Genomic DNA, 57671 nt, shown 5'->3' with positions numbered 1-57671 from the left:
CACCCAGTGAATGGTGCCTTTGACGTTGATACCCGACGTATCGGATCCACTCCGGCTTTCAGGAATGTAAGAGCAACGCAGTTCAATAATCTCGCCCGCATTGTCTTTCACCACCTCGTCGCATTTAATAATGTAGGCACCTTTGAGCCGAACCATACCGCCAGGAAATAGTCGGAAGAACTTCTTGGGCGGGTTCTCCATGAAATCATCCCGCTCGATATACACCTCCCGACTAAACGGCACATCCCGCTCACCCGATGCCGGATCTTCGGGATTGTTTTCAATCCGCATGATTTCCTCACGGCCAACTTCGTAGTTGGTCAGGACGAGCTTAAGGGGCTTCTCGTCCAGAACAGCCATAACCCGGTGGGTCGTTTTGTTGAGTTCTTCACGGATGCAGAATTCAAGCAAACCAACATCAATCAGGTTGTCCCGTTTGGCAATGCCGATCCGGTCAGCAAATTCACGCAGGCTGGCCGGTGTATAGCCCCGCCGACGAATGCCCGCAATGGTTGGCATACGTGGGTCGTCCCAACCAGTCACGTGTCCTTCTTCCACCAACAGTTTCAACTTACGTTTGCTCATGACCGTATAGGTCAGGTTCAGCCGGGCAAACTCAATTTGGCGGGAAGGGAAAATGGCTAATTTATCGATAAACCATTCATACAACGGCCGGTGTACCTCAAACTCCAGTGTACACAACGAGTGGGTAATATGCTCAATGGCGTCGGACTGCCCGTGGGCAAAATCATACATGGGATAAATGCACCAGGTATCGCCCGTACGGTGGTGATGCGCGTGTTTAATGCGGTAAATGATCGGGTCGCGCAACTGCATATTTGGCGAGGCCATATCGACCTTTGCCCGTAGCACTTTCGCGCCATCAGGATATTCGCCCGCCTTCATGCGCCGGAACAGATCGAGGTTCTCATCGACGCTCCGGTCGCGGTACTGATTCGATTTGCCTGGTTCGGTAGGAGTTCCTTTCTGAGCCGCTATTTCCTCGGCCGTTGAATCATCGACGTAGGCTAAACCTTTCAGAATTAGGGTTTCAGCAAACTGGTAAATCTGGTCGAAGTAATCAGATGCATAAAATTCATTTTCCCAGTTGAAACCAAGCCAGCGGACATCATTCTTGATAGAATCGACGTATTCGGTATCTTCCGTAACGGGATTTGTATCATCAAAACGGAGGTTTGTCTGCCCGCCGTATTTGTCTGCCAAACCGAAGTTGAGGCAAATCGACTTGGCGTGGCCAATATGCAGATAGCCGTTTGGCTCGGGCGGAAAACGGGTATGTACCCGGCCACCGTTCTTGCCCGACGCTAAATCGTCTTCAACAATCTGTTCAATAAAATTCAATGATCCTCCGGCGTTGTTGCGGTCTGCCGCACTGTATTCGTCGGAGTCTTTGGTTACTTCACTCATGTCGCTTAATCGCTGCTGATAAAGCCCCGAAATTACGGGCTTTGAGCGGGTTTGACAAACCCAGACCAAGTTGTTTTGAAACGAATGAATACTTGCCGAAAAACCACTAACTAAGTAAGGGATATACGCTTCGCTAATTAAAGCTGCCAGTGAAGTAATTAGCTATTTAAATTTAAGGGTTACCTATGTTGCTGATTATTAGGGGTATAGGCTTAGTGAATTTGCTGATTTTATTTGAAGAAAATTACTTAAGTAATCAAAGATCGTTAATTAATTTATTATTACGAGTGAACAAAAGAGCGATCAGAAACAGTTGTTGGATAGTACACGTTGTTGACTAGTATCAACTGCGGATACGATTGCCACTCATTGATTTATGAAGAATTGTTGGTTTATTCTCCTTCTTGGAGTTATCAGCGCATGTTCGGGTTCGGTTTTCGCGCAAAAAACAGCAGACTCTTTAGCCAGACAGGCTTACCTGCCCGATTGTATTCAGTATGCTTTAGGCCATCAGCCTATTGTTCGCCAGTCAGTCATTGATCAGGAAATTGCCGAACGGACGGTTCAAAGTGCGCTGGCCGCCTGGTATCCGCAGATTGCCGCTGGGTACAACCTCATTCACAACATTAAGTTACCAACAACGATCTTTCCTGATCCAACTACCGGAGAGAGCGTTCCCCGAACGATTGGGGCAAAGAACACATCGACCGCTTCGTTGTCGGTAACGCAAAGTATTTTTAATCGGGATGTGTTGCTGGCCAGCCGAACTGCCGATGCGTACCGCGCACAGGCTTCCCAAAATACGGTCAGAAACAAGATCGACGTAGTTGTCAACGTCAGCAAAGCCTTTTATGATGTTATTCTGACGCAGCGGCAGGTGGATATACTAAGCGAGGACATTGTCCGGCTGCAACGGAGCCTTCAGGATGCGTCCAACCAGTATCAGGGCGGCATCGTTGACCGAACGGACCCGCAACGGGCGCGGATTGCGCTCAACAATTCCCGAGCCCAGCAAAAGCAATATCGGGATCTGGTAGGAGCAAAGGTGCAAACGTTGAAGCAACTCATGGGTTATCCACCCAATGGGGTACTCAACTTAACCTACGACACACTTCAACTGGCAAACGAGGTTAGTCTGGATACAACCCTGCTGGCCAATCCACAGAGTCGGATAGAATATCAACTACTGCAAACGCAGGGCCGCCTGCTGGCCGCTAACGTGCGCTACAACCGATGGGCTTATCTGCCATCCGTATCGGCTTTTGGTAATTATAATTTACTGTATCAGAATAATGCCTTCAGTCAGATTTACAATACATCGTTTCCAAACTCAGCCATTGGCTTATCGCTCGCACTACCCATTTTTCAGGGAGGACGACGAATTCAGCAGACTAAAATTGCCGAATTACAAGTTCAGCGGTTGAACTGGGACCTGGCCGCCCTGACCAGTGCTGTCGATGCTGAATATGCCCAGGCGCTGGCCAATTACAAGGGTAGTTTGTCTAACTATCTGGCGCTTCGGGAAAACCAACTGCTGGCTGAAGATGTGTATCGAGTGATTAACCTTCAGTACCGATCCGGCATAAAAACGTATCTGGATGTGACCATTGCCGAAGCCGATCTGAGAACTGCACGACTCAATGTATTCAATGCCTTGTATCAGGTGTTAATCAGTAAATTAGATGTTCAGCAGGCATTAGGCATTATTCAATTTCAACAATAGTAAAGGACCATAAAACTCATTTGCCGGTTGTCTGTAAACTCTGAATATACCCCTGGATTCTACGAATAAACGGCCTATAGTAACTCGTACCGGCGACCCGGAACAAATCATTTATGAAGCTTTTCAATCACCTGATTTTACTGACTGGAGGAGTGTTCCTGGCTGCCTGTGGCGGCAAAAAAGACGACCAGCAGCAGGCTCCTCCACCACCAACTGCTGTTTCTGCCGTGAAGGCAGAGCGGGGAAATGCTACCTACTACGATCTATTCCCAGCCACAATAACGGCTCTGGTCGAGGTAGAAATTCAGCCGCAGGTGTCTGGCAATATCACGGGTATTTTCTTTCAGGATGGGCAGCAGGTTCGTAAAGGGCAAAAGCTCTATACCATTGATCCACAGCAATACCGGGCTGGCTACGACCAGGCGGTGGCAAACCTCAATGTTCAGAAAGCGAACCTGAACCGGGCTCAGAAAGACGCCGATCGCTATAACACCCTAGCGCAGCAGGACGCGGTTGCCAAGCAATTGGTCGACAATGCCAATGCGTCGCTGGAGGCCACTCGAATGCAGGTTGAAGCGGCTCAGGCGACAATTCGGCAGGTCGGTACGAATTTGAAATACACCACAATTTACGCACCCCTTGACGGAACGATTGGTATCTCGCAGGTACGGCTTGGCGCGGCTGTAGCACCGGGGTCGACCCCTCTGAACACAATTTCTTCGGACAACCCGATTTCGGCTGACCTTCAGGTAGATGCCGCTGAAATACCACGTTTTGTGCGATTGCAAAATCAGAAGAACGTTGCTCGGGATTCGACGCTCCTGTTGGTGCTGCCTGATGGAACTACCTATAAATACCCCGGCTCCGTGCGCATTGTTGACCGCGCCGTTGACCCGCAAACGGGGACGTTACGCGTTCGGGTAGCTTTTCCTAATCCAAATAAGGAGTTGAAAGTAGGACTTAACGCCAATGTTCGGGTAAAAAATAGTACGGGCCAGCCTCAGTTGCTGATTCCATACCAGGCCGTAACCGAGCAGATGAGTGAATACTTCGTTTACGTGGTTGGCGATAGTAGTAAAGTGACCCAGAAGAAAGTAACGCTGGGAGCCCGCATCAACGATAAAGTGATTGTTAAGAATGGCCTGAACGAAGGAGAACTGGTGGTGACGGAAGGAACCCAGAAAGTACGTGAAGGCGCTAAAGTGCGGGTTACCTCTTCAGGTCAGGAAGGTACTGCGAAGGGCGACTCCAACAATCGACAAACAGCCGCAAAATAAAAATAAATGAGTGAACGAGCGAAAGATGGAAGGAGTGAATGGAAGCAGTAAGTACCCAATTCACTCTGTTCAGGCGATTCACTCTTTCCATCTTTTGCTCGTTCGCTCTTTCACTCTCTGACTCATGTTCGCAGAAATATTTATAAATCGGCCAGTTACCGCCATCGTCGCGTCTATCGTGATCGTTGTCATGGGCGTACTGGCCCTGTTAAGCTTACCTGTCAGCCAGTATCCGGACATTACACCCCCGGTGGTTCAGGTAACCGGCACCTATACCGGAGCCGATGCCCAAACGGTGGAACAAACCGTTGCCACCCCTATTGAAACCCAGGTGAATGGTACACCAGGTATGGACTATGTGCAGACCAACGCTACCAATGACGGTCGGATGACCATGAACGTGACGTTCAAAGTGGGCACCGACGTAAACATTGCCGCCCTCGATGTGCAGAACCGCGTCGGTATTGCACAGCCGCAATTGCCCCAGGAAGTTACCCGTCTTGGTGTTGTGGTTCGTAAACGGAACCCATCGCTGTTTATGCTGGTGGCTATGTATTCGCCAAAAGGAACCCACAATGTGTCGTTCCTGGATAACTACACCAACATTTATATCCGGGATGCGCTGTTGCGGGTGCCGGGTGTGGGGGATATTTTCAGCCGGGCCGACGATTTCAGTATGCGGATCTGGATCAAACCAGACCGGCTGGCACAGTTAGGCCTGACACCCGATGATGTGGTAGCCGCTTTACAGGAACAAAACTTGCAGGTTGCCGGTGGGTCTGTGGGCGCGTCGCCCCAGCCAGCGTCCCAGGCTTTTGAATACTCAGTTTTTACCAATAGCCGACTCAGTAAGGAAGACGACTTTCGGAAGATTATCGTCCGCAGCGATCCGTCCAAAGGATCGTTGGTTTATCTGTCAGACGTAGCCCGGGTGCAATTGGGCAAGTTCTCCTACGCCAGTAACTCATTTGTTGATGGCAAACGCGCTTCGTATCTGCTTGTGTATCAGTTGCCGGGCAGTAATGCGCTTGAAACAGCGAAGGGCGTTTATGCAGCCATGGACAACCTGAAAAAGACCTTCCCCAAAGATATTGAATACGTAGTGCCGTTCGAATCGGTATCGGTTATTCAGGTATCCATTGGCGAGGTGGTCGAAACGCTACTCGAAGCGTTGGGCCTGGTTATTCTGGTAGTTTTCCTGTTCCTGCAAAGCTGGCGAGCTACGCTGATTACGCTGTTGGCTATTCCAGTGTCTATCGTCGGTACATTCGCCTTGTTTGTGCCGCTCGGGTTTACGATTAACACATTAACACTTTTTGCATTCGTACTGGCCATCGGTATTGTGGTGGATGATGCGATTGTGGTGGTGGAGGCCGTCCAGGTTAACATCGACAAAGGCATGACACCTAAAGAGGCTACCCGGGAAGCTATGCGCGAAATTTCGGCGCCGGTAATCGCCATTGCTCTGATTCTGGCCGCTGTATTCGTGCCGGTTGGATTCATTCCGGGCATTGTCGGCCGACTCTATCAGCAGTTTGCCATTACCATTGCCGTTTCTGTGTTGATTTCGGCATTCGTGGCCCTGTCACTTACCCCGGCTTTGTGTACGTTGCTCCTGCGCCCCATGCATATCGATGAGAAAGCAACGGGATTGAACAAGTTTTTCTATAAGTTCAATCAATGGTTCGAACGGGTTACCACTGCCTATTCGAATGGGGTCCAACGACTGATCAAAGCAACTCCGCTGGTCATCGTCGGGCTCATTGTGGTGTATGTTGGAACCGGATTGTTGTTCCGGGCGAAACCAACTGGGTTCATTCCGACGGAAGATGAAGGCCGTCTGATTGTTACATACGAAATTCCCGAAGCGGCTTCGACAACGCGTAGCCTTGAAGTACTCAACAAAGTGATGGGTATTTTGAAACAGCAACCGTATGTGGCTCACTTCGCGGCCCTGGGTGGCTTGAACGCCATCACCTTCGCATCCAAGTCGAATAGTGGTACGGTGTTCATGCAGTTGAAACCCTGGGAAGAACGCAAGGAACGGAATATGCAGGCCGACTCACTGGTTGTGAAGCTGCAAAAAGCATTGGCTGGTTTGAACGATGCCCGTCCACAGGTGCTGCAACCACCCGCTATTCCGGGTCTGGGTCAATCGTCCGGTTTTACCTTCGAGATTCAGCAGCGCGAATCCAACGACGATGTACGGGCGTTTGACAACGTGGTCCAGAATTTCCTGGTGGAGGCCAATAAGCGCCCCGAAATTTCCCGTGCCTTTACCTATTTTACCGCCAAATCACCGGCCTACCGGGTGGATGTCGATCGGGATAAATGCAAGAAGCTGGGGATTTCAGTTAGTTCGGTGTACACCACCATGCAGACGCTGCTGGGTAGCCAATACGTGAACGACTTTATTATTTACGGTCGGAAATTCCGGGTTGTGGCGCAGGCGGATACCATGTACCGGGCCGACATTAAAGCACTTAACCAATATTATGTTCGCAATGGGGCGGGTCAGTTGGTGCCTATCAGCACAGTGATCAAAACCAGCGTTATTGAGAATGCCCCACTGATCTCACACTTTAACCTGTTCCGTTCGGTGGAACTAAATGGGGGAGCCAAGCCGGGGTACAGTACCAGTCAGGCCAACGACGCCCTGCGCGAAGTGGCGGCTAAAGTGTTGCCCGCCGGGTATGCCTATGATTTCGGGGGCTTGAGCCGCGAAGAGATCAACGCCGGCAGCAGTTCTATTTATATATTCATGCTGTCGATTGGCTTCGTGTTCTTGTTTCTGGCGGCTTTATACGAAAGCTGGTCGGTGCCTTTTTCGGTCTTACTGTCAGTGCCGATTGGTGCTTTGGGGGCTATTACCGCACTGATTATTTTTCCGTACTTGACGAATAACGTTTATGCGCAGATTGGGTTAATTACCCTGATTGGTCTGGCGGCAAAAAATGCCATTCTGATCGTGGAGTTTGCTAAGGAGCGGGTCGATAAAGGTGAGGATTTGCTGGAGTCGACCATTGAAGCGGTTCGCCTGCGCTTGCGTCCGATTTTAATGACGTCGCTGGCGTTCATTTTGGGGGTATTCCCACTGGCACTAGCCACAGGAGCAGGGGGTGTTGCCCGGGCTACCATTGGCCGAACGGTGTTAGGCGGTATGCTGGCTGCGACTTCGCTGGCTATTTTCGTCGTACCAGTCCTGTACGTCGCCATCTCGAAACTTGCGTATGGCAAAAAAGGGCTTGAAAAATTGAAGGAGAACGCAAAGAAGGACGAAAAGCCCCAGGAGCCAGCCAGACCGGTTGCTCAGGCTGTACCTGCCAACGGCCAAAATCATGATTAACGTAGAGCATAGCTAAGCCGAATAGAAGCAAGATAGCTTCATTCGTCTGTCCAGAAACGTACGGAAAGTGTCCGTTTCTGGACGATATACCAGCTTTGGATTACCTTAAAAAAGGCCACTCCACCATGGAGTGGCCTTTTTTGTAGTTTGGCAAGGCATTTGACATACAGAAATAGAGGAAATAAAACACAACGTATATTCTTAAGAGCTAATTCCATGCGTCGGAGTGATTTAGGCGAATTTGAAGAGGTGGTTTTGCTGGCAGTGGCGGCCCTTTCGCCGACGGCGTATTCGGTGGTGATTGCGGAAGAGCTGGAGCAGGAAACGGGCAACTCGGTCAGTACGGGAGCTGTTCATGCGGCCCTTCAGCGGCTGGAACAGAAAGGCTATCTGACTTCGCTGTTGGGTGAAGCAACCGCTGAGCGGGGTGGGCGACGCAAACGCCTGTTTACCGTTACGCCCTTGGGCGGCCGGGTACTGAGCGAGGTACGGGCCGTTCGGAATCGGTTGTGGGATCGTATTGTCCCACAAACCATACTGAAGTGGAGCTAACAGGCATTTCGTATGGAACCTACCCAACAAAATACATCACCGCCCAAATGGCTCGATAAGTGGCTCAACAAGCTGGTGGCTCCTCACCTGCGGGAAGAAGTGCTCGGGGACCTGCATGAACGCTACGCGCTGCGGGTGAAGCGACTGGGCGAACGCAGGGCCCGCCTTACCTACTGGCGCGAAGTGCTAGCCTACGTGCGACCCTCTATCATCAAGCGTAAACCATCCGTATACCCTAATCCAAGACATACAGACATGCTACGAAACTATTTGAAAATTGCCTGGCGCAACCTACTTAAGCAAAAGGGCTACTCGTTCATCAACATTGCGGGGCTATCGGTTGGCATGGCGGTTGCCATGCTCATTGGCCTGTGGATACACCATGAGTACTCGTATGACCGGTTTCTTCCCAGCTTTCAGCAACTGTATCAGGTAAGACGAAATTTTAACAGCAATGGCGACACGCTCACCTTTACGTCGACATCGCTTAAGCTAGCCAATGCCCTGCGCAATCAGATTCCAGAAATTGAACACGTCGCCGAAAGCGATTATATGGGATCTCATGGACTCAAGGTAGGCGACAAAAAGATTTACTTACGCGGTGCCCAAATTGGGGGCGACTTTCTGAACATGTTTCACTATCCACTGCTCGAAGGAGAGGCTGGTATGGCGCTGAAAGACCCCTATTCAATTGTACTGACCGAATCGACAGCCAAAGCGCTTTTTGGAAGCGAAAACGCAATGGGGAAGATTGTGCGCTTTGACAATCAGAACGACTTAAAAGTAACGGGTATTCTGCAAGATCTACCCACCAACTCATCGCTGCAGTTTAACTACCTCGTTCCGTTCAGTTATTATGAAGCAACAGTAAACGACGTGCGAATGGCGCGCAGCGGAAGCTTTGGCGATAACTCATATCAACTCTTCGTTAAACTCAAACCCGGCGTATCCTACGCGCAGATAGCTGGCAAAATCGCGCTGATTGAACATACGGAGAGGAATAATCTCAATGCCATGAATTCGGTGGTTATCCTGCAACCTTTACAAAATTGGCATCTGTACTCAACGTATACGAACGGGAAAGAAACGGGTGGATTCATTGAATACGTACGGATGTTTAGCATCATTGGCGTTCTGGTCGTCCTGATTGCCTGCATCAACTTTGTCAATCTGACTACCGCCCGTTCTGCCAAGCGAGCAAAAGAAGTGGGCATCAGAAAATCAGTTGGTTCGCTACGGCAGCAGCTCATCAGCCAATTTCTGACGGAATCATTCCTGCTTACGGTAGTGGCCTTCTTGTTTTCATTGCTCTTAGTACAACTCCTGCTGCCAGTATTCAACGCGTTGATTGATGGTCACCTAGCTATTCCTTACGCAAACGCAGGGTTCTGGACGGCTATGCTAGGCTGCCTCTTGATTACGGCTTTGCTGGCCGGTAGTTTACCTGCCTTTTATCTGTCCTCCTTTCAGCCCGTAAAGGTTCTGAAAGGCACGATGCAAGTAGGGAAATCCGCTTCCTGGCCTCGCAAAGTGTTGGTGGTCGCGCAGTTTAGTTGCTCCATTGCCTTGATACTGAGTGCCGTTATCGTTTTCAAGCAAATTCAATTCGCAAAGAATAGGCCGACTGGGTATAATGTGAACCGACTGCTGATGACCAACATGAACAGTGAGTTAGGTCAGAATTTCACTATTCTAAAAGACGAGTTAATCAAAAAAGGGATTGCTGAAAATGTCTCACAGTCATCGAGCCCGGCTACCGAAATCTGGTGGCATTCCGATTTAGACAAATGGCCCGGCAAAAGTGCGGGTGAGACGGTAGAAATGGGGATTATTCGGGTTGCCGATGACTATTTCAAAACCGTAGGCATGACGTTAGTGCAGGGCCGGGATTTTAGCGGTGAAAACGACACAACCAGCGTTATCCTCAACGAAGCAGCCATCAGGCGGTTTCGATTGCTGAATCCCGTTGATCAGCTCATCACCTGGCAAGGTAGACCACTAAGGATTGTCGGCGTAGCGAAAGATGCCTTAATGGAATCGCCCTTTGCCAAAGCTGATCCAACTATGTTCGTCTGTACACCTGGCCCGCTCAACGTTCTGTTATACCGTATCGCTCCTCGTCTGGCAACGCAGGACGCTCTCACACAGATGACGGCTCTGTTCAATAAACACAATCCGTCTTATGCTTACAGTTACCAGTTTGCCGATGTGAGCTATGCCGCTAAGTTTAAACTGGAATCGCTGATTGGAAAACTGGCTGGCATTTTCGCGGGTCTGGCCATTTTTATCTCCTGCCTGGGTTTATTTGGTCTGGCATCGTTCATGGCCGAGCGACGTACGAAGGAGATTGGGGTTCGCAAAGTGCTGGGAGCCTCGATACTCAATGTCTGGGGGCTGTTGTGTAAAGAATTTATTTATCTGGTTGGTATCGCCTTTATCCTGGCCACGCCAATCGCGTACTACCTGCTCTCGAACTGGCTGCAGAAGTACGAATACCGCACGGAACTGTCGTGGTGGATCTTCGCCCTGACGGGAATAGGCGCTCTGGCGGTTACGTTGCTCACGGTCAGTTTTCAAAGCATCAAAGCGGCCTTACTGGACCCAGTGAAGAGTTTGCGCATTGAGTAAGCTATCGACCCTATGAACCGCGATCCGTCACCTCATAACCACAGTGGCCCACCTGAATGGCTCGACAAACTGCTCAGCAACCTGCTGGCTCCGCACTGTCGGGAGGAAGTGCTGGGGGACCTACATGAGCGTTATGCCCTGCGGGTCAGGCGGTTGGGCGAACGCAAAGCGCGTGGTACCTACTGGCGCGAGGTGCTCTCATATATGCGGCCCTCTATCATCAAACGTAAACCATCCCCGTTTCCTACCCCAACAACGACTGACATGCTACGGAATTATCTGAAAATCGCCTTTCGAAATCTGATAAGGGCTAAAGGTTATACGTCTATTAATATTGCCGGGCTCGCCGTCGGGATGGCATCTTCTGCGCTCATTTGTTTATGGATACAAAGTGAGTTGAATTATGACCGCTTTTATAAGAAAACAGACCGGCTTTTTCAAGTCTGTAATCGGGATGTATTTAGCGGAAATGCGCAGGTCTGGAACACTACACCCGAACCGTTGGCTCCCGCGCTAAAACAGAATTATCCTGATATTGAGGCTGCCTCCAGGTATCGGCCTACGACGTATCTTTTGACCACAAAAGACAAAAATCTGAATATCGACGGTGCATTTGTAGATCCTGCTTTCCTCGATTTGTTTGACTTTCCGTTAAGCTCGGGTAACCGAGAAACGTCCCTTTCAGGAAAGAACAAAATCGTTATCACAAAATCCTTGGCAGAGAAACTGTTTGGGACCACCGATGCCCTGGGAAAAATTATTCAGCTCGACCATAAGGACAGTTTTTCGGTGACAGGCGTGCTGGACAATTTGCCTGACAACACTCGGTTTAACGGTATAGCTTACCTATTACCCTGGACGTACTTTGTGACGCCCAGTTGGGATTCCGGTGGATGGGCTTCGAATAATAATTATACCTATGTGCTTTTGAAAGACAAGGTTAATGCTGCGGTTGTCAATGAGAAAATCAAACGAGTTACGGCCGTACACCTCAAGGGTATACTCGATGACGTATCAAATCGGCAGATTTTTCTTCATCCGGCCAGCCAATGGCATTTGTACTCAAAACAGGAAAATGGCCAGTTGACCGAAGGGAAAATTGTTACCGTTCGCTTATTCGGTATTATTGCGGCCCTTATCCTGCTGATTGCGGCTGTCAATTTTGTGAATTTAAGTACGGCTAGGAGTGAAAAGCGAGCCAAAGAAGTTGGCGTTAGAAAAGTAGCTGGCGCCCAAAAAACTTCGCTTGTTTTTCAATTTATCAGTGAGTCAGTAATGCTTACTTTTTTTGCTGGAATGCTGGCCCTGCTACTAATTGTGCTGTATATGCCGGCCTTCAATAAGCTAACTGACAAGCAGTTATCCTTGTCGCTCGGCTCTGTTGAGTTTTGGCTTGTTGCCCTCGGTTTTACTCTATTTACGGGTTTGCTGGCTGGAAGTTACCCTGCATTTTTTCTCGCTAATTTCCAGCCAGTGAAGGTTATTAAAGGGATTCATCGGCCAGTAAATGCCGTTTTCTCGCCAAGACGAGGGTTAGTCATCGCACAGTTTACCTTCGCTATTGTTCTGATTATAGCCACATTAGTGATTAAGCAGCAAGTCAATCACGCTCAAAACCGAGTAAGCGGATACGATCAAAATAATCTCATGTTTTCGTATCTCTCAGGTGATTTGCAAAAGCACTATGGTTCTCTGCAACAGGAGTTGATCCATAGTGGAGCCGCCGTCTCGGTCAGCAAATCACTCGGTCCTATTACGATGATCAATTCTCGTCAGTGGGGCCTTTCCTGGCCCGGTAGCACAAAAGCCGACAAAGACGTTGAGTTCGATCGATTTGGTGCTGATGTCAATTTTCTGAAAACGACAGGAACGAAACTACTTGCAGGCAGGGAGATTGACGTCCGGGAGTATCCAACGGATTCAACCGCCGTTGTGCTAAACGAAACGGCGGTGAAAACGATGCATTTGAAAAAACCGATTGGAACCTCAATTGCTTTCGATAACCAAAATTGGCACGTAGTGGGTGTTGTGAAAGATTTCATTTTTGCTTCACCCTATGAAGCTATTAATCCGGTCATCATTCATGGGCCTAAGGGATCCGTGGCACTGGCATGGACGAGTATCCGGTTAAATCCAAACAACCCAGCAATCAAAAATCTGGAACTTGTAGAAACGATCTTTAAAAAATATAATCCGGGCTATCCGTTCGAATACACATTTGCCGACGAATCGTACAAAGCCAAGTTTTCCGACGACCAACGTACGGGTTCGCTAACGGAACTATTCACAGGACTGACCATATTTATTTCCTGCCTGGGTCTATTCGGATTAGCCGCTTACACCGCCCAGCAACGAACTAAAGAAATTGGCATCCGGAAAGTATTGGGAGCCACCGTAACCAGCATCGTTCAACTGTTGACCAGGGATTTTATAAAGCTCATGGGCATCGCCTTTGTCATTGGTGCGCCAATTGGTTGGTATACTATGGAAAAATGGTTGCAGGATTATGACTACCGGATAGCCATTGGAGCGGGCGTCTTTATCCTAACTTTATTGTCATCTATCCTGATTGTGGTTATCACCGTCAGTTTCCAGGCAATCAAAGCGGCCTTATTAGATCCGGTGAAAAGCTTGCGGACTGAGTAAAAAAACGGGTACGAAGCGTATCCTTGAGCCTATAAATCATGACGGAATTACCGCCCGTTGGGCTATTTCGTACTTTTACATTTCCTTTACATTGTTTTACAGGCATTTAACAAAGGACAGTTTGCTGGCCGGTAGTTTTGCTACTTCACTAAACACAATAGCAAACGCCATGAAACAAGTAATGAAAAAAAGCCTGATTGCCGTTCTTTGTAGCCTTTGCACGGTAAGCTTCGCCCAGCAAAAGCAGCCGTTCTCGACTTGCTCGGCTGCTTTTATCGACAGTAAAATGATTGTCAATTTATTTCAGCCAACGGGCCAGTGCCGCCTGTCGCCTAAGGCTTCCGGCGAGTTGACCGTCAAGACGATAGCGCTGTCGTCAACGGAAAGCAAACCACTGAACAAGATACCTTTTACGGTGGCCATCCGTGACAAAGCGACGAATACGCTGCATATGTACTCTCGCAAGCCCATGTGTCAGATTCCTGTGCAACGGGTGTTAGCCAACTGCAAAAAAGGCGACAACATTGTGCTGCTGACTGTGAGTAATCGGTATGCACTGCCTCATAATGAAATTCTGGTCAAATAAAAGGTTAGGTAACGTCAGCTAACAGGTTGGTTAGCCGGGTAATACCCCCGAAAATAATTAACTTTCGCAGACTGAATCACTGTTAGAAAACGACCATAGTATATGCGGGTTTATTCGGGCTTACCGACGGTATTTCGTCTGCTGATTGTCAGTGGGATTATCCTGATGATAAGCCTGTTGTTTGCCCGATTTGTGGGACCGTCGTCCAATGCGAACCAGCCGTACACACCTGAAAAAGTCAACCTGGCCCTCCGACGAACGCTTCACCACCTGTTGCGTGCGGCTGGCGATTCAACATCCCGAATTCCAGCCGTACAGCAACTCGATTCAAAAACCTATCGTGTCCAGATAGATCATGCCTTCGATTATGGCAGGCTTCCGGCTCTCCTTCAGGAATCCTTCCGGCTCCATAAGGTTGCGGGTGAGTATACGGTTGCCGTACTGGATTGTGCCAATGGTAAAGTACAAGTAGGGTATTCCGTGAAGGATATACTGGACCACAAGTCGGTGCCGTGCGTAGGTCGATCCATAACGTCTGGTTGTTACCTGCTACAAGTCACCTTCGACGAAGCTACCGAACCCGCTCAGCCGGTTCCATTCTGGCCAGTGCTTTCCATTGGCGGGATGATCGTGAGTTTACTCGTCGCGGGCTGGCACCGAAAAGAGCGAACGAGTCAGTTGACTGAACCAGCTCCTTCGTCAACGGTTCCAACATCGTTACTCCAGTTCGGACGTTCCAGTCTCGATGTGAACAACCAAATACTCACCACCGATACCTGCCAGCACAACTTAACCTATCGGGAGACCAAGCTGCTGCGTTTGCTGGTAAATCATCCCAATCAGGTACTGGAGCGCGATCTGATTTTGAAGCTGGTCTGGGAAGATGAGGGCATTATCGTGGGCAGAAGTGTGGATGTGTTTATATCGCGATTACGGAAGCTTCTGCAAAGTGATTCCACCATCAGAATTGCGGCTGTACATGGAGTTGGCTATCGGCTGGAGGTGCAGGAAGTTGTCAGAAATTGACCGGCCTTCTGTCGTTTACCGGTTGATAGTTAGTCCGGTTTGATCGGTCATCATGGCCTGAAGACCCCAGCCACCAAACGTCTCCGAGATAGCGATCCAGAGGTCATTCGGGCCTTTTTTCAACGCAAGATAAACCGCATCGAAATACCCCATCGTGCCCAAAAACCGGTAGTCACGGGAGCCAAATTCATCATGGCCCGTATACACTAGCCCGCCATTTACGTAAACCTTGGCGCGGTCACTGAAGCCCAATTGTAGCTTTTTAATCTGTGGCTTGTCCGAAACGATTGTCACCTTGGCAAAGACCGAATTATTGCCTTCGCTTAGTTTGCTGATTCTGGATAGGTTGAGTTTGCCTGAGTTTTCGGCGGTTAACGTCTGCCAGGTTAGGCGATTAACCAGTAGCTGCGGAAGGCTATAATCTGTTTGCAGTAGTTTTTCGTCGAATGGGCTGGAAACCTGCCAGGTAAGAATTGTACCTGGTTGTGGGGTTGGCTCAGGTTTAAACGTTCCCGCCATCGGTGGCGTATCTGATTTTGTATACTGAAAATTGGCAAAGCGCGTAAGGGCCGGAGCGTCATTGTTGAGACTAATCTGCCCGGCTTTTGTGGGTCGTTTAAGGTGGTGAATGACGAGGGTCGGCGCGGCTGTGTTGCCAATGTACACCTCTGCCTGAGCGTCACGAACCAGTAGTTTAACGTGAATCCACGTGTTCAGGGGATAAGTGACCGCTGTGGAATAGCCATCCCCGTAGTAGAGTTGCCAGGCTTCCTGCCCATTAAAAACAGGCATGTATTGGATCGCATCCGGGTTGCCTACCTGATGTGGCCGCAGGTACACCGTCTCAACGTTGGCTTTATCCTGAATCCGGAAACAGAAACCAGGGAAATAACGCTCTTTAGAAAGGGTCATATCAAATTCGATACTGCCGTTTTTAAATGTGCTGTCTTTAAGATAAATCGAGCCATTCGTCAGGGAAATGCCCGCTTTGCCCTGAAACGTTTCCTGAGTTACTTTCCCGGCGAAAACCCAAGCCGATGAGTCGAATGGAACGACGGTTTGGCCGAAGGTATAGGAACTGACAAATAGCAAGAGAGCGATCAAACGGGCGTTCATAATAGGAATAAATAGGAAAGGATTAGTCTCTTTTATCACTTCATTTTACTGGCTATAGGGTGCGCACGAGATACATTGACATTGGCGAAATACCCTTCAGGGGTGTTACCAAGCCAAATGCCAACGGAGCCCCTGGAGCTTCCCCGAGCCAGATTTTTAATCTGATAAACCTGTTTGCCATCCACAAAAACAGTGGCCATTGGTCCTTTAATGTCCAGGCTGACGTGAAACCACTGCTGAGTTTTACAAACAGGAGCACCCTGGAAAATGGCTGCCTGATAGTCGGGCCAATTAATGAGACCGTTATTAATAGGCATGTACTGCATGGCGCCCAATTTACCTGACATAAACGGTCGGAAGTAAAAACATTCGTACCGTGATTCACTGCCTACTTTATTCAAGCGGAACAGAACCCCTAAAAAAGAGACAGTTGAGGGCGAAAAAGGCGTAGCTATATCCAGGTCAATACGCCCGTCTATAAACGTGTAATTGCGGAGGTAAGCGATATTTGCTCCCAATGCATTGTCCTGGTCGCTGATGAGTTTAAGGCCGGATTTGCCCAGATACGTAGCATTAGCGTGTTTACCCTCGAACGTCCATTGGGTCGGCGAAAAGTTGCCGTAGTGTTCAACTGCATTTTGCGCCGTTGCCATAAGGGATGCCAAAATAAGGAGTAAGGTCGATGGGATGATTTTCATGAGCAAGTTAGTTACTTGATAAATGGAGAAATTGATTCCCAGACAGCAGGGAAGTTGCAGTAAAGCACCACATGGCCACAGCCTGGGATGATTGAAAGCGTGCCATGTGGCAGTAAACGAGCTGTTTCGAGTACCTTGTCGGTCTTAAAGTAAGGATCTTTATCACCCGCCATGAGTAAAGTCGGGCATTGAATTTGGCGAATGGCCTCGTCGGGAATGAAACTGGGCTGATTCCACAGGATGTCAAGTTTGTCCAGAAATTCAGTCCATCGATTCGGATCAGGCATGAGTAGCTTTCTGGTTTTTACAAAATCGGGCGCTAGTGTATCGAGTCGTTCGGCCGTCATTTTCCCCTCTTTTTCAACCGACAACAGACGGTCTGTCGGACGTCTGGGCGCACCGATGGTAATCAGCTTTCGGACCAGTTCGGGGTGTGTGGCTGTAAGGTTATACCCTGTGATACCGCCGTCGCTGAAGCCAAGCACAAGGACACTATCTTTCGTCAAATGCCTGACAACCTGATAGGCATCGTCGGCTAGCTGCTGATACGAAAAAGGCCTGGTTCCAATCTCCGATTTTCCGTGACCACGCGTTCCGATAGCAATGACCTGATGGGTCTGAGCCAGTTTTGGTATCAGGAATTCGTACTCATCGATGTAGCCAAACAAGCCACCATGAAGCAGCACAACGGGTTTACCCTGCCCGTAAAGCTCATAGTAGATTTTAGCGTCACCGACATTGTAGTAATGGCCCGTCTCTGGATTGTGGCCATAGGGAATACTGCTCTGTGCTGGAACGACGTTGGCGGTGGCGAGGAACAAAACCACATTGGCGAACAAATGCTTAATCATCGGATGTTTCTGTACATTTGGTTAAGGAGTAGCGAACGGCAACAAATTTGCGATGCCTCTGAAAAAGGAGCTATTCAGAGCCGTTCAACTTCTGTTCAAGTTTATTCAATAGTCTAAGTGGTTGACCGACAGGAATATGGTTTCGCAACAGGAAGATAAAGAACTCGCCCGCTGCCGTCGGTTAATTGAGGAGAAAACAGGTTGGGGGAGCAGCGACAGTTGGTCGACGCAGGATTTTGATCGGCTGAGCGACCAGATTGCCGCCCAAACGGGCATCTCCTTGAGCGTAACGACCCTGAAGCGGGTGTGGGGGCGGGTTCGCTACGATTCGGCTCCAACGGCCACGACGCTCAACACACTCGCGCAATTTCTTGGGTATGAAAATTGGCCGCAATTCAAGGAAACAGCCCCAACGAACACCCAACAACCGGCATCAACAGCACAACCCGACATCGGCACCGATGCAACCAGGGATGTACCTGAACCCGCCCGTTTAATGCCTGTAACCGGAAATAAACGCTGGTGGATTGGCGCCAGTCTGGCGATTGGGCTGACTGGGATACTGGTGTTTTTTCTGAACTACTCCTCGCCATCGCCAGCGCTCTCCCCAACCGACTTTTCCTTCAGCAGCCAGCCCCTTGCCCGTGGCCTGCCCAACTCGGTCGTTTTTCATTATGATGCAACAGCGTCGCCCACCGATTCCGTTTTCATTCAACAATCGTGGGACCCCCGCCGACGCGAACTGGTTCCTAAAAACGGCCATCAGTATACGTCTATCTATTACCATCCCGGTTATTTCAGAGCTAAGTTGGTGGTGGGCAAGCAGATTATGAAAGAACACAACCTGCTGATCCCGTCGGATGGGTGGCATGTGGCCGTTATTGAAGAGCCCGTTCCTATTTATTTTAAAGCTAGTGAAGCTATTCATCAGGGAGCGTTAAGCCTGACCACAGCGGCTATGGAAAAACTTCATATTCCGATACAACCTCATCCCAGAACGGTTCAATACCGTTATGTGCGTGAGTTTGACCGCCTGAGAGCCGATAATTTCGTTTTTGAAACTCGACTGAAAAACGACGTTAAACAAGGAACGTCGCCTTGCCAGTATGTTCGCGTGTCGATTCTCTGTAAAAATGAATTCTTCTCCGTTACCCTGTCGGCAAAAGGATGTGTCGCCAATTTGGATCTCTACCTGGCGGGGCACGAAGCGCAGGCCAAGAATACGGATTTGACGGCCTTTGGTACCGATCTGTCGAAATGGGTAGACCTGCGTTGTGAGGTTCGCAACAAACAAGCGAGCCTGTTTGTAAACGGTAAAAAAGCCTACGAGGCTATTGCCCCCAATTCAGCCCACGATATTGTGGGGGTCAGTTATGAGTTTGAAGGAACTGGCTCCGTCGATTTTGTCCGCTTCAAACGACCGGATGGAACAAGTGCATTTGCCGATGACTTCAACTCGTCCCCACTTGCTCTGCCCCATACTCATTCGCAACAATAGCTCATGAAAGCCATTCTCTGCAAAGCCTTCGGGCTCCCCGACACCCTTACGCTCGAAGACATAGCGTCGCCTGTGCCGGGACCCGGCGAGGTGCTGACCCAGGTAAAAGCCTGTAGTCTGAATTTCCCGGATACACTCACCATCCGGAATATGTACCAGTTCAAACCGGCGTTGCCGTTTTCGCCGGGGAGCGAGTCGTCCGGAATTGTGACAGCCGTCGGAGCGGGCGTGACGCATGTTAAACCCGGTGACCGTGTTTTTACGTTCGGGTCGCATGGCGGACTGGCCGAAGAACGGATTTCGGACGCCCGCGCCACCATACGGCTACCCGACGGCATGGACTTTATAACCGGCGCATCGACGATGTATGCGTATGGGACGTCCTATCACGCGCTGAAAGATCGGGGGCAACTCACTGCCAATTCTGGCAGTGAACCGGAAACCCTGCTGGTACTGGGTGCTGCCGGTGGCGTAGGACTGGCTGCCGTCGAGTTGGGTAAACTAATGGGCGCTACCGTAATCGCAGCCGCATCGACTGCCGAAAAACTGGCGGTTTGCCAACAGAAAGGGGCCACGCATCTAATCAATTACACAACGGAGGATCTACGCGAACGGCTTAAAGAGATCACGCAGGGCAAGGGCGTCGATGTGATCTATGATCCCGTCGGCGATCAATGGGCGGAACCCGCCATTCGGTCGCTGGCCTGGCGAGGGCGGTATCTGGTGGTAGGCTTTGCAGGTGGCGAAATTCCTAAAATTCCCCTCAATCTGGCCTTGCTCAAAGGCAGCTCCATCGTGGGGGTGTTCTGGGGAGCGTTCACGCAGAAAGAAGCCGACCTGAGCCAAAAGAACATGCAGCAAATCGCTACCTGGGCGATGCAGGGTAAGATTTCGCCCTACATTTCCAAACACTATTCATTAGCCGAAGCCCCACAGGCGCTGACCGATATGATGGAACGTCGGGTGGTGGGCAAGGCAGTTGTGGTATTGTAGGTAGTTGCAGATGTTTTACGGGTCGCGTTATGAAGAAATTTACTGTTTTAGGAATGGGAACGGTACGGGCCAACAGGTGGATTATCTGTGTGATGCTTATGCTGTTTCCCCTGATCAGCAACGGCCAGGGCTTTGGGTTTCTGGGTATTCCGCTGGATACGCTCCTAAAAACCAGAACGCCCCGAGTTGATCGGGCGTATATAACAACCTACTACCGACAGTTGCATCTGTACGCGCTCAGTGATCGACAGGGTTATAACATGCGGGTCGTAGGCAATGCCTATTCGCTACAGTATAAGCCAAATCTGCCCTGGGCGCTGGGGCTTGGTGTTAACTACAAATGGATCGGGACCGAACTAACCATCAAGCTGCCCTTTTTTGGGTACACCCCAGAGCGACGCGGGAAAACAAAGCCATTTGGGGTGACGATCAACCTAAACAACCGCCGGTTCTGGTTTTCAACGCAATATCAGTTTTATCGGGGATTTTACCTCAGCAACCCCGATGTTCTGCAGCCGAATTGGTTCGAACATTCGACGGCCTATCCGTACCGGAATGATATCCGTAGTCAGACCGTGACGAGTCGGTTACTGTACCAGTTTAACCCTCTGCGGCTTTCTATTCCGGCTACGTTGCTACAGCGGGAAGAGCAGCGCAGGAACGCCCGCTCTTGGAATCTTGGCGGGTCGTTCTCTTACCAGTATATTCGGGCCGATTCGTCGCTGGTTCCCTCTGGATTAGTGGCTGATTTTCGTCCTGAATCCCGTTTGCTAAGCCTGCAATCGCTGTCGTTGGGCATTGACGTTGGCTACACGCAGACGGTTATTTTTCATAAGCGCTACTTTATGAGTTTTACAGTACGGCCCGGCCTAACGGTTCTACACCAACAGACGAAGACGGAGTTGAACGAGTCAGCCAGCCAGCTACAGGCTGGCTGGCAGGGAACGGCATCCGTAACGCTTGGCTACAGCTCGGCTAGTTATTACGGAGGCATATATGGATCGACTACCAAAGTAAATCGCACTTTTTCCAAGGGCTTGATCAATACTGATGCGGACTATATTAAACTGGTATTCGGCAAGCGGATTCGCTACCGGCCCAAAGGAATCATCAAACAGGTGCCTGGCTTATAGTAATTTAGATTGAAGTCGGTTTCATGTTCATGGTCCATAGGGACACAGATTTCTTCGTGGCCCCACGTGCCACCTATCCAGCAGGTAAATCCAGCGGGCTGCAACCGCCCTCAAAAAGAATGGTCCGTGAGGACACGGACCAAGGATAACAATCTGTTTTCTGCTGACTTGACGTCACAGATACAGGATAGCGTTGATTTATTTTTTCGTCGGTTTGGCGCTCATGTAAAACGTTAGGGTGCCGCCCTTGAGAATGTCCGAATGGGTAATGACGGGCTGGGTCAGTATCTTACCATTCAGCAATACTTTCTGCACATACATATTTTTGTCGCCCTGATTAATAGCTTCGATGGTAAACGTTTTGCCGTTTTCAAGGGTAAGCCGGGCGTTTTTAACCGAGGGGCTTCCCAGTGAATAGTCTTCCGATCCCGGTGCAACCGGGTAAAAACCCATGGACGAGAACATATACCAGGCGCTCATCTGGCCACAATCGTCGTTGCCACCTAATCCGTCGGCTGTCGGTTTGTATTGCATGTTGAGAATCATGCGCACACGCTCCTGTGTCTTCCAGGGCTGGCTGGTCCAGTTGTAAAGATAGGCAATATGGTGCGCCGGTTCGTTGCCGTGAATGTATCCGCCAATAATTCCTTCGCGGGTAATGTCTTCCGTTTCGGCAAAAAATTCATCGGGCAAGTGCATCGAAAAGAGCGTATCGAGTCGAGCGGCAAACGCCTTGGGGCCGCCCATGTATTGAATAAGAGCTGCCGGATCTTGAGGAACGAAAAAGCTGAAATTCCACGAGTTACCTTCAATGAAGCCCTGGCCATCCGTTTTATAAACGTCGAATTCTTTCTTAAAGGACCCATCCGCCAGGCGGGGACGCATAAAGCCAATGGACTTATCGAAGACATTCTGCCAGTTTTGAGACCGCTTTAAGTAAGTGTCGTATACATCAGGTCGATTCAGCTTCTTCGCCAGTTGGGCAATACACCAGTCGTCATAGGCGTATTCCAGCGTGTTCGACACCGACGTGCCGTTGCTGGCCGAAGGCACATAGCCCTTATCGATGTACGCCCCAATGCCCTCATAAGGGCGGTGGTTGGATGTGGCAATGCAGGCATCCAGCGCTTTCTGGGCATCGCCTTTGAATACGCCTTTTATCACCGCATCGGCCAACACCGACACACTATGGTAACCGCTCATGCACCAGTTCTCATTGGCATAGTGCGACCAGACGGGCAGCATCTTCAGGGTACTTTGATCATAATGATTCAGCATGGATTGTACCATATCGTTGTTGCGGCCGGGCTGAATCAGGTTGAAAAACGGGTGGAGAGCCCGGTAAGTGTCCCAGAGTGAAAAGGTCGTGTAATTTGTGAAGCCAGTGGCTGAATGTACATTCTGATCCAGCCCCTTGTACTGGCCGTTGACGTCCATGTACGTTGTTGGGTTAATAAATGAATGGTACAATGCCGTGTAGAAGTTAACTTTGTTGTTTTCGGATGCGTCGATCTGGATCTTATTTAATTCCCGGTTCCAGTCGGCCTGTGCTTTGGCTTTAGTCTGGTCAAAATCCCAGTGCGGAACTTCGGCTTGCATGTTGGCCAGCGCATTCTCCTGACTCACGGGCGATAAAGCCATTTTCAGTTTCACTTTTTCACCCGCTTCCGTATCGAAATCGAAATACATCCGGATGCGCTTGCCCGCTATCTCCGGGAAGTTTTTGGTTTGATCAAACTTTCGCCAGAATCCTCTGTAAACCTGCGCTTTATCCAGATTTTTCTGGCCATAGGCTTTAAACGGCTTGGAGAACGACAGGGCAAAATACACCGTTCGGGTGCGGGCCCAGCCGTTGGTTTGCCGGAACCCGGTGATCAAGGTATCGTTAACGACCCGAACGAAGGTCCAGACAACCTTATCGTCGTAATTATAAATGCCGTGGGTCAAATCCAGAATGATGTGCGACTGGTCCGATTTGGGAAACGTGTACTGGTGAAAACCCACCCGATTGGAGGCCGTCATTTCGGCCAGAATCCCATCATCGTCGAGTTTGACTTTGTAATACCCCGCTTCTGCCACTTCATTGGTGTGCGAAAACGCTGACCGATACCCCGTTTTTGGATTCGACGACACGCCCGGATTGAGTTGTAAAGCCCCCTGCGTCGGCATAATCAGGAAATCGCCGAGATCAGAATGGCCCGTGCCGCTAAAGTGAGTGTGGCTAAACCCAACTATTGTTTTGTCTTCGTATTTATAGCCTGCACAGTATTTATAGACTTCCCCATTGTACTTGCCATTAAGTTCATACGACAACGTATCCGTATCGGGGCTTAACTGGACAGACCCGAACGGCACTGTGGCTCCCGGATACGTATGCCCCATTTTTTCGGTGCCGATGAGCGGGTGTACATAGGGGACGAGATTCTGTTGGGCGTAGGATAGGAGAAAAAGAGATTGAAAAAGGATTGTAAAAAGTAATTTCATCATTTTTTAAGTGGGTTACTTCACTGATTGAGCTAAGGGCTAAAAAGGTACGAAAAGCTTTCGGAAGCGCCTTGCTGTGCCGCCATATTATTCATTGTGTTGTCGAAGGCAGTTGGTGTTTGGCGTACTGTAATGTTGGGCGTAGTCGGAGACTACGCCACCGCGTTATCCGGTCTCCGACCGATTTTCTATGCTGGCAGAAGCTTTCCAGGTGTGATGCTGAATTTGACGCAGTTTTAAGAATCGAAACGGCGAACCGTCCTCACGTGTCGGTTATAAGGAACCGACACCACATCATCTACCAGCACCCCAGCCGCCTGTTAACTCGTGCGAAACCGCAAAAAACGGTGCGATTTCGCACGAATTAATTTTTGTATAAATGGTCAAGTTGTTGATAAACAGTTGGTTATTGGTTGGCATGTTGTTTGGCTATCTCTACATAAGATTGTAAACAAGATGATGGATAAAGAACTTGCCCCGGAGATAGCCAACCGTAGTCGCAACCGAAGCCTGCTGATTGGGGTGGTGGTTGTAATTGTTCTGGCGATTGCCATCACCTGGCTGCGGGATGCCGTGAAGACGTCAGTCGAAGGGGGAAAAATTCGCACGGCAACCGCCGAAATTGGCCCTGTCGAAAATTCGCTGAACGCAACCGGAGAGGTGATACCGGCTTACGAGCAGATTATCACTAGCCCCATTCGGGCCAGCATCCGTCGGGTGTTGCTTACACCCGGCACAGCCGTAAAACCGGGTCAGGCGATTCTGGATCTCGATAAATCACTGACCGAAATTGAGCTGGAAAAGCTAAATGACCAGCTCGCTCTGAAACGAAACGGCATCGATCAGCTGCGCATGAAACTGAATAAAAGCCTGTATGATGCCGAAGTAAATGACCAGATCAAGCTGCTTAACATCAACCGCTTACGGGCCGAATTGGAAGGGTCGATGCGCTTAAAGAAAGTAGGCGGGAGCACGGGCGAAGATGTGACGCGGGCTGAAAATGCACTTCGTGTCGCGGAGTTGGAGAAAAAGCAGTTGGAAAACGACCTCGCTTACAACCGTCAGTCGATGGGGGCCAGCTTACGTGAAACAACGTTACAGGCTCAGATTGAAGAAAAAAACCTGAAAGAGTTAACCCATAAACTAAAACAGGCCGACATAATAGCCGACCGGCCGGGTGTGCTGACCTGGGTCAATGAAAACATTGGCTCAGCCGTCAACGAAGGGGAAATGCTGGCTAAGCTGGCCGATCTGGCTAGTTTTCGGGTCGAGGGGTCCTGCTCCGATGTGTATGCCGATCAGGTGAAAGTGGGCCTGCCCGTTATCGTCAAAGTAAACGAAACCAATTTACGTGGGCTTATTACCCAGGTCAAACCGGCCATCAAGAACGGTATCGTTCAGTTTGTGATTCAACTGGACAATAACCACCATGCGTCTCTACGGCCAGACATGAAGGTGGAAGTATTCGTCATCACCGACCGGGTCGCAAGGGCCGTGCGCGTTGCCAATGGGCCAGCGTTTAAAGGCAAACGGAAACAGTTTATCTATGTATTGCCAAAGGGAAGTACGGTGGCCCGTCGGCGGGAAGTAGCTCTCGGCTTGTCAAACTTCGATTATGTTGAAATAAAGTCGGGCCTTCAGGCGGGCGAACAGGTTATTCTGACCGATCTGAGTGATTATGAGCATCTGGAAGAAATCACTATTGAACCGAAACGTTAATTCCCCACCGCTATGAACGCTACTTATTTACTTTTTTGTCCGTGGCTTGTGTCCCCACAAGCCACTCGACCAAATGGCAACCGTGAGCTGACGAAAAAGGGGCCTGTGAGGACACAGGGCATGAGAGGGGAGAGGCAAGCTCCGATACAAAAACACCTGTATGGGCTTTTCTTTGCCTTACTGCTTATTACTCAACAGCTTGCTGCTCAACCCCAAACGACTACATTGACCGAAGTTGTGCAACTGGCCCAGGCACAGTCGGTAGCGGCAAAACGAGCCAATACTCAGCAGCGAACGAATTATTGGCAATACCGTTCTTTCCTGGCCCAGTTTAAGCCGCAGTTGAGTCTCGACGGATCGCTGCCCAACTTCACGCGGTCGTATGTACAGGTGACGCAGCCAGATGGCAACATCCGCTTTGAGCCGGTATCGTATAATAACTCCATCCTGAATCTGTCGTTAAGTCAAACCATTGCGCCCACGGGCGGGACTATTTTTGTCCAGCAGCAACTCCAGCGGTTCGATAATTTCATCCAAAGCAGCACCTTGTATAACGGTATACCGTTCGGGATCGGGGTAACGCAACCCCTGTTTCAGTTTAACCAGATGCGCTGGGACCGGAAGATACAGCCGCTGTTGTATGCCGAAGGCAATCAGCTCCAGATCGAATCCCTGGAACAAGTGTCTCTATCGGCGACGAACCTATATTTTGATCTGCTGGTGGCCCAGGTGAACCTGCAAATCGCCGAAACCAATCGGGCCAACAATGACACCCTGTACCGAATCGCGCTGCATAAGCTTGACATGGGTAAGATTTCGCAGAATGACCTGCTGCAGTTGCAGTTGAGTGTGCTGAATGCCGAAAAAGATCTGGCATCCGCCCGGCAAACGGCGGCCGTAGCGTCGTTGAAATTAAAGACGTTTGTGGGCTATCGCGAGGAGAGCGCCGGTCAGCTACGGCCGCTGGAACTGGCTATCCCCAATCAGATTCCTGACCTGATCGTGGATGTAAAGCGGGCATTCGATGAGGCTGTTGCCAACCGGGCGGGATCTATCGGATTCCGGCGACGAATGCTGGAAGCCGAGCGGGACCTGGAAAAAGCCCGGAAGAACAACGGCCTGAACGCTACCCTTACGGCAGGTTATGGGTTATCGAATCAGGGGCCGAATTTGCTGGATGTCTATGTCCGCCCGCAGAACCGCGAATACGTTTCTCTTCAGTTTACACTCCCCATCATGACCTGGGGACGGGCGCAGGCAATTGTTGAGACGGCTAAGGCAAACCGGCAATTAGCGCAGCAAACCGTCGAGCAGGATAAACTAACGTTTGAGCAGGAAATCTTTACGCAGGTCACCCTGCTTCAAATGTTAAATCAACAGGTAACGCTTACCGCTAAAGCCGATCAGATCGGTCAGAATCGGTATCAGATTGCCCAGGATCGGTTTAAGCTCAGTGATCTGAGTGTGACTGATCTAGGTATCGCTACCCAGGAAAAAGACCGCGCCCGTCGGGATGCCATTCTGGCCCTGCGCGATTACTGGCAGGCGTTCTACACGCTTCGCTTATTGACCTTATTTGATTTTGAAACGAACCAGAAAATAAAGTATTGACCATGATCGCCTTACAAAACATCGAAAAAGTGTACCGGACGAGCACCATCGAAACGATGGCCTTGAACAACATTAACCTGACAATCAAAAAGGGTGAATTCGTCTCCATCATGGGGCCGTCGGGTTGCGGCAAGAGTACGTTGCTGAACGTAATGGGCCTGCTGGATGAGCCTTCAAAAGGAACGGTTCAGCTTGATGGACAGGCCGTCACAAAGTACGGTGATAAGGAACTGGCCAAATTACGCAACCAGAAAATCGGCTTCATTTTTCAGAGTTTTCACCTGATCAACGACCTGACCGTGCTGGATAATGTCGAGATTCCACTGCTCTATCGGTCATCTAATGGGAAGCCCCGGCAGGAGTATGCCAAAGATGCCCTGACAAAAGTGGGCTTGAGCAACCGCATGAAACACTTTCCGAAGCAATTGTCGGGTGGACAAAAACAACGCGTGGCCATCGCCCGTGCCATTGTGGGCCAGCCTGACATCATCCTCGCCGATGAGCCAACCGGTAACCTTGATAGTGCCATGGGCAACGAAATCATGAACATTTTGCAACAGCTTAACGACGATGGCGCCACCATTGTGATGGTCACGCACGACGAACAGATGGCTAAGCGTACTCACCGGCTGATCAGGTTATTTGACGGGACGCAGGTGTTGTGAATGTTGAATGATAGAATGGGTGAGTGATAGAATAATATCTATCCCGCCGTTCTGTCCAACCATTCACTCATTCCATCACTCACTCATTCAAGATTAGATATGCTACTGAACTACATTAAAATCGCCTGGAAGGTGTTGCTGCGGCACCCGTTTTACACCTTCATCACGCTTTTCGGAATTAGCCTGACGCTAACCGTATTGATGGTGCTGACCTCGTTTCTGGATCACCTGATTGGGAGCCATTATCCTGAAACTAAGCGGGATCGTTCGCTCTATATCATGCAGATGCAATTGAATGATTCCAGCCGAACATCCCGGCAGTCGGGCCCAATGAGTTTTAAATTTCTGACGGACTATGCCAAATCGTTGAAAACCCCCGAACGGGTAACGATTTGTACCCTCATCAACAGCTCGAATGCGTATGTGGGATCGCAGAAAATAAAGCTGAATACTAAATTCACCGATGCTGATTTCTGGCGGGTGGCCGACTTCGAATTCCTGGAGGGCAAGCCCTACAATGAGCAAACTATTGCCAGTGGAGAAAACGTAGCGGTGATTACCGACGACCTGAAAAAACACTATTTCGAAAATTCGTCTGAATCCGTTTTGGGTAAAGATATTGAAATAGAAACGATTCATTATAAGGTAATTGGTGTGGTAAAAGGGAGCCCGGTTACGCGCCCATTTACTTACGCCGACGTCTATTTTCCGTATACAGCCCCTAAAAGTAATTATCAGCGAAACGACATGCGCGGTGGTTACGTCGCCATTATTCTGGCTAAAAATGAATCGGACCGAAAAGAAATTCAGGACGAATTTCAGAGCCACATAGATCGAATTCCATTTCCGGGTGTTCAGGATGGATTCAAGTATGCGACATTGGAAGTAAAAAGTGAACCTTATCTGGAAAATTTTATGGGTCCCCTTTTAGACGGTAACGCGGGCCTTAAAACCATTTTTTTCGGAGTCATTGCGTTTATTTTATTCATGTTGATGGGCCTTCCGGCGATCAACTTAGTAAACGTAAACATCAGTCGGATCATGGAAAGAGCCTCGGAAATCGGCATTCGGAAAGCCTTTGGAGCTCCCATCCGCACGCTCATGTGGCAGTTCATTGTTGAGAATATCTTCATTACGCTGATCGGCGGAGTCATCGCCCTGATTCTAACCGTTATTGTCATTCATTTGATTAATACGAGTGGCTGGATTGCCTACGCTGATCTGACAATCAACATCAATGTGTTCCTGATCAGTCTGTTCGTGAGTTTGATCTTTGGCTTGTTATCCGGCGTGTTACCCGCGCTACGAATGTCGAAACTAAACATAGCTGAAGCGCTCAGAGGCTAACGAGCAAATGAGTGAATAGCTGACGCATCAACCATCCATTCACTCATTCACTCATTCACTCTTTCGCTCATTCACCTTTTTCCTTATTATCATGATCCCTCATCTGCTAAAATTAATCTGGAATAAAAAGAAAGCGCACGCCTTGCTGATTGTCGAAATCTGGGCTTCATTTATGGTCCTTTTTGGGCTGGCAACCTTGATCGTCGTCAACGTGCGCAACTACAGGGAGCCTTTGGGCTTCACGTACGAGAACGTCTGGGCAATCGGTCTGAAAAGTAATCAGGATACAACCGATCTGGCGAATAAACTCCAACGGGTGCAGCAGCGGCTAAAGGCATATCCCGACGTGGAGTCGGTGTCCCGAATGAGTAATAACTTTCCCTTTTCGGCGAACTCGACGAATAACGGAATCGAGTATAAAAAGCGCAAAGTGCTCGCTGATTTTTATGTAACCGATGAAGCATTTGCCAAGACACTCGACATTGCGGTACCGGCGGGCCGTTGGTATCGCAATGCGGATAGTGTAGGCAAATACACACCGGTGGTTATCAACCAGAAAACGAAAGACGAGTTGTTCGGTGACGAGAATCCGCTGGGAAAAGTAATCGGCGAACGTTTCAAAGTGGTTGGCCTGATCGATAATTTCAAGGCAAAAGGCGAATTTATGTCGAATAAACCGGCCGTATTTGAGTTAATGAAGGCCGATGCGATCTGGAACGATACGATGTTGATCAAGGTGAAGCCCGGCACCGATGCTATTTTGGAAGCTAAGATTGTAAAGGATATTGCTTCTATGGTGACCGGCTGGAACGTTGAAGTCGATTACCTGACGGATTCACGAAAAAATCAGCACAATCTTGTTCTGGTGCCTATTATTATTGCGCTTATCGTTTGCAGCTTTCTGTTAATCAATGTGGCGCTGGGGCTGTTTGGGGTATTAAACCTGAGTATTGCCAAACGCCGGGGAGAAATCGGCCTGCGCCGGGCGTTGGGCGCTACTAGCGGAGGAATATCGACCCAATTTATTGGCGAAATATGGGTCCTGGCTACCTTTGCCTTGTTGATTGGGTTGCTGTTTGCGGCTCAGTTTCCACTACTGAACGTATTTGACTTACAGGCAGGAGTTTACGTAACGGCTATCGGTGTTTCGATTCTGATAATTTATGTGCTTGTTACCGTATGCGCCCTCTTCCCAAGCCAGCAGGCTGCCATGATTCAACCGGCTACCGCCCTGCATGAAGAGTAGAGACGCGGCCCTTCGCGTCTCCTGACCGGATGGTTTTTTTGCTGATGCCCAGGAGACGCGAAGGGTCGCGTCTCTACCTATAAAAATATGCTTCTTATCATTGACGACGATATTGCCATTCAAACCTCTCTTTCCCTGTTGTTCAGGAAGGAGGGATTTGGGGTGCGTCTGGCCGACGGGCCGTTTGACACCTTTGAGATCCTGGCCGAAGAAACGCCGGAGTTGATCCTGCTCGACATGAATTTTTCGGTGGACACCTCCGGCGATGATGGCCTTCGCCTGTTGCGTCGGATTCGGGAGCGGTTGCCGAACGTGCCGGTCATTCTCATAACGGGCTGGGGGAGTATCGACCTCGCCGTCGAGGGAATGAAGGCCGGTGCCCGGGATTTTATTACCAAACCCTGGCAGAATGATCACCTGGTTCAGTCGGTGCGAACCGCCCTGAATCTGGCGCAGGCAACACCCACGTCGCCCAATCGCCGTAAACTCGACCAGCAGTTTCGGTTCGATAACATTGTTGGCGAAGATCCGAACCTACTGGCCATCCTGACGACCATCGGGCGGGTAGCGCCAACAGATGCCCCCGTTTTGATTACCGGCGAAAGTGGTACCGGCAAGGAACTCATTGCGGAAGCCATTCACCAGAACAGCCGTCGTCACCGCCAGCCATTTGTGAAAGTAAATTTAGGGGGAATCTCCTCCACGTTGTTTGAAAGTGAACTGTTTGGGCATGTGCGGGGTGCGTTTACCGATGCCAAATCGGATCGTATCGGACGTTTTGAACTCGCGGACAAGGGGTCTATTTTTCTGGACGAAATTGGGGACCTGGACCCGGCAAGTCAGGTGAAACTCTTGCGCGTCTTGCAGGACCGGACGTTTGAGCCGCTGGGAAGCAGCAAATCCCGGACGGTAGATGTCCGGGTTATCTGCGCCACCAACCGAAATCTGGAGGAAATGGTCAGCAGGGGACAGTTTCGGGAGGATTTATTCTACCGGATTAACCTTATATCCATACACTTGCCAGCCCTGCGCGAACGTCCGGGCGACATTCCCCTGCTGGTTTCCTATTTTGTCGATAACCTGAAAGTCATTTACAATCGACCCGATTTGCAGGTCAGTGCATCGGCACAGAAGTGGTTGAAAAATCTTCCGCTGCCGGGCAACATCCGACAACTGAAAAACGGCGTAGAGCGAACCGTACTCCTGTCGTCAAATGATGAATTGCAGGTTGATGATTTCGAACGCAACCTCACTCAAACAACTGGCTCCAAGCTCCAGGCCTCTGGCGCAATTGCCGGACCGTCTCTTCCCCCCGTTGGCAGCATGACGCTGGAGGAGATGGAGTATCAGATGATTCACCGCGCGATGGCATTCCATCAGAACCGGGTGGCAAAAGTAGCGCGGGCGCTGGGCATCACCCGTTTTGCGCTCTACCGTCGATTAGAGAAATTTGGCATTCCCTACACAACCGAGGAATGAATCTACCCCTTCGTACCCGCTTTCTGATCTATATCATTGCTGTTCATCTCGCACTTGTTGGGCTGACCTGGTGGGTGCTGCGCGAAAATAAGGCGGTGTTCATTGCGTCGGAACTGCTTATTCTGCTTTCTATCCTGGTCGCTGTTCGATTATACCAGGCGTTTCGGCAACCGTCGGAATTTATTGCGTCGGGCATCGAAGCCATTCAGGATAAGGATTTTACGGTTAAGTTTGTGCCAACGAGTAATCAGGAAGTTGATGATCTCATATCGGTCTATAACCTGATGATCGACCAGCTCCGGCACGAGCGAACCCGGCAGGTTGAACAGCAATTCTTTCTTAACAAACTGATCGACGCGGCACCCATTGCCATTTTGATCTTCGATTTCGATGACCGCATTGCCTCCGTCAACCCAAGGGCCAGCCAATTGCTGGGGATGCAGCCCGACGAAATGATTGCCAAACGGTTATCTGAACTCGGGTATTCGCTGCTGGCTCAGGTGGCTGATTTGGCCGATGGCGAAGCCCGCATTATGAAGCCCAACGGTATTGAGACGTATAAAGTACTGCGTTCATACTTTATGGACCGGGGATTTCGGCGGTCGTTTCTTATGATTGAAGAGCTCACGCCCGAGATACTGGCTACCGAAAAGAAGTCATATAGTAAGGTTATCCGGATGATGGCGCATGAGGTTAATAACTCGATTGGCGCCGTAAATTCCATTCTCGACAGCACGCAATCCTATGTCGATGAACCGGATGTAAAACACGCTATTCGGGTAGCGATCGAGCGAAACGACCGCCTGAATCGATTTATGAGTCGCTTCGCTGATGTCGTTCGCTTACCCCAGCCACAAATACGATCCATTGATTTGAGCGAACTTGTTCGTAATGTGGTTCAGCTCATGCAGCCACAAGCCGTCGGTCGGGGCGTTTTTCTGACGGAGATAGTGAGCGAAAAAAACGTTAAGTCGGTTGATGCAGACCAGCTGGAGCAAGTGCTGATCAATGTGGTCAAAAACGCCCTCGAAGCCTGTCGGGCGGGCCAACGCGTAGAGGTTATCAGCAACGTTCGCTCGCTACTCATTCGGGACAATGGCGACCCTATTCCCGACGGGATTGCAGCTAACCTTTTCAATCCTTTTTACAGCACCAAACCCGATGGGCAGGGCATTGGCCTGACGCTCACCCGCGAAATTCTACTTAACCACAAACTGCCGTTTTCTCTTCGGACGGAAGAAAGCGGCTGGACTGAATTTCTGATTCAGTTTGAATAAAAGGCTGTTTCATAGATAAATAAATTATTGATTATCCGTTGTTTGCCGTGAATGTTTTTGTCATCCCGACAAAGGAGGGATCTTGACGTATCCTGATACTCAAGTAAGGATACCTTAAAATCCCTCTTTTGTCGGGATGACAAAAAACGCTGCCTAGTATTCTTGTCAAGGAAGCTATCAGGAAAGATGCGTACTGATGTACGGCCCTTTTGTGCTCATTCTTTTGCCGTCAGGACGGTCAAGGTTGTTACTTGCCGGACCCAGCGAGCCTGTTTAGTCTCCTGCGGCACCACGATTCGGTACGGCCCCTGTTCGGCAGGTAGGGGCTGGCCATCCCGCCGGTCAGCCAGAAAAATAACCTGTTTGGTAAAAACCGAATCCAGTTCTGGCAGAGCAAAAACAACCTGATACCCATCTTTTGCTCCAACGAGCAAGTAGTTTGCCAGCGCTTTTCCGCGTAGCCGGCCTCCCAGTGGGGCATCCACTTGCTTTAATAAGGTGGCCAGCGGTACCCCGGTATAGGTATGTTCCTGACCGTCATGATCTTTCCCCTGGTGTTCAATGTGGGGTAGTTTGTTAATAACGGTTGCCGGTATTGAAACCGACTGCCCGGAAGGCCCCTTTAGGAGTAGCGCTGCTGAAACAGTCTGAGCCTGTGTATAGGGGATTAGCAGAACAAAGAAGCAACTGGTTAAGAGGGTGACTCGTTGGAAGAACATGTGCGCTATAGTTAACAGAAGATAACGCTCTAAAAGTAAGGTATTTGATGCATATACGAAATTGACAACGGATTCATGTTGACTTTATAGATAATCAACGGGCAGGCGAGGTGTCTCTAATTAGGTGATTTAAGTGTAACAATATTTTATAATATGCTGATTATTAGCTATTTATTGGGTGAGCATTATGAACAATAAACGGCTCTTGACTGTTATGTAACTGCTAACTCTTACCGGTCTTTCATGCCTGATTTCAATCCGTCAATCATTCTGTATACGGCCGACGCGCTCAACGAACGGGGCGAAGCTGTGCTGGCGCAGTTCCCGAGTGCTGAAACCCTTGAAGTGAAGCAGCATAACCGCCTGCCCGAATTGGGGTTAAATCACTTTAAAGTTAAGTCCGATGTGCTGGTGTTGGGGCGACTCAAAAGCCAGGATATTAAATGGAGCGGGCGTAGTTCGGACTACATTGCCCCGAGTCTGGCTAATGGCTGTTTTGGGGCGTGTACCTATTGTTATGTCGACCGCCACAAGACCGTTAATCCAATTACGCTCTTCACGAACATTGATGAAAACCTGGCAAGTATTGATAAACATGTCAATTCGTTAGCCTGGCCCAAGCCGATCAACCAAACCGATGCGGCCTATTGGACGTATGACATTGGTTGTAATTCAGATATATCTGTGGACTATGGGTTAACAGACGGCATTCAGCAGGTGTTCGCGTTTTACCGCGATCATCCCCGCGCCAAAGCGACTTTCGCGACTAAATTTGTCAATCCGCTCTTACTGGATTTCGATCCGAAGCGGAAGGTACGCATCCGGTTTAGTCTGATGCCCAGCCATGTCAGTAAACTGGTTGATGTACGCACGGATAGCATTGAAAAGCGGATTGCGGCTATCAATGACTTTTACGATGCCGGGTATGAAGTACACGTCAATTTCTCTCCGGTCATCGTGTACAGTGGACCCGATGGCGATAAAAAGGCCTGGCGGAATGACTACCGCGAGTTATTTCAGCAACTGGACGCGGCCATTCGGCCCGAGGTTCGGGCGCAGCTCAAGTGCGAGGTCATTTTTCTAACCCACAATCAATGGCAACATCAGGCCAATCTGGCCATTAATCCAAAGGCGGAAGAACTGCTGTGGGTACCCGAGTTGCAGGAGAGTAAGGTAAGTCAGTTTGGGGGCTGGAACATCCGTTACAATCACCAGTTAAAGCGAAAAATGATTGCCATTTTTGAGGATATGGTCCGCGAAGAAATCCCGTGGTGCGAAATCCGGTACATATTTTAACGCAAAAGGCCCGTTCGAAAACGGGCCTTTTGTGTCAGGTTACCCAACGCTGTTGGCGTTCTTTTTTGTATCCTCTTTATCTGGATCGCTCTTCTCCGTTGTCTTCTTGGTTGAGCGCTGATGGCTGCCGTCCTTCCCGGCTTTCCCTTCTTTTTTCTGGTTCTTTGTATTATTGGCCCCACCAATCTGTGGCGAATAATACTTGATAAACAGGTTCATAGCTCAGCGAATTTGCGGTTAGTTTGTCTTACTGCCACCTTTGCTACCACCTGATGATCCACCCGCACTGCGGCTGCCTTTATGGGAGCTTTTGTGCGCTGTTGAACTCCGGCCGTTGCCTTTTTGGCCGTGACCAGTACCGTTGTCCTGGTTGTCGGTGATCCGCTGGCCATCGTACGATTCTTCGACTTTTTCTAAGGTTTTGTCTGCCATAACGCTGATGAGTTAAGTTAATTAACGCCATAACTGATCAGCGGGCGTGTTGTTTTACATATTCGTCCATTGAAAACCGTCCGGACCCGAGCACCAGAAACAGGATCAATAGCAGCAGTACGACAACCGACAGCCACAATTCAGAATTCATTGGTGAGAATCCCTGACGGATATTAACGAAGAAGAGCGCACCGACCAGAATCGGTAACTGGATCAGCACCATCAGCCGTGTCAGGCAACCTACCGCGATCAGAAAGCCACCCATTAAATGCGCAAAGGCTACGTAGTGAACCAGAATAACCGGGAAAAGACCAAAATGAAGGCCACCCACCAAGCGGGTCAGATAAGCCGTGTCACTGATAAAACTGACACCTTTCAGGACAAGTATAATGCCCAGTACGATACGGAGGGCATCTGTCCACGCCGGATGATGCGTGTCGCCCCAGTTTTCAACGCGATTCAGAATATTCATATCTGTTATTGGTTTAGTGAAAACTAACCGAATGTACAGAAACGAAAGTAGGAAATCAACCTGATGATCAGGGAGTTAGTTTGTGGTTTGTAGTTTATGGTTAGTGGTTTGAGGTTTACAGTTGGCTGACGCCTGTATAGCTTCGCGTCGGCAACCATAAACCACTAACCGTAAACTACATTTCCTCCAACGGACCGACATGCACGGGCGCCATGTGCGCTAACTCGTCAGGTTCAAAGAGCCGGGATCGAATCAAAAACCGAACACCCAACGGAATTTCAAGCGAGAAACTCGCCCCACGTCCGGGTGTTACGTCGATGGTGAGGTGCGTATGTTGCCAGTACTCGAACTGATCGCTCGACATCCAGAAGTCGCATCCGTCAATCTGCCCCAGCAAAATATCGGACTGGCCAATTCGGAACTCACCTTTGGCAAAGCACATGGGTGAGGAGCCGTCGCAGCAGCCCCCGCTTTGGTGAAACATCAGGGGGCCATGCTCTGCCCGAACTTTATTGATTACCTCAGCAGCTGCCGGAGTGACATCAACACGGGAAGTGGTTTGCGTTGTCATAAGCGGAAGTTGTTGACAAATTTTTAAAGCACCCGACACACCTGAGTCTGGGGTTCTACATCCGTAAAGTTAGGAATGTCACCCAGCAGTTCACCGCCGTGAGTGCCCATGCCTTTGTTCAGTTCGTCGGTGGTGTTAAAAGCCAGGAAGGTAATCATGGCGTATGGCGGGAGCGCGTCGCCCGCGTCCATCCCTTCATTCACATCGACCCCCGTGAGGCCAAACGGAGTTAACCGCTCTTTCACCAAAGGAATGTGTTTCTCCAGGTAATAGGCCAGATCGAACTGACTGGTTTCTGTTTTCGGATAAAGAACGGTTAGACGAACCATAATGGAAAATTAGTGAGAAAATAAGTGAAAGCATGAATAAGCGAACGTGCGAAATCGGACCGCAAAAGCGGAACGAACGAGTGAATGAGCGAAAGTCAGGTGTGGGCCTGCTTTTCGCTCATTCACTCGTTCGTACGTTCACTCGTTATCAGAAAAAGCCTAATTTATTTTTACTGTACGAGATCAGCAGGTTTTTGACCTGGCGATAGTGGTTCAGCATCATCAGGTGGTTTTCACGCCCGAAGCCTGATTTTTTATAGCCACCAAACGGCGCATGAGCCGGGTAATCGTGATAGCAGTTGACCCAGACACGACCCGCCTGAATCTGCCGGGGAATGGTATACAATTCGTGGGCATCCCTCGACCAGAAACCGGCCCCAAGTCCGTACAGGGTATCATTGGCAATGGCAACGGCTTCGTCCGCATCTTTGAACGTCGTCACCGATAGGACCGGCCCGAAGATTTCTTCCTGGAAGATCCGCATCTTGTTGTTGCCTTTGAAAATCGTCGGCTGGATGTAGAAACCGCCTTCGACACTATTGGCCGGGCCACCGCCCGTCAATACCTCCGCGCCTTCCTGTTTGCCAATGTCGATATACGACAGAATTTTCTCGTATTGATCATTGCTGGCCTGCGCACCCATCATGGTTTCCGGATCGAGCGGATGGCCAAGTTTGATGGCTTTGGTGCGCTCGATAACCCGCTCCATAAACTGATCATAGATGTCTTCGTGCACCAGCAGGCGAGAAGGACAGGTGCATATTTCGCCCTGGTTGAGCGCAAACATCACGGCTCCTTCTACGCATTTATCAAAAAACTCATCATCCTGATCCGCCACGGATTTCATGAAAATGTTGGGCGATTTGCCACCCAGTTCCATCGTAACAGGAACCAGGTTTTCGGATGCATACTGCATAATCAGTCGTCCGGTGGTCGTTTCGCCCGTAAACGCGACTTTATTGATGCGCTTGTGCTGGGCGAGGGGCTTGCCGGCTTCGGGGCCAAAGCCCTGGATGATGTTGACCACGCCCGGCGGCACGATCCCTTCCAGTAACTCGAACAGCACGGCCAGCGATGTCGGCGTTTGCTCGGCGGGTTTGATCACCACACAGCAACCGGCGGCCAAAGCGGGGGCCAGTTTCCAGGTCGCCATCAGCAACGGGAAATTCCAGGGAATAATCTGGCCGACAACGCCAATAGGCTCCTTAATAATCAGGGATAAGGTATCGGCATTGAGTTCGGTTGCCGACCCTTCTTCCGCTCGGATGACGCCTGCAAAATAGCGGAAGTGATCAACGACCAGCGGCATATCGGCTGCCATCGTTTCGCGGAGGGCCTTGCCATTTTCGACCGTTTCGACACGGGCCAGAAATTCCAGGTTCTGCTCAATAACATCGGCAATCTGCAAAAGGATTTTACTGCGTTCGGTTACTGACGTTTTTCCCCAGGTTTCAAACGCCTTATGGGCAGCGTCGACGGCTAAATCGACATCGGCTGCTTTTGAGCGGGGCATTTTTGCAATTAAACTGCCATCTACCGGGGATTCATTGTTAAAATACTCACCACCAACGGGCGGTACCCATTTTCCTCCTATGTAATTTTCGTACTGAGTCTTGAATATTGGCCGGGGCATAATCTTGCTCGGTGCTTCTGCAGTTTGCATGGCTGAAAAAAGGTTTTTTGTGATTAATTAGCTTCTTCACAAATTTTGCCGAAATTGTACAAGTTTAGTTGCGTTATTCTCTCATAAACTTACGTAATCCTATCATTTGCTACTGGTATGAGACAGACAGGAAAAGTAGTGAAGAACGAAGCGGTTAGCGCGTGGGGCAACCGATTAGACACGCTGGTAGAGAATAAACTGACGCTAAGCCACGATTCGGCTGAATTACATTTGTATGAGACGTTTCAGCAAGCACACTTAATTCAGTTGCGGTTCAATGCCCCCGTTATGACAAGCATGCTGAGCGGACGTAAAGTGATGCACCTTCGCGAGATGGAGCCGTTCAATTACCAACCCGGCGAGTCGTTGTTGCTGCCATCTGATCGGCTGATGCAAATTGACTTCCCCGACGCAACCACTGACGAGCCGACGCGTTGTCTGGCCCTGACGATTTCCGATGAGTTCATCCGCGAAACCATTGCCGAACTCAATGAACAGGTTCCCCGGGTTGAAACGGCTAATGAATGGCAACTGGACGTTGAAAATTACCTCCTTCAAAACGATCCTGAAATCAGCTCGCTCACCGATAAACTCATTCGGCTTTTTCGGGAAAATAACCCATTTAAACCCTTCTTTATCAAAAATACCCTGCGGGAGCTGATTGTCCGGCTTTCGCAAACCCAGGTTCGAACGGGACTGCTTCAGCAAACAAGTCAACATATCAATACGAATCGCTTGGCGTATGTCGTAACCTATATTCGGGAAAATCTCACCCGTGCCTTATCGGTCGAAGACTTGAGTGATAAAGCCTGCCTGTCCAAATCGCACTTCTTCCGACTTTTCAAGAGTGAACTGGGCGTATCACCAGCCCAATTTATTCTAAGTGAGCGTATTCAACTGTCGAAAGCTATTTTGAGCAATCCGACCAAAACGATCAGTGATGCTTGCTACGAATCGGGCTTCAATAGCCTGACCCACTTTAGCAATGCCTTTCGCTCCATCGAGCACATCTGCCCCCGGCAGTTTAAACGGCAACTTTTTGGACTGAACTAAGAAGGTTTATAGTATTCGGTTTACCGTTAACGGTTGGTTGATGCATTGGAAATTCACGCGTCAGCCAACCGTTAACGGTAAACCGAATACCGTTTTTGCCTATCTTTGGTTAGTTATGACAACAAAGCCTTCTTCAAAAGCCGCCTTTACGGCGCCTACACTGGAGTTCATGTGCGAACTCGTTCAAAACAATAATCGGGAATGGTTTCAGGCCAACCGACCTCGTTATGATGCGGCCAAAGCCGAACTTTGTGGCGTAGTAGAGCGGGTCCTGGCGGGATTAAGCCCCTTCGAACCACTGGCCAACACGGCTGTAAAAGACTGTATTTTTCGGATTAATCGCGACGTTCGCTTTTCAAAAGATAAGGCTCCATATAAATCCAACCTGGCGTTTGCCATTGGACCCGGTGGCCGGCATTCGGGTCGGATTGATTATTACGTACACATTCAGCCGGGCAACCAATCGTTTCTCGGTGCGGGAATGTGGCAGCCAACTCCTGCCAATCTCGCCAAGTTTCGGCAGGAAGTAGATTACAATGTTGAGGAACTGAAGACGATCATTGAGGCTGAGGAATTCAACGCCTACTTCCCGGAGGCATCGGGAGAGGTCATGAAAACGACCCCCAAAGGATACCCAGCCGACCATCCGGAAATCGCATTGCTACGCCGGAAGGAGTTGTTCTTCATGCACCGGTTTACGGACAAAGAGGTACTCAAGCCTAGTTTTGCCGATGAAATTGTACGCGGCTCCCGCATCATAAAGCCCTACTGTGACTTATTGAACTACCTGTTTTTCGACGAAAAAGAAGAACCAGTGACGTTATAGAGCCCAGCGGTTAGCCGATTTTGAGTAACATATTCCTGCTGAATTTTAAGGAAGAATGAGCTTCCAAAAGTTTTTTACTCATTCACTTTGAAATACAAAGTACTTTATATTACATTTGTTCCATGAACTTTTTACTATAAAGAAATACGGTTATGCTTCTTCAAAACAAAAGACTGATCGGCATTGTGCTCACGGTAGCGCTTGTATTGTCTGTACCACTAATTGCGATGCAATTCACTCCTGAGGTGAACTGGAGCCCTTTCGATTTTATCGTGGCTGGCGTTTTACTGCTTGGCACGGGACTGTTGTGTGAGTTAGTGATTAGAAATGTAAAGAGAGTAAATTACCGAATTGCCATTTGTGGGGTAATCCTGCTCATGCTTGTTCTCATCTGGATCGAACTGGCTGTTGGCATCTTCGGAACACCGTTAGCTGGTAGTTAAGCGTTCGCTTGAAGCAAGACGATTTTCCAATCTGAATCCCATAAAAAAGCCCGATATCGAAGGATACCGGGCTTCATAATTATTAATAACGTACGATTTAGTCCAATCGAAACGGCTTATTGACTACTCTACCGCAATCATCGAAACGGCTTTGGCTTCGAGCCTGGTTTCGCCCATCAGGTAGCAGTCGGCGGCACGGGCGGCTTCACGGCCTTCCGAGATCGCCCATACGACCAAGGATTGACCCCGACGCATGTCGCCCGCAGCAAAAACTTTAGGATTGCTTAAGGATTGATAATTCGTGGCTTTTACGTTGCCTCGCTCGTCATATTCCAGACCAAGATCGTCGAGCAGGCCGTTGTGTTGTGGATGCAGGAAACCCGCGGCCAGGAGAGCCAGTTCGCAGGGAATTTCGCGCTCCGATCCGGGTAGTTCAACCATCTGCATCCGACCGTTTTCATTCTTCCAGGTCAGGTCCACAATCCGCAGCGCTTTCAGGTTACCCTGCTCATCGCCAACAAATTCTTTCGTATTGATTGACCAGTGACGGTCGCAGCCTTCCTCATGGGAGGTGCTGGTGCGTAGCATCATTGGCCAGTTGGGCCAGGGAGTGTTTTCTGCCCGGTCTTTCGGCGGCATTGGCATCAGTTCAATTTGCGTCACGCTCGTTGCCCCATGCCGGTTCGACGTACCTACACAGTCGGACCCCGTGTCGCCCCCGCCAATGACAACAACATTTTTGCCGGTGGCCAGCAATTCGCCATCACCATATTTCTGCCCCTGGTGATCGACTTCAACGGGCAGGTTCGCATTGCGCTTATTCTGCTGGCTCAGGAATTCCATCGCCGGGTAAATACCTTTCAGGTTACGGCCAGGAATTGGTAAGTCACGCGGTACGGTCGACCCACCGGTGAGCATGATCAGATCGAACTGATCCAGCAAGTCGTTGGCTTTCAGATGCACACCCACGTTAACGCCGGTTTTAAACATGATGCCTTCGGCTTCCATAACGGCCAATCGGCGGTCGATGGTCCATTTTTCCAGTTTGAAATCAGGGATACCGTAGCGTAGCAGGCCACCAATCTGATCGGCCCGTTCAAAAACAGTTACCGTATGACCGGCTTTATTTAATTGAGAAGCAGCCGCCAGCCCGGCAGGTCCGGAACCCACAACGGCGATCTGTTTTCCCGTACGCTCTTTGGGTGGTTTGGGCGTCACGTAGCCACGTTCAAAGGCCACTTCGGCAATTGATTTCTCAATGAACTCAATGGCAACGGGTGGTTTATTGATGCCTAATACACACGACGCTTCGCAGGGTGCGGGGCAAATACGTCCTGTAAACTCAGGAAAGTTATTGGTCGTAGCCAGAATCTCGTAGGCATAGGCCCAGTTCTGTTCGTAGACCGCGTCGTTGAACTCAGGAATTATATTTCCCAGTGGACAGCCGCTATGGCAGAAAGGGGTACCGCAGTCCATACACCGCGCGGCCTGCCGCTGCGAGTCCTGTTCAGAAAACGGAACCTCAATTTCCTTATAATCATGAATCCGCTGCTGCGGGTCGCGCTTTTTGGGTAGTTCACGCGTAAATTCTAAAAATCCGGTAGGTTTTCCCATCTTGTGTATCGGGCAGTTTCTAACGTTCCTTTCGATGGAACATCATATCCTGGTAATGCGTCCTAATGTTTTTAAAAGCCTTTTTAAGGGTGTAATTCCATTTCTGGAACATGCAGGATTGCTTTCGCCTGGTTGATTTTTTTGATTTGGCTTTGCGAGCGTGTTTCTACCGCAATTGTCTTACCATCTGCGGTAACGAACTCAACTTACCCCTGCGTCACATCAACCGTTATATCCTGATACACAATGTTCTTATCACGAATCTGTTCTGCCAGTGAGATGCCGCGTCCGGCCAGCGCTTTGCTGAAATCGCCGGGCATGACCTTCACAAACCGATGGATTTGCTCGTTCCAGTTCTCAAGAAGAGCGAGCGCAACATTGCTGGTCGTGTACTGGAAGTGCTTCTCGACGTATTCGCGGATGATGCCCTGATCTTCGCCGGTGAGCTGCTCCAGGTTCACCATTTCGGGATTTACTTTCGACGCGAAGGTGCCGTCCTGATCGTAAACATAGGCCACACCACCCGACATACCAGCAGCAAAATTGCGGCCCGTTTGTCCCAGAATGATGGCCAGCCCACCCGTCATGTATTCGAGGCCGTGATCGCCCACGCCTTCCACCACAACTTTAGCACCGGAGTTACGGACGCAGAACCGTTCGCCCGCCATTCCCCGAATGAAAGCTTCGCCCGAGGTGGCTCCGTAGAATGTCACGTTACCGACGATGCTGTTCTCTTCCGGTTTGAACTGAGCAGTCCGGTCGGGATAGACAATCAACTGAGCGCCACAAAGTCCCTTCCCAAAGTAGTCATTGGCATCGCCTTCAAGTTCCAGTTTGATACCGGCCGTCGCGAAAGCACCAAAGCTCTGACCGGCGGTTCCCCGCAGTTTGATATGAATCGTACTGTCGGGTAGGCCAGGGCCGCCATACACTTTCGAGATTTCATTGGACAACATAGTGCCAATGCTTCGGTCGATATTTTGTACGGTAAATTCACCATAAACCGATTCGGCAGAGGACAGTGCTGGTTGCGCTACCTCAATCAGTTTCCGGTCGAGGACGTCGTCCAGATAGTGATTCTGTTCTTCCTGCTTGTAGAGCGCTACATCGAGGTTCGTCGGTTCTTTGTAGAGCAGAGCATTCAGGTTTACCCTTTTGTATTTCCAGTGTGGAAGATTATCGCGAACCTCAAGCATCTGTGCCTGACCAACCATTTCGTTGATCGTGCGGAAGCCAAGCTCAGCCATAATTTCGCGCAGCTCCATAGCCAGGAACGTGAACATATTAACGACGTGCTCGGGCTTACCTGTAAACAGCGCGCGTAGTTCTTTGTTCTGCGTCGCTACACCCACCGGGCAGGTATTCAGATGGCATTTCCGCATCATGATACAACCCGTTGCGACCAGTGCAGCCGTGGCAACACCAAATTCTTCGGCTCCTAGCAGGGCTGCAATCGCCAGATCACGGCCAGTGCGCATTTGTCCATCAGCCTGCACCGTTACACGGCCACGCAGCTTGTTCCGAACCAGTGTCTGGTGTGCTTCGGCCAGACCCAGTTCCCACGGCAGACCCGCGTGGCGGATCGACGACAGGGGAGAGGCTCCCGTACCGCCATCGTGACCCGAGATCAGGATGTGATCGGCGTGAGCTTTGGCCACCCCAGCCGCAATGGTACCAACGCCTGCTTCCGACACCAGTTTGACACTAATACGGGCAGCCCGGTTGGCATTTTTGAGGTCGGAAATAAGCTGTGCCAAATCCTCAATCGAATAAATATCGTGGTGAGGAGGGGGCGAAATCAAGCCAACACCAGGTGTGGAGTGGCGAGTCCGGCCGATCCAGTCATCGACTTTAAACCCAGGTAACTGACCACCTTCGCCGGGTTTGGCGCCCTGCGCCATCTTAATCTGCAACTCACGCGCATTGGTCAGGTAGTAACTCGTTACGCCAAAGCGCCCCGAGGCAACCTGCTTAATACCCGAATTCATGCTGTCACCATTGGCCAGGGGCGTATACCGTAGCTCGTCTTCGCCACCCTCGCCCGAATTGCTTTTGCCCCCGATGCGGTTCATGGCAATGGCCAGGGTGGTGTGCGCTTCCCATGAAATAGAACCGAAGGACATGGCTCCCGTGGCGAAGCGTTTGAAAATGCTTTCGATAGGCTCAACTTCCTCCAGAGGAACGGAGGCCCCCTTCTTAAACTTCAGCAGACCACGCAGCGTGATTGCTTTCTGCGACTGATCGTCAATCAGCTTGGAGTATTTCTTGAAAATCGCGTAATCGTTCTTTTGCGTCGATTGCTGAAGCAGGTGGATAGTGTCCGGGTTGAAAATGTGCTTTTCGCCCCGCTGTTTCCACTGATAAATACCGCCTACTTCCAGTCGGGGTGCCGACACCGGCATATCTGGGAACGCCACGCAGTGACGGACTAGAATCTCGCGGGCAATTTCGTCCAGACCCATGCCGCCGATGCGCGATACTGTACCCGTAAAGTAGCGGCTAACGACATCTTCGTTCAACCCGAGGCACTCAAAAATCATCGCGCCCTGGTATGATTGCAGGGTAGAGATACCCATCTTCGAGAAGATCTTGAGTAGCTCGCCGTTTACGGCCTTGATGTAATTCTTGTAGAGTTTATCCAGGTCATAATCCACCTGTAGCAACCCTTTCTCCTTCATATTGGCGATGGTTTCAAACGCCATGTACGGATTCACTCCCGACGCGCCATACCCGATAAGGGTGGCCACATGGTGTGTTTCCCAAACATCGCCCGCTTCAACGACAATACCTACCTTACCCCGTAATCCCTGACGAATGAGGTAGTGGTGAATTGCAGACGTCGACAGCAGCGACGGAATCGGGGCGTGGCTGGAGTCGATAGCCCGGTCGGATAGCACCAGAATCGAATACCCGTCCTGAATTGCATCTTCAGCATACCGGCAAATACGATCAAGAGCGCGTTCTAACGATTTTCCCTGCCCATCGGCTGTAAATAAACAGTTGATGGTTTTAGCCTGGAAGTTAGGTTTATCAATGAACCGAAGTTTATCAAACTCCTTCGTCGTCAATACGGGTTGATCCAGCTCCACCTGACGGCAATGCTTGGGCGACTCGCTCAGAAGGTTATACGTTGCCCCAACGAACGAAATCAACGACATAATCGACCGCTCGCGGATGGAGTCAATCGGTGGATTAGTCACTTGAGCGAACAACTGTTTGAAATAGTGGCTCATGTGCTGGCTCTGTTCCGATAGCACCGCCAGCGGCACATCGGTACCCATAGAGCCAAGCGCTTCTTTCCCTGTTTCCACCATCGGCGCCAGAATCATCCGCAGGTCTTCAGATGTGAAGCCGAACGCCTGCTGCATCCGCAGTAATTTTGCGGGATCGTAGTTACTGTACGTCCGAATGGGCGATTCCAGATCCTGAATCCGCACTTTGTTGTCGTCCAGCCATGCCTGATAGGGCTTGCGGGACGATATTTCTTCTTTAATCTCTTCGTCGGATACAATCCGCCCCTGTTCCATATCGACCAGGAACATTTTGCCGGGTTGCAGACGACCTTTAGAGACCACTTTGGCGGGATCAATATCGAGCACCCCAACCTCGGAGGCCATAATAACAGTATCGTCGTTGGTCACCCAGAAACGCGATGGGCGTAGGCCATTCCGGTCGAGGGTGGCTCCAACAATGCGGCCATCCGTGAAAGAAATTGACGCCGGACCATCCCAGGGCTCAATCAGTGCTGCGTGAAATTCATAGAACGCCTTCCGGACGGGGTCCATGTGATCGTTGCCATCCCAGGCTTCGGGAACAAGCATCATCATCACGTGCGGCAACGACCGTCCGCTCATGACAAGCAGTTCAATGGCATTATCGAGGTTTGCCGAGTCGGACTGACGCTGATCGCAAATGGGCAGCAGCATGTCCATTTCGTCTTTCGTAAACTTGGCCGACTCAAGGAGACCTTCAGCGGCTTTCATCCAGTTTACGTTGCCGCGCACGGTATTGATCTCACCGTTGTGAGCAATGTACCGGAATGGCTGGGCTAGTTTCCACGATGGAAACGTATTGGTCGAAAAGCGCGAATGGACAACGCCAAGCGCCGAAACAACCTCTTCATTCTGAAGGTCCGGGAAGTAGGGTTCCAGCTGAAGGGTCGTTAACTGACCTTTATAGGTAATTGTGCGGCACGAAAGTGACGAAAAGTAAAATGTATCTACACCGGCAATGGTTTCATTAATGATGCGGGTACTGTAATTACGCAGAATGTACAGTTTACGCTCAAAGTCTTCAGCGTTGGTAACATCGGCCGGGCGTTTGATAAATACCTGCTCCATTTGCGGTTCAGCCGAACGGGACCCGTTGCCAAGGTCACTGTTATTAACCGGCACAATCCGGTAGCAAAGAAGCTCCAGACCAAGCATTTTCATTTTCCGGTTCAGCACTGCCCGGCATTCCTCACGGAGCCAGACGTCTTTCGGAAAATACACCATCCCCACGCCATACTCGAGGGCGGGTGGTAAGTGAACGCCGAGCTTGCGGGTTTCATCAATAAAAAATTCGTGCGGAATCTGGATAAGCAGCCCGGCACCGTCGCCAGAATTTGGCTCGGAACCAACGGCACCCCGGTGCTCCATACGCCGAAGCATCTGGAGGGCATCCGCTACAATTTTGTGAGACTTGCGGCCTTTGATATGGGCCACAAAGCCGATACCGCAGTTATCATGTTCAAACTCGGGGCGGTAGAGTCCCGCCGTTTGGTCAACCTGATCAGACATGGTCGTAACAGTGTTGGGTAAGGTCGCTGTTTCTAGATCTTGATTGCCAAAATCGTAAAAAACAGAGACGATTATTGAGAAAAGCTAAATTAAAAGGTAGCCCAGGCTATAAATTAAATCAGAAGATGGTAGCCGGGCTGACGGGCGTTTGTGACAAAGTCATGCAATATACTACTAAAAAAATTTGGCAAAAATCGCTTTTGCCGGAATTTAATAGTAGACGGTCTTAATTATGAATTCGGTTATAATTGTTCTTGGAATATATCAATTATGGCCAACTCTCCTGTGAAATGAATCGCGCTAAATGTCAATAACTATTTTCATAGGTTACTAGTCATCCAATAAACTTTACGTACGATTTGACTGTGCAGGCTGACTTGTTAACCTTAAAGAACCTTGTTCTATCGGCTGGATACCTGCCTTGCTCGCCTTTGCCCAGTGGCAATACTGTCTCATGTACCAACCCATCAAGTAAGCAAAGAAGCGCTGTGCCGAGTAATTGAAGGTAAGCAAGTATAGGCAATGGTTAGCATAAGCTATTAAAAATGGCCGGTAAATAGATTGAACGACATAAAAAAAGCCACTCAACTGAGTGGCTTTAATTTTTTGGTGATCCGGCTGGGATTCGAACCCAGGACCCATACATTAAAAGTGTATTGCTCTACCAGCTGAGCTACCAGATCATTTTCCTGTTCGACAAACCAGCTGTTCGTCGTTTGGGAATGCAAAAGTAAGGTTTTGATTTTGTAAGCGCAAGCGAATGTTAAAAAAAAGTTAATCGCTGAGTGAGTTTTACGGCTTCTACGGCCTCCCGGACATCATGGACGCGTAGAATAGAGGCCCCTTTCAGGAGAGCCACCGTGTTTAAAACGGTCGTGCCATTTAAGGCATCTTCGGCTTTGATTTTCAAGGTTTTCCAGATGGTTGTTTTGCGCGAGAGACCTACCAGGATTGGTTCATCGAATACCTTGAAATCGTCCAGATAGTGCAGGAGTTCAAAATTTTGAGTGGGTGTCTTGGCAAAGCCAAATCCGGGGTCCAGAATTATATCCTTGTGCCCTAAAGATCGGAGTTCGGTTAGGCGAATGGCCAATTCGTCTATGATTTCGGTGGTTACATTCGTATAGGTCGCCATCGACTGCATCGTTTGGGGTGTGCCGCGTGTGTGCATCAGTATATAAGGAACGCCTAATTCAGCAACAGTGCCAAACATGGCAGGGTCCAACGTACCCCCCGCAATGTCGTTGACCAGAACCGCCCCCAAGGCTACCGCCTGCCGGGCCACCGACGCTCTGAAGGTGTCAATCGAGATCAGGGCTGTGGGGAAAGCCGCCAGGATAGCCTCAATGATGGGTAATACGCGATCGGCCTCTTCAGAAGGGCTGACCTCTGCTGCACCGGGCCGGGTCGAATAGCCGCCTATATCCAGAAACGTGGCCCCGTCCTGTAGCATCCGTTCGGCTGTAGCAACGGTATTGTTGAGTGACACACGGCTATCGGCAAAGAAAGAATCGGGGGTTATGTTCAGGATTCCCATGACGGCGGGCTGGGTCAAATCGACAAGGCGCCCCCGGCAGTTCAGCGTTTTTTTCGTAACTTTCGGCATAAAATAGGATTTTGGTTTACGGTTTTAGGTGCACTGTAACGAACCTGCAAACGACGGTAAACCGAATACTGTAAACTGAAAACCGTGCAAAATACCGAATCCGAATATCGGCAGGTTATCCAACGCTGCAAAGATTTATTTTTGAAAAAGAACCAGGACTATGGCACCGCCTGGCGAATTCTGCGCCTGCCCAGTATAACCGATCAGATTTTCATTAAAGCGCAACGCATTCGAACCTTGCAGGAAACGGGCGTTAGCCTAGTCGGAGAGGGGATCGAACCTGAGTTTGTGGGTATCATCAATTACTGTGTGATGGCGCTGATTCAGATTCAGTTGACTGGTAATACGGTGGTTGGCAATGACATTCCAACCAGTGAACTTGAAAAGCTATATGATGCTGAAATTGGCCGGGTTATTGATCTGCTGTTTGCCAAAAATCATGATTACGGTGAAGCCTGGCGTGATATGCGGGTCAGTTCTATGACGGATATCATTCTCATGAAGCTCCTTCGAACGAAGCAGATTGAGGATAATCAGGGAACGACATTAGTTTCGGAAGGCGTAGAGGCCAACTATATGGATATGATCAACTACGCCGTTTTCTGTTTGATTAAACTCAGTGACGCGGACATTCTGTCCGGCCAACAAAAATGACACCCGACGGGCATGACGTCCGCGTTACCTTCATGAACCCAACAACATCGCAACCTAAAGTTAAGACCGGCACACCACCCATGTTGATTGCCGCCCGTATCGCCCGAATTCTGGTCGGTATCATATTCATTTTTTCGGGCCTGATCAAACTCAATGATCCTGTTGGCACACAGATCAAGTTTGAAGAGTATTTCGAAGTTTTCGCGCAGGATTTACCCTTCATGCACGACTTCTTCATGGCGCTGGTACCCTTCACACTGGCGATGTCGGTGCTGTTTTGTGCCGCCGAAATTATTCTGGGTGTGGCCCTGCTGGCGTCTTATAAACCCAAAGTCACGGTCTGGCTGTTGTTTTTCCTGATTACGTTCTTTACGTTCCTGACGTTTTATTCGGCTTACTTCGACCGCGTGACCGACTGTGGTTGTTTTGGCGATGCCATCAAACTCAAACCCTGGACATCCTTTGGGAAAGACATTGTTCTGATGGTGTTAATTCTGTTTATCATTGGTCACCGAAACCGCCTTCGTTCCCGCAACACGGGCTGGCTGGTCGGGTTGACGATTGTATTCACAATAGGACTCGGTATCTATGCGGTTCAGTTTTTACCGCCTATCGACATGTTGCCGTATGCCGTTGGCAAGAGCATTCCAGCCCAGATGAAACCATCAGAGCCGTTGCGCTACAAGTACTTGATGGAGAAAGGCGGCAAAACAACGGAGTTCGAACAGTACCCGACCGACCAGAGCTATACTTTTAAAGAAATGGTTTTGGTGAACCCGAATGCCAAACCCAAGATAACCGATTACCGCATCTGGAATGATGAGGGTGACTTTACGCAGGAAACGTTTGCTGGTAATAAGCTCTTTATCATTGTGAAAAATATCAAGGATATCGATGCCGGTAGCTTGCCCGCTATTCGCGCACTGGTAGAAGGCCTGCAGGGCTCAATGGTAAAACCTTATATTCTGACGTCGACCAGCGACGACGAAATCAAGGCCTTTCGCAAGGAGTTTCAGTTGGAAAGTGTGCCCTATTATAAAGCCGATGCTACTGTTCTGAAAACGATCATGCGCTCGAACCCAGGTACCTGGTTGCTAAGCAATGGTACCGTACGGGGTAAATGGCACTTTAATTCGACGCCGAATGCGGCTGAGGTACTGGAAAAAGTAAAATGAGTGAAAGAGCGAAAGAGTGAATGAGTGGACTGCTGTTGATAGTACCACTCATTCGCTCTTTTGCTCTTTCACTCTTCAATACATGAAAAACATCTTCCTGATTGGCATGCCATCCTCTGGCAAGAGTACACTGGGTAAACGAATAGCCGATGCCCTGCATTATCGCTTTATAGACACCGACAAACTCATCATCAGGGAGGAGGGAAGGTCCATTGCTGAGATTTTTGCTGACTCGGGAGAAGATTACTTTCGGGAAGCCGAACAGCGGGTGTTACGAACAATCAAACCGGGTGGTAGTCTGGTTGTGTCAACGGGTGGGGGTATGCCTTGCTTTCATGAGAACATGGCTTATATCAACGCCACCGGTATCTCCGTGTTTTTGGATGTCCCGGTGGAGATTCTGGCAAAACGAATGTTGGTGCATGCCCAGGATGATCGCCCGCTCCACAGCCCGAGCGACCCCGAATTGCTGGCGAACTTAAGGCAACGCTATATCACTCGATTTCCTATTTACAGTCAGGCAAACGTCGTTGTGTCCGGCGAAACGACGGGCGATGAAATTCTGCAAAGAATAGGGAAATTGCTATAAACTAAGAAAGACGACCAAATTGGTCGTCTTTCTTAGTTTATACTGTATTATTTTAGAAAAACACACCGACAGATAACATAACACTCGTGCTCCGATTCGTGGTTGCAATGGTTGGTGTATCAACGGCATTGGGCAGTTCGAACGGCGTAAACCCTGATTTATAGGTCAGGTAAGTACCTGCCAGATCAGCAAAGAAGCGCTCATTGCGTACGCCTAAACCTGCCGACAATTGGATTCTGTCCCGGTCTGATTTTGCTACGCGGTCGAGGTCGATTTTGTAAGCACTGGGCAAATAAGCAACACCTGCCCGAAGCCGTAACAAGCCCGCTCGGATCTCAGCCCCTGCCCGAACGTTCACCACATTCTGATACGTTTCCTTCACGAATCCAGTTACATCATTTTTGAAATCGACGTTGTCCTGTTGGTTGGTGAATGAAGACGTACGAACGCGCATGCCTTGGTAACCAACGTATTCAGCCGTTGCGGTGATGAATCCGATTTTGCCACTACCCAAAAAATAGGTCGCTCCACCAGACGCCCGCAAAGGCGTTTGAAGGGAGTATTCAAAGTTGTTGGATGGGTCGAGTACATCGACGCTGTTTGTTTTCAATTGTAGGTTCGGGTCCTTAGCAACCGCCGTCAGCGTTTGCCCAAACACTTCGTTGGCACTGCTAAACGTTGGTGTTACGACCGTAGCTCCTACCTGCAATTGTGGACTCAATCTATACATCAAGCCAAGCGAAGCATTTATGCCATTTCCTGTAACATTGAAAGTGTTTGTTTGCCCATAATTGGAAAAGGTGACTCCCCCAACCGGACTTTCCAGAAAATTATATTCAGATGAATACTTCAGCCGGGTTAGCGCAATAGACCCACCGATGTATAACTTATCATCTAAGTTCCCAGCATACGAAATCGACCATTGAGAGTGGGCTCCTGATCGAGTGAGGGTTGCGCGCTGGTCTTTTTGTTTTGTCGCATCAAAACGCGTGTAAGGGGGGCCTGAACCGTTCGTGCCCAAATCAGTAGGATTGATAAGAAACAAGCCATAGGCGGCTGCTTCTCTAAAATCGGCGCTGCGGTCGCCGGGATAAAACGCGTTGCTCAGTTCTTGTTCACTATACTGGGCATTATTAGCGGCATTAATATAGGTCTGGGCAATGGACGAATTGGGGTTATTGTTCAACCCGCGTGCATCCGTATAGTTGTAAAAATTCGCCGATTGAGAAAACGAGATGCCAAAAGCGGTCCGGCGCCAGCGTCGATTGTTATCTGATCTTCCGGCCAGCACAAGACTTAGTTGACCAATGCTGAGTTTGCCACCTGTACTGTTCGTTTGCTGCCCCAGAAACGAATTCTGGTTGTTGACGGACGTATAGGTAGGGCTGATGCTTAATTCAGACCGATTGTAGAAAGCCAGACCAGCTGCATTACCAAACAGGTTACTGGCGTCGCCACCCAGGGCGGCATGGTTTCCACCAAGAGCCCGAAAACGGGCCGTACCGGTTTGAGTAAAGTCAGAATAACGGAAAGCGTCATCAGCATAGTCGAAAGCCGCTCCCTGACCAAATGCCAGCGGAGATAGTAGCACGAGGGCTACCGATAAGGAGAACTGTTTATTCATGTTTTTAATACGATTGGTGGCGTGTACTACGGGTTTTAGGACTTAGAACAAATTAAGATCTGAACGTTTAATAGGTCTCTGGCAATTACGTAGTCAGCACAACACATACAAAACGAAAATCCCCGCTAATTGTCCTGATCAGCGGGGATTTTTTCGAAAATTAATTTAGTGTATTAGCGTGGACCACGTCCGCCACCACCACTCGAGTGACCACCGCCACCAGAGGAGAAGCCGCCACCGCCACTATAGCTTGGTGCGCTATAGCTCCGGCTTGGCGCACTGTAATTTGGCTGCTGATAGCTGGGTTGAGCTTGTTGGTAGCTACCCCGGCTCTGGCTTTGATACGATGGCTGCTGATAGCTTGGCTGAGACTGCTGATAGCCGCTACGGCCGCCACCGCTATATCCACTGTTACCCGTAGAGGGCGTATAACTACCCCGGCTGCTTTCCCGTGGCCGTGCATAATAATCATTACCCGAATTGCTGTTGTAAGCTGGTGCTGTGGCAGGGGAGCTACTGGCTGAGCGGCCGTTTCCACTACCACTATTGTCGTAATAATAAGAACCCCGGCTACTACCATTGCTTGGCCGTGCATAATACCCGTCGCTACTACTACGTGTTGCTGTGCTGGCAGAGCCCGTATTGGCACTTCGGCCACCGCTTGGATTATAAGTGCGGGCTGAATTATCGAATGGCGCATTGAAGCGACCTGCCGAACGAGCTGTTGTGCGGCTGTATGTCCGGTTCCGGTATGGATCAGCACCGGCCACATAAACATTGTTTACGTAGACAGGACTACCGTAATACCCACTATAACCGAAGGGTGAATAGAAGGGACTGTAATAGCCACCATAGCCACCGAAGGCATACGAACTATAGAAAGGGTCGTAGCCACCATAGCCGAAGGGAGAGTAGCCGAATGGCGAATAAGCAAATGAGTTGCCATAAAAAGGCGAATAGAAGGGACTGCCGAAGCCAAACCCAAAACTATTATAGCCGCCATAGCCCCCAAACGCGCCTAAACCCAGGCCAAGTCCCAGACCACTGTAAAAACCAGTGTTGTTGAAACCCCAGCGATTCCAGCTATATGCCGATGTTGTAGCCGAGTTATAACCGTTTACGAAGCCTGAATTATAGGCATTCGTTCCCGTGTCGTTCCAGCCTGGATCAGGGGAAAGACCACGGTTGAGCTTACGGGCACTCAGGTCAGCATAGTATTCGTCCGTATTGCTGCTTCCGTTCGAATTATACGTCTGATCGTCAACATAGTCCGGGTTCGCATTACGCGATCGTTGCTGTTGCCGGTCAAGGCGTTGCTGCTGACGAGATGTCTGCGGAGCGACCGAAGAATAGTCGGATGAGTTACTGGCATACACGGCAGCGTTGCCGGAGTTGCCGTATAAATCATCCATCTCTCCTGCATTTTGGGCTGTTTGCTTACTGGAGCTACAACTCCAGATGCCCATCAGCGCGGCCAGAGATAGGTAGCGATATAAGGGTTGCGTTTTCATTTGGCCAAGGAATTGAAGTAATAAAGGCTCATATTGAGAACTCTTTCAATATATAACACAGGAATGACCTGTTTGATTACAAAAATAGACTAAAAACCTATCTTTGCAAGTTCTTGTCCATTAGATTCCATTTTGTTACTAAAGGTTTAATTCTATTTAAATAAAAGTTAGAAATAGTCCCTGGAGATTTAGGAAGAACCAAGGGTAGCCATCCTCAGCAGGTAAGGTCAAACGATTCGTTTTTGAAACCTGTAAGCCATGGCCACTCGCTGATTTAACCCTCAAATCCTGACTCGTTCTGACCCGTTCACGCATGGCAAAAGCGCTTCCGTCCCGTAGTGAAAACTACTCCGAGTGGTATAACGAATTAATTAAAAAAGCCGACCTGGCCGAAAACTCGGCAGTGCGGGGATGTATGGTTATCAAGCCCTATGGGTTTGCAATCTGGGAAAAAATGCAGCGAGCTCTCGATGACATGTTTAAAGAGACCGGTCACCAGAATGCTTATTTTCCTCTGTTTATCCCCAAATCCTTTTTGAGCAAAGAAGCTTCGCACGTAGAAGGGTTTGCTAAAGAATGTGCCGTGGTTACGCATTACCGGCTTAAAAACGCCGAGGATGGGTCGGGCGTAATCGTTGATCCGGAAGCTAAACTCGAAGAAGAGCTTATAGTCCGGCCAACGTCAGAGACCGTAATCTGGAGTACATACAAAAACTGGATTCAATCGTATCGCGATCTGCCGTTGCTGATTAACCAGTGGGCCAACGTCGTGCGTTGGGAAATGCGGACTCGTATTTTCCTGCGTACCACCGAGTTTTTATGGCAGGAAGGCCACACAGCCCACGCAACCTCTGAAGAAGCTCAGTTCGAAACGCGGCAGATGCTCGATATCTACGCCCAGTTCGCCGAAGAGTGGATGGCGTTGCCCGTTATCAAAGGGACAAAAACGGCTAATGAGCGGTTTGCCGGGGCGGATGATACGTTATGTATTGAAGCCATGATGCAGGACGGAAAGGCGCTTCAGGCGGGTACCTCGCACTTCCTGGGGCAGAACTTTGCCAAAGCTTTTGAGGTGCAGTTTTTGAACAAACAGAACCAGTTGGATTACGTTTGGGGCACTTCCTGGGGCGTGTCAACGCGGCTTATGGGCGCCCTGATTATGGCCCACTCCGACGATGATGGCCTGGTATTGCCCCCCAAACTGGCGCCAATCCAGGTGGTGATCGTGCCGATTTACAGGAGCGAAGAACAGTTGGAACTACTTTCTGCCAAGATCAAGCCGTTGGTGCAGGAGTTGAAAAAGGCCGGTATTTCGGTAAAATACGACGACTCCGACGCGAATAAGCCCGGTTGGAAATTTGCCGAATATGAACTCCGGGGCGTTCCAGTCCGGCTGGCTATGGGTGGCCGTGACCTGGAAAACGGAACCGTTGAAGTTGCTCGTCGCGACCTAAAAACTAAGGAAACGGTCCCATTCGATGGGCTGACCGAGCATATAAAAAATCTGCTCGAGTCAATTCAGGAAACGATCTACGCCAAAGCCAAAGCGTTTCGTCAGGAGAATACCTTTACCGTCGATACGTTTGACCAGTTTCAGGAACAGCTCGAAAAGGGCGGTTTTATACTGGCGCACTGGGATGGTACAAGCGAAACAGAAGAAGCTATAAAAGAAGCAACTAAAGCCACTATACGTTGCATTCCGTTTGATCAGGTAGCCGAAGAAGGCGTCGATGTTTTCTCGGGTAAACCATCAACGGGGCGCGTCGTATTTGCCCGAGCCTACTAGCCTTGTACCTATGGGCTTCAGCCCGTAGTTCGTCTATCAAGAGAGACTACGGACTATAGCCCATAGGTACAATTCTAATCAGTTTAGTGTAATTCTCTGTGCATAGACAGTTGTTGTTTACGCGTGCTTTGCATATACCAGCTAACGACGGCAAACGTAACGCCACTCAGGCCAGTTAACCAGACAACCCCACCCAGGCTCATGTAGGACCAAGCGTGGCGACTGAGACCATCCATCATGGCCATGAGCATCATGAATAGACCGAGGGCCATGATGAACGCGTTGCGCAACGTAGTGGGGTAAGCCTGGCGCAAATCGTAAGCACCGTAGGCTTTGTTTCGAAATTCGAATACAATATCGTCCAGGCTTGCCTGCTTCAGTTGATCGTCGGTCATGGCCAGTTCAATCTGATATGTTTCGCGTAAATGCCTGACTGCTTTCACATTGGCCTGTTCCAGCACAGCGTCGAGCGCCTTCTCAAAAGGAAGCCCTAGCCATAGATACCGTTCGACTTCGCAGGCGAGGTGATCAAGCAGTTCGTCAACCAGTGCATCGGTTGAGCCATTGTGAATTAAATGGTTATGCAAAGTCGCCAGTTGTTGAGGGCTGAGTTTTTTCATGACGCTATCTCAGTTTATACTCGTGAAAAAAGCTGTTTAATGGCTTGTAGCTAAGTTGGCAGGTAATTGTAGTAAGGTGCGCATGGTGTCCATAAAGCGCTCGAAGTCAGATACCTTTTGTACCGCAGCTTGGGTGCCCTGTGGCGTTAACGCATAGTATTTTCGCAGACGTCCTTCGACTTCCTCCGTTTCTGTTGTTAGCAATCCTTCCTGTTCCAGCTTATGCAGCACGGGATATAAAGCACCAAAGGTCAGGGTTATTTCGCCATGTGTTCGTTCTTTTACCGCCTGTGTAATCTCATATCCATACATACGGCCTTGCCGGAAGGAGGACTGGCCAGTGGGGTTGGGTTTCTGTTCAGACAGTAATTTCAGGATGATTGTTTTGAGGGTTCCCCTTAGGAACTCATTGCCCGATGATTCCATGTTGGAAAAAGGTAGTTTAATGAACTATCTACTGTAAATATATATAAGATCCTAATATATAAAAATTTCCGCCTGCTTTTTGATTAACTTATACGTAACAAGAACCACGAAGGAGGAGATGGCTAATCAACGCAAGGTGAACCAGTTATAAA

45 protein-coding genes and 1 tRNA gene (1 of these 46 running past the window's edge) are annotated in these 57671 nt (G+C 49.7%); 26 read left to right on the top strand and 20 right to left on the bottom strand.

The genetic code is table 11. The annotated features are described in order from the left end of the window. Positions 1-1428: the 5' portion of a glutamine--tRNA ligase/YqeY domain fusion protein gene (locus SD10_RS13335; protein WP_046579484.1), read on the bottom strand. It extends 300 nt beyond the left edge of the window; only the first 1428 of its 1728 coding nucleotides appear in the window; the start codon lies at positions 1426-1428; its stop codon lies off the left edge, out of view. A gap of 376 nt (positions 1429-1804) precedes the next feature. Here SD10_RS13335 and SD10_RS13330 point away from each other — a divergent pair, with 376 nt between their 5' ends. The 8 genes from SD10_RS13330 (at position 1805) to SD10_RS13290 (ending at position 15212) form a co-directional block, all read left to right on the top strand. Next, entirely contained in the window at positions 1805-3151 is a 1347-nt protein-coding gene (locus SD10_RS13330; protein ID WP_046574236.1) for a TolC family protein, read from the top strand. A gap of 113 nt (positions 3152-3264) precedes the next feature. Continuing rightward, positions 3265-4428 (top strand): efflux RND transporter periplasmic adaptor subunit, encoded by a 1164-nt coding sequence (locus SD10_RS13325; RefSeq protein WP_046574235.1) that lies wholly within the window; start codon positions 3265-3267, stop codon positions 4426-4428. A 124-nt stretch (positions 4429-4552) separates the two neighbouring features. Then, positions 4553-7774: an efflux RND transporter permease subunit gene (locus SD10_RS13320; RefSeq protein WP_046574234.1), complete on the top strand. Its 3222-nt coding sequence runs from the start codon at positions 4553-4555 to the stop codon at positions 7772-7774. 216 nt (positions 7775-7990) lie between these two features. Continuing rightward, positions 7991-8326, top strand: a complete 336-nt coding sequence (locus tag SD10_RS13310) for a PadR family transcriptional regulator (protein WP_046574232.1) — start codon at positions 7991-7993, stop codon at positions 8324-8326. Positions 8327-8338: 12 nt separating this feature from the next. Then, positions 8339-10954 carry an ABC transporter permease gene (locus SD10_RS13305; RefSeq protein ID WP_046574231.1) on the top strand — a complete coding sequence of 872 codons (2616 nt, stop codon included), beginning with the start codon at positions 8339-8341 and terminating at the stop codon, positions 10952-10954. 12 nt (positions 10955-10966) lie between these two features. Beyond that, complete coding sequence (locus tag SD10_RS13300) at positions 10967-13600, top strand: ABC transporter permease (RefSeq protein WP_082111594.1); 2634 nt, start codon at positions 10967-10969, stop codon at positions 13598-13600. Between the two features lie 169 nt (positions 13601-13769). Next, on the top strand, positions 13770-14186 hold the full coding sequence (locus SD10_RS13295) for a hypothetical protein (RefSeq protein ID WP_046574230.1): 417 nt from the start codon (positions 13770-13772) through the stop codon (positions 14184-14186). Between the two features lie 102 nt (positions 14187-14288). Further along, positions 14289-15212 carry a winged helix-turn-helix domain-containing protein gene (locus tag SD10_RS13290; protein WP_046574229.1) on the top strand — a complete coding sequence of 308 codons (924 nt, stop codon included), beginning with the start codon at positions 14289-14291 and terminating at the stop codon, positions 15210-15212. Positions 15213-15227: 15 nt separating this feature from the next. Here SD10_RS13290 and SD10_RS13285 read toward each other — a convergent pair whose 3' ends face one another. Genes SD10_RS13285 through SD10_RS13275 form a run of 3 tightly spaced genes read right to left on the bottom strand, consistent with a single transcriptional unit; the run spans position 15228 to position 17877 of the window. Then, complete coding sequence (locus SD10_RS13285; RefSeq protein WP_046574228.1) at positions 15228-16328, bottom strand: hypothetical protein; 1101 nt, start codon at positions 16326-16328, stop codon at positions 15228-15230. 35 nt (positions 16329-16363) lie between these two features. Then, complete coding sequence (locus tag SD10_RS13280) at positions 16364-17026, bottom strand: hypothetical protein (RefSeq protein WP_046574227.1); 663 nt, start codon at positions 17024-17026, stop codon at positions 16364-16366. 11 nt (positions 17027-17037) lie between these two features. Beyond that, positions 17038-17877 carry an alpha/beta fold hydrolase gene (locus SD10_RS13275; RefSeq protein ID WP_052731179.1) on the bottom strand — a complete coding sequence of 280 codons (840 nt, stop codon included), beginning with the start codon at positions 17875-17877 and terminating at the stop codon, positions 17038-17040. Positions 17878-18013: 136 nt separating this feature from the next. Between SD10_RS13275 and SD10_RS13270 the strand changes: the two genes are divergently transcribed. Genes SD10_RS13270 through SD10_RS13260 form a run of 3 tightly spaced genes read left to right on the top strand, consistent with a single transcriptional unit; the run spans position 18014 to position 21501 of the window. Further along, entirely contained in the window at positions 18014-19375 is a 1362-nt protein-coding gene (locus SD10_RS13270; RefSeq protein ID WP_046574226.1) for a hypothetical protein, read from the top strand. Between the two features lie 3 nt (positions 19376-19378). Continuing rightward, the gene (locus SD10_RS13265) at positions 19379-20368 is read left to right on the top strand and encodes an NADPH:quinone oxidoreductase family protein (protein ID WP_046574225.1); all 990 of its coding nucleotides are present in this window, start codon (positions 19379-19381) and stop codon (positions 20366-20368) included. 29 nt (positions 20369-20397) lie between these two features. Continuing rightward, a complete protein-coding gene (locus SD10_RS13260; protein ID WP_227699212.1) occupies positions 20398-21501 on the top strand; it encodes a DUF4421 family protein in 1104 nt (367 codons plus the stop codon). A 198-nt stretch (positions 21502-21699) separates the two neighbouring features. Here the strand turns inward: SD10_RS13260 and SD10_RS13255 are convergent, their stop codons facing one another. Further along, entirely contained in the window at positions 21700-23988 is a 2289-nt protein-coding gene (locus SD10_RS13255; RefSeq protein ID WP_046574223.1) for a GH92 family glycosyl hydrolase, read from the bottom strand. Between the two features lie 456 nt (positions 23989-24444). Here SD10_RS13255 and SD10_RS13250 point away from each other — a divergent pair, with 456 nt between their 5' ends. The 7 genes from SD10_RS13250 to SD10_RS13220 all read left to right on the top strand — a co-directional run bounded on the left by SD10_RS13250 (position 24445) and on the right by SD10_RS13220 (position 33329). Then, positions 24445-25704: an efflux RND transporter periplasmic adaptor subunit gene (locus tag SD10_RS13250; RefSeq protein WP_046574222.1), complete on the top strand. Its 1260-nt coding sequence runs from the start codon at positions 24445-24447 to the stop codon at positions 25702-25704. 120 nt (positions 25705-25824) lie between these two features. Then, a complete protein-coding gene (locus tag SD10_RS13245; protein WP_046574221.1) occupies positions 25825-27315 on the top strand; it encodes a TolC family protein in 1491 nt (496 codons plus the stop codon). A 2-nt stretch (positions 27316-27317) separates the two neighbouring features. Beyond that, positions 27318-27980 (top strand): ABC transporter ATP-binding protein, encoded by a 663-nt coding sequence (locus SD10_RS13240; RefSeq protein WP_046574220.1) that lies wholly within the window; start codon positions 27318-27320, stop codon positions 27978-27980. 99 nt (positions 27981-28079) lie between these two features. After that, positions 28080-29327: an ABC transporter permease gene (locus SD10_RS13235; protein ID WP_046574219.1), complete on the top strand. Its 1248-nt coding sequence runs from the start codon at positions 28080-28082 to the stop codon at positions 29325-29327. A gap of 91 nt (positions 29328-29418) precedes the next feature. Next, positions 29419-30573 carry an ABC transporter permease gene (locus SD10_RS13230; RefSeq protein WP_046574218.1) on the top strand — a complete coding sequence of 385 codons (1155 nt, stop codon included), beginning with the start codon at positions 29419-29421 and terminating at the stop codon, positions 30571-30573. Between the two features lie 87 nt (positions 30574-30660). Beyond that, the gene (locus tag SD10_RS13225; protein ID WP_046574217.1) at positions 30661-32052 is read left to right on the top strand and encodes a sigma-54-dependent transcriptional regulator; all 1392 of its coding nucleotides are present in this window, start codon (positions 30661-30663) and stop codon (positions 32050-32052) included. Next, complete coding sequence (locus tag SD10_RS13220) at positions 32049-33329, top strand: sensor histidine kinase (RefSeq protein WP_046574216.1); 1281 nt, start codon at positions 32049-32051, stop codon at positions 33327-33329. Before SD10_RS13225 ends, SD10_RS13220 begins: the two co-directional genes overlap by 4 nt. A gap of 215 nt (positions 33330-33544) precedes the next feature. Here SD10_RS13220 and SD10_RS13215 read toward each other — a convergent pair whose 3' ends face one another. Next, a complete protein-coding gene (locus SD10_RS13215; protein WP_046574215.1) occupies positions 33545-34048 on the bottom strand; it encodes a molybdopterin-dependent oxidoreductase in 504 nt (167 codons plus the stop codon). Positions 34049-34291: 243 nt separating this feature from the next. On the opposite strand from SD10_RS13215, the gene SD10_RS13210 reads away from it, so the two are divergent. Further along, positions 34292-35344 (top strand): spore photoproduct lyase family protein, encoded by a 1053-nt coding sequence (locus SD10_RS13210; protein WP_046574214.1) that lies wholly within the window; start codon positions 34292-34294, stop codon positions 35342-35344. A gap of 39 nt (positions 35345-35383) precedes the next feature. Here the strand turns inward: SD10_RS13210 and SD10_RS13205 are convergent, their stop codons facing one another. The 6 genes from SD10_RS13205 to SD10_RS13180 form a co-directional block, all read right to left on the bottom strand. After that, the gene (locus SD10_RS13205; protein ID WP_046574213.1) at positions 35384-35563 is read right to left on the bottom strand and encodes a hypothetical protein; all 180 of its coding nucleotides are present in this window, start codon (positions 35561-35563) and stop codon (positions 35384-35386) included. Positions 35564-35581: 18 nt separating this feature from the next. Continuing rightward, positions 35582-35776, bottom strand: coding sequence for a hypothetical protein (locus tag SD10_RS13200; RefSeq protein WP_046574212.1), 195 nt, complete (start codon positions 35774-35776; stop codon positions 35582-35584). A 37-nt stretch (positions 35777-35813) separates the two neighbouring features. Further along, the gene (locus SD10_RS13195) at positions 35814-36248 is read right to left on the bottom strand and encodes a DoxX family protein (RefSeq protein ID WP_046574211.1); all 435 of its coding nucleotides are present in this window, start codon (positions 36246-36248) and stop codon (positions 35814-35816) included. A gap of 175 nt (positions 36249-36423) precedes the next feature. Then, positions 36424-36819 (bottom strand): DUF779 domain-containing protein, encoded by a 396-nt coding sequence (locus tag SD10_RS13190; RefSeq protein WP_046574210.1) that lies wholly within the window; start codon positions 36817-36819, stop codon positions 36424-36426. A 23-nt stretch (positions 36820-36842) separates the two neighbouring features. After that, on the bottom strand, positions 36843-37148 hold the full coding sequence (locus SD10_RS13185) for an EthD family reductase (RefSeq protein ID WP_046574209.1): 306 nt from the start codon (positions 37146-37148) through the stop codon (positions 36843-36845). Between the two features lie 148 nt (positions 37149-37296). Further along, positions 37297-38811, bottom strand: a complete 1515-nt coding sequence (locus SD10_RS13180) for an aldehyde dehydrogenase family protein (RefSeq protein ID WP_046574208.1) — start codon at positions 38809-38811, stop codon at positions 37297-37299. A 117-nt stretch (positions 38812-38928) separates the two neighbouring features. Between SD10_RS13180 and SD10_RS13175 the strand changes: the two genes are divergently transcribed. The 3 genes from SD10_RS13175 to SD10_RS13165 all read left to right on the top strand — a co-directional run bounded on the left by SD10_RS13175 (position 38929) and on the right by SD10_RS13165 (position 41133). Further along, the gene (locus tag SD10_RS13175) at positions 38929-39864 is read left to right on the top strand and encodes a helix-turn-helix domain-containing protein (RefSeq protein WP_052731178.1); all 936 of its coding nucleotides are present in this window, start codon (positions 38929-38931) and stop codon (positions 39862-39864) included. A gap of 115 nt (positions 39865-39979) precedes the next feature. After that, positions 39980-40690 (top strand): DUF2461 domain-containing protein, encoded by a 711-nt coding sequence (locus tag SD10_RS13170; RefSeq protein WP_046579476.1) that lies wholly within the window; start codon positions 39980-39982, stop codon positions 40688-40690. Positions 40691-40842: 152 nt separating this feature from the next. Further along, on the top strand, positions 40843-41133 hold the full coding sequence (locus tag SD10_RS13165; RefSeq protein ID WP_046574207.1) for a hypothetical protein: 291 nt from the start codon (positions 40843-40845) through the stop codon (positions 41131-41133). 123 nt (positions 41134-41256) lie between these two features. On the opposite strand, the gene SD10_RS13160 is transcribed toward SD10_RS13165, so the two are convergent. From SD10_RS13160 to folP, 4 genes are all read right to left on the bottom strand, one after another. Further along, positions 41257-42747: a glutamate synthase subunit beta gene (locus SD10_RS13160; RefSeq protein ID WP_046574206.1), complete on the bottom strand. Its 1491-nt coding sequence runs from the start codon at positions 42745-42747 to the stop codon at positions 41257-41259. 206 nt (positions 42748-42953) lie between these two features. Then, positions 42954-47528 carry a glutamate synthase large subunit gene (gene gltB / locus SD10_RS13155; RefSeq protein WP_046574205.1) on the bottom strand — a complete coding sequence of 1525 codons (4575 nt, stop codon included), beginning with the start codon at positions 47526-47528 and terminating at the stop codon, positions 42954-42956. A 607-nt stretch (positions 47529-48135) separates the two neighbouring features. Further along, positions 48136-48211 (bottom strand) — tRNA-Lys (locus SD10_RS13150). 80 nt (positions 48212-48291) lie between these two features. Further along, a complete protein-coding gene (gene folP, locus SD10_RS13145) occupies positions 48292-49134 on the bottom strand; it encodes a dihydropteroate synthase (RefSeq protein WP_046574204.1) in 843 nt (280 codons plus the stop codon). An 84-nt stretch (positions 49135-49218) separates the two neighbouring features. Between folP and SD10_RS13140 the strand changes: the two genes are divergently transcribed. From SD10_RS13140 to SD10_RS13130, 3 genes are all read left to right on the top strand, one after another. After that, a complete protein-coding gene (locus SD10_RS13140) occupies positions 49219-49788 on the top strand; it encodes a DUF1599 domain-containing protein (protein WP_082111592.1) in 570 nt (189 codons plus the stop codon). Positions 49789-49820: 32 nt separating this feature from the next. Then, positions 49821-50963: a BT_3928 family protein gene (locus SD10_RS13135; protein ID WP_046579474.1), complete on the top strand. Its 1143-nt coding sequence runs from the start codon at positions 49821-49823 to the stop codon at positions 50961-50963. Between the two features lie 82 nt (positions 50964-51045). Beyond that, entirely contained in the window at positions 51046-51552 is a 507-nt protein-coding gene (locus tag SD10_RS13130) for a shikimate kinase (protein ID WP_046574202.1), read from the top strand. A 52-nt stretch (positions 51553-51604) separates the two neighbouring features. Here the strand turns inward: SD10_RS13130 and SD10_RS13125 are convergent, their stop codons facing one another. Then, on the bottom strand, positions 51605-53176 hold the full coding sequence (locus tag SD10_RS13125) for a hypothetical protein (protein ID WP_046574201.1): 1572 nt from the start codon (positions 53174-53176) through the stop codon (positions 51605-51607). 173 nt (positions 53177-53349) lie between these two features. Further along, positions 53350-54687, bottom strand: a complete 1338-nt coding sequence (locus tag SD10_RS13120) for a hypothetical protein (protein WP_046574200.1) — start codon at positions 54685-54687, stop codon at positions 53350-53352. Positions 54688-55000: 313 nt separating this feature from the next. Between SD10_RS13120 and proS the strand changes: the two genes are divergently transcribed. Continuing rightward, the gene (proS, locus tag SD10_RS13115; RefSeq protein WP_046574199.1) at positions 55001-56473 is read left to right on the top strand and encodes a proline--tRNA ligase; all 1473 of its coding nucleotides are present in this window, start codon (positions 55001-55003) and stop codon (positions 56471-56473) included. 83 nt (positions 56474-56556) lie between these two features. On the opposite strand, the gene SD10_RS13110 is transcribed toward proS, so the two are convergent. Next, on the bottom strand, positions 56557-57093 hold the full coding sequence (locus tag SD10_RS13110; protein ID WP_046574198.1) for a hypothetical protein: 537 nt from the start codon (positions 57091-57093) through the stop codon (positions 56557-56559). A gap of 36 nt (positions 57094-57129) precedes the next feature. Beyond that, positions 57130-57519 carry a PadR family transcriptional regulator gene (locus tag SD10_RS13105; RefSeq protein ID WP_046574197.1) on the bottom strand — a complete coding sequence of 130 codons (390 nt, stop codon included), beginning with the start codon at positions 57517-57519 and terminating at the stop codon, positions 57130-57132. Positions 57520-57671: the final 152 nt, after the last annotated feature.

The organism is Spirosoma radiotolerans, from assembly GCF_000974425.1.
GTDB classification, from domain to species: domain Bacteria; phylum Bacteroidota; class Bacteroidia; order Cytophagales; family Spirosomataceae; genus Spirosoma; species Spirosoma radiotolerans.
The sequence above is the reverse complement of the archived record's forward strand: the minus strand, read 5'-3'. Positions and strand labels throughout refer to the sequence as shown.

Excerpts from the sequence above, each read along its gene's own strand:
- SD10_RS13215 (WP_046574215.1), bottom strand. The coding sequence starts at position 34,048 with ATGTTCTTCCAACGAGTCACCCTCTTAACCAGTTGCTTCTTTGTTCTG.
- SD10_RS13250 (WP_046574222.1), top strand. The coding sequence starts at position 24,445 with ATGGATAAAGAACTTGCCCCGGAGATAGCCAACCGTAGTCGCAACCGA.
- proS (WP_046574199.1), top strand. The coding sequence starts at position 55,001 with ATGGCAAAAGCGCTTCCGTCCCGTAGTGAAAACTACTCCGAGTGGTAT.
- SD10_RS13290 (WP_046574229.1), top strand. The coding sequence starts at position 14,289 with ATGCGGGTTTATTCGGGCTTACCGACGGTATTTCGTCTGCTGATTGTC.
- SD10_RS13175 (WP_052731178.1), top strand. The coding sequence starts at position 38,929 with ATGAGACAGACAGGAAAAGTAGTGAAGAACGAAGCGGTTAGCGCGTGG.
- SD10_RS13330 (WP_046574236.1), top strand. The coding sequence starts at position 1,805 with ATGAAGAATTGTTGGTTTATTCTCCTTCTTGGAGTTATCAGCGCATGT.
- SD10_RS13280 (WP_046574227.1), bottom strand. The coding sequence starts at position 17,026 with ATGAAAATCATCCCATCGACCTTACTCCTTATTTTGGCATCCCTTATG.
- SD10_RS13240 (WP_046574220.1), top strand. The coding sequence starts at position 27,318 with ATGATCGCCTTACAAAACATCGAAAAAGTGTACCGGACGAGCACCATC.
- SD10_RS13310 (WP_046574232.1), top strand. The coding sequence starts at position 7,991 with ATGCGTCGGAGTGATTTAGGCGAATTTGAAGAGGTGGTTTTGCTGGCA.
- SD10_RS13225 (WP_046574217.1), top strand. The coding sequence starts at position 30,661 with ATGCTTCTTATCATTGACGACGATATTGCCATTCAAACCTCTCTTTCC.
- SD10_RS13210 (WP_046574214.1), top strand. The coding sequence starts at position 34,292 with ATGCCTGATTTCAATCCGTCAATCATTCTGTATACGGCCGACGCGCTC.
- SD10_RS13270 (WP_046574226.1), top strand. The coding sequence starts at position 18,014 with ATGGTTTCGCAACAGGAAGATAAAGAACTCGCCCGCTGCCGTCGGTTA.
- SD10_RS13285 (WP_046574228.1), bottom strand. The coding sequence starts at position 16,328 with ATGAACGCCCGTTTGATCGCTCTCTTGCTATTTGTCAGTTCCTATACC.
- SD10_RS13300 (WP_082111594.1), top strand. The coding sequence starts at position 10,967 with ATGAACCGCGATCCGTCACCTCATAACCACAGTGGCCCACCTGAATGG.
- SD10_RS13120 (WP_046574200.1), bottom strand. The coding sequence starts at position 54,687 with ATGAAAACGCAACCCTTATATCGCTACCTATCTCTGGCCGCGCTGATG.
- SD10_RS13110 (WP_046574198.1), bottom strand. The coding sequence starts at position 57,093 with ATGAAAAAACTCAGCCCTCAACAACTGGCGACTTTGCATAACCATTTA.
- SD10_RS13325 (WP_046574235.1), top strand. The coding sequence starts at position 3,265 with ATGAAGCTTTTCAATCACCTGATTTTACTGACTGGAGGAGTGTTCCTG.
- SD10_RS13185 (WP_046574209.1), bottom strand. The coding sequence starts at position 37,148 with ATGGTTCGTCTAACCGTTCTTTATCCGAAAACAGAAACCAGTCAGTTC.
- gltB (WP_046574205.1), bottom strand. The coding sequence starts at position 47,528 with ATGTCTGATCAGGTTGACCAAACGGCGGGACTCTACCGCCCCGAGTTT.
- SD10_RS13135 (WP_046579474.1), top strand. The coding sequence starts at position 49,821 with ATGAACCCAACAACATCGCAACCTAAAGTTAAGACCGGCACACCACCC.
- SD10_RS13275 (WP_052731179.1), bottom strand. The coding sequence starts at position 17,877 with ATGATTAAGCATTTGTTCGCCAATGTGGTTTTGTTCCTCGCCACCGCC.
- SD10_RS13305 (WP_046574231.1), top strand. The coding sequence starts at position 8,339 with ATGGAACCTACCCAACAAAATACATCACCGCCCAAATGGCTCGATAAG.
- folP (WP_046574204.1), bottom strand. The coding sequence starts at position 49,134 with ATGCCGAAAGTTACGAAAAAAACGCTGAACTGCCGGGGGCGCCTTGTC.
- SD10_RS13180 (WP_046574208.1), bottom strand. The coding sequence starts at position 38,811 with ATGCAAACTGCAGAAGCACCGAGCAAGATTATGCCCCGGCCAATATTC.
- SD10_RS13235 (WP_046574219.1), top strand. The coding sequence starts at position 28,080 with ATGCTACTGAACTACATTAAAATCGCCTGGAAGGTGTTGCTGCGGCAC.
- SD10_RS13160 (WP_046574206.1), bottom strand. The coding sequence starts at position 42,747 with ATGGGAAAACCTACCGGATTTTTAGAATTTACGCGTGAACTACCCAAA.
- SD10_RS13105 (WP_046574197.1), bottom strand. The coding sequence starts at position 57,519 with ATGGAATCATCGGGCAATGAGTTCCTAAGGGGAACCCTCAAAACAATC.
- SD10_RS13220 (WP_046574216.1), top strand. The coding sequence starts at position 32,049 with ATGAATCTACCCCTTCGTACCCGCTTTCTGATCTATATCATTGCTGTT.
- SD10_RS13320 (WP_046574234.1), top strand. The coding sequence starts at position 4,553 with ATGTTCGCAGAAATATTTATAAATCGGCCAGTTACCGCCATCGTCGCG.
- SD10_RS13165 (WP_046574207.1), top strand. The coding sequence starts at position 40,843 with ATGCTTCTTCAAAACAAAAGACTGATCGGCATTGTGCTCACGGTAGCG.
- SD10_RS13170 (WP_046579476.1), top strand. The coding sequence starts at position 39,980 with ATGACAACAAAGCCTTCTTCAAAAGCCGCCTTTACGGCGCCTACACTG.
- SD10_RS13230 (WP_046574218.1), top strand. The coding sequence starts at position 29,419 with ATGATCCCTCATCTGCTAAAATTAATCTGGAATAAAAAGAAAGCGCAC.
- SD10_RS13260 (WP_227699212.1), top strand. The coding sequence starts at position 20,398 with ATGAAGAAATTTACTGTTTTAGGAATGGGAACGGTACGGGCCAACAGG.
- SD10_RS13255 (WP_046574223.1), bottom strand. The coding sequence starts at position 23,988 with ATGATGAAATTACTTTTTACAATCCTTTTTCAATCTCTTTTTCTCCTA.
- SD10_RS13125 (WP_046574201.1), bottom strand. The coding sequence starts at position 53,176 with ATGAATAAACAGTTCTCCTTATCGGTAGCCCTCGTGCTACTATCTCCG.
- SD10_RS13265 (WP_046574225.1), top strand. The coding sequence starts at position 19,379 with ATGAAAGCCATTCTCTGCAAAGCCTTCGGGCTCCCCGACACCCTTACG.
- SD10_RS13295 (WP_046574230.1), top strand. The coding sequence starts at position 13,770 with ATGAAACAAGTAATGAAAAAAAGCCTGATTGCCGTTCTTTGTAGCCTT.
- SD10_RS13245 (WP_046574221.1), top strand. The coding sequence starts at position 25,825 with ATGAGAGGGGAGAGGCAAGCTCCGATACAAAAACACCTGTATGGGCTT.
- SD10_RS13130 (WP_046574202.1), top strand. The coding sequence starts at position 51,046 with ATGAAAAACATCTTCCTGATTGGCATGCCATCCTCTGGCAAGAGTACA.
- SD10_RS13205 (WP_046574213.1), bottom strand. The coding sequence starts at position 35,563 with ATGAACCTGTTTATCAAGTATTATTCGCCACAGATTGGTGGGGCCAAT.
- SD10_RS13195 (WP_046574211.1), bottom strand. The coding sequence starts at position 36,248 with ATGAATATTCTGAATCGCGTTGAAAACTGGGGCGACACGCATCATCCG.
- SD10_RS13190 (WP_046574210.1), bottom strand. The coding sequence starts at position 36,819 with ATGACAACGCAAACCACTTCCCGTGTTGATGTCACTCCGGCAGCTGCT.
- SD10_RS13200 (WP_046574212.1), bottom strand. The coding sequence starts at position 35,776 with ATGGCAGACAAAACCTTAGAAAAAGTCGAAGAATCGTACGATGGCCAG.